Raw genomic sequence first — 57,671 nt, forward strand, 5'->3', positions numbered from 1 at the left:
AGGAGCACGACCATGCAGTCGACAGGGCAGCTTTCACCCAGCGTGATGGACGTCCAAACGCACAAGTACGATTTCGCCGCCGCCATCGATACGCAAGCGGTCTCCTGCGTCTGCATCGATCCATAGCGATTCGCTCTGCGCGAGTTCTGTTGCTTCGTCGCCGGCGTGAATCTCCGCACGGCCGGCCAGCAAATGCACGAACCAATGCGAGTCAGCGGAAACCGGCAGCACCATCGCACCGTTCAATGGGCGTACGACCAGTTCGCCTTCGACGTCGCCGCGAAGCATCATATTGAAGGCGCGAGTGGGGCCCTCAGTCAGTTCGGCGCGCGGCGAAATGCTGCCATCGAAGCGGGCGATGCCTAGTCGTAGCAGGCGCCGATCCTGGCCATCGGGAAAATGCAGCGTCAGCGGCGCATCCAGCGAGGCGAATTGGCGTCGTACGCCAGGCAGGCTGGAAAAGTCGGCATCGCGATCGATCTGCGCGATGCTCAGTTGCCATTGCCAGTCTTGCGGATCGGGGCCGCTGGCCAGCACGGTGGTGGTGCCGCTGCCGTTGGCCCAGGGCTCCGCGTGCAGCGCATTGGCAGGCACGCGGCGGAAACGGCTCATGCGTAGGCCCGGCGGGACTCGCGGTAGGGCGGGTAGTAGGCAAACACGTGGTTGTGGCTGCCGCAGAAATCCATGTCTTCGATGTGCTCGCCGCCCAACCGTTCGGCAAGACGATCGGATGCTTCGTTACCGATGCGCACCAGGCTGATCACGCGCTGGGTATGCAGCTTATTCCAGGCGTAGTCGAGTACGGCGGTGCAGGCTTCCGTGGCGTAGCCATGGTGGCGATACTCGGACTTGAGCATCCAGCCGAGTTCGATGTCCGGCCAGCCTTCGGGATTCATCAGGCCAACGCGGCCAACGAATTCACCCGTGTCCTTCAACTCCAGCGCCCACATGCCGTAGCCACGCAACTGCCAATGACCAAGCAGCATGGCGAGGGAGCGCCAAGCGTGGCCGCGATCGAGTGGTTCGCCATCGCCTACCCAGCGAGTGCTGGTGGGATCGGCGAGCATCGCGGCGTAGTCGTCGAAGTGATGAGCGGTCAGCGCGGTAAGGCGCAGGCGTGCGGTTTCGAGGGTTGGAATATCGAACATCACGGCATTCAAATGGCGGAGGCGCTGCCCAGTAGATCGGACAAGGCGCGGGTACTTATCGCGAGGCTCTCGGCCCACGGCAAGCCAATAATTTTCTCACCCGTTGCCGTGTCGATAAAGTCCTCTTCCTGGCCGGGTGGCAGCAAGTGACGGTAGTCCACGGTGATTTCGGCCCCAGCCGGCAATTCGCGCAGGGCAAACACAAAGCCTAGATGCCACAAGCCGGTAGGGTTGAAGCTGTGGTTGATGAAGCACTCGTCCGGCCAGTCCGGCGACACGGTGTAACGGTCTTCGAACCAGCGGGCGCTGGCGTAGAGCTGGGATCGCAGCTCCGGTGAGCCGGTGAGGTCTTCGTAGCGCCAGGTACGGTCGATTGCGTCCGGGGCGGTAATGATGCGCCCCGCGGCCACGCTTTCTTCCAGAAACAACCCCTTGCCGGCGCCGCCAATGGTCGAGGCGGCAATGCGGTAACGCGGAAGTATCATGACGGCAAGGGCAGAGGATGAGGCGGGCGAGTGTAGCGCAACCGGCACGGCTCGCCAGGGCCGTGCCGGTTGCGTTTTGGGCGGAGTCCTGCGCGTCACTCCTCGGAGGCGGCGGCCTTCTTGGCTTTGGCTTTTTTGGTCTTGGCTTTGGCGGGGGCTTCGGCCTTGGTCTCATCGCCGGACAGCAGGATGGCGGCGCGGTTACGTTCCAGGGTGGACTCGCTGATGCCCTTGATCTGGCTCAGGTCGTTCACGCTTTTGAATGGGCCATGTTGATCGCGCCAGGCGACGATGGCGGCCGCCTTGGCGGGGCCGATGCCGTCCAACGACTTGGCCAGGGTGGCGGCATCCGCCGTATTCACGTTGACCGGCGTGGCGGCTTGAAGCGGAAGGGTGAAAGCCAGGGCAAGGACGAGGATGCCGAGTATGCGAAGCATGGTGTTCTCCTGGTAAGGGGATAACGGCGCTCCTGCGCCGTTGCGTCACCATGCCCGGCGAGCCGACGTGAGACAGCCAGCGCATCCGTGAACGTTGGGTGCGTCCGCGGCCTGCTGGCGTGTGCGCCGTGTCCTACATGGCTGTCAGGGCTCGATGGGGAGCGCTGATACAATCGCCGCTTTCCCCCGATCTGCAGGAGTCGCCCATGGATACCGCCCGCCTTTCCAGCTTCGTCAGCGGCCTGTGGGATGACGAGATCGTGCCCCAATTGGTGGAGTACATCCGCATTCCCAACAAGTCGCCGATGTTTGACCCCAAGTGGGTGGAACACGGTTACATGGATGCGGCTGTGAAGCTGATGGAAACCTGGGCGCGCTCCAAGCTTTCCGCATTGCCGGGCGCCACGCTGGAAGTTGTGCGACTGGAAGGCCGCACGCCGCTCATTTATATCGAAGTGCCTGGCCAGAACGACGACACCGTGGTGCTCTACGGCCATCTCGACAAGCAGCCGGAGATGACCGGCTGGGCCGAAGGTCTGGGCCCGTGGACGCCGGTGCTGAAGGGCGACAAGCTCTACGGTCGCGGCGGTGCGGACGATGGTTACGCCATTTTCGGTTCGCTGGCCGCTTTGCTGGCGCTGCAAGAGCAGGGCATTCCACATGCGCGCTGTGTGGTGCTGATCGAGGCCTGCGAGGAATCGGGCAGCTACGATCTGCCGTATTACGTCGACCATCTCGCCGATCGCATCGGTAATCCCTCGCTGGTGGTGTGCCTGGATTCGGGCTGCGGCAACTATGACCAGCTGTGGCTCACCACGTCGCTGCGCGGCATGACCGGCGGCGAACTGACCGTGCAGGTGCTGGAAGAGGGCGTGCACTCGGGCGATGCCTCGGGCGTGGTGCCTTCCAGCTTCCGCATCCTGCGCGACTTGCTGTCGCGCCTGGAGGACCCGGAGACCGGCACGATCAGGCCGAAGGAGCTCTACGTCGACATTCCGCAGCCGCGCCTCGAACAGGCCAAGAAGTCGGCTGAGGTGCTTGGCACAGCGGTGTACGACAAGTTCCCGTTTGTGGAGGGCATGAATCCGGTGGTGAGCGACCTCACCGAGCTGGTGCTCAACCGCACCTGGCGCCCGCAATTAGCCGTGACCGGTGTGGACGGCATGCCGCCGCTGGAAAGCGCCGGCAACGTGTTGCGTCCGAAGACCTCGGTCAAGCTCAGCCTGCGCGTGCCGCCGACGCTGAGCGGCGCCAAGGCCGGCCAGTTCGTGAAGCAACTGCTGGAGAAAGACCCGCCGTATGGCGCCAAGGTCACCTTCAAGCTGGAAAAAGACGGCAGCGGCTGGAGCGCGCCGCAGTTGTCGCCGTGGCTGGAGCAGGTGGTCGCTGAGGCGTCGCAGAACCATTTCGGTGCGCCGGCCGTATACATGGGCGAGGGTGGCAGCATCCCGTTCATGGGCATGCTCGGCGAGAAATTCCCCAAGGCACAGTTCCTGATCACCGGCGTGCTCGGGCCGCACTCCAACGCGCACGGCCCGAACGAATTCCTGCACATCCCCACCGGCAAGAAGGTGAGCATGGTGGTGGCCGAGGTGGTGGCGCGGCATTTCGAGCAGGCCAGTAAGGGCTGAGAAGCGAGTGAGCAGGAGTGAGTAAGGGCTCAAAGCCGCAAAGCCGTCGCCCTTACTCGTTCTCACTCCTCTCCACTCACTTCTGATCAAAGGTCCTATGAGCGCCAACGCCCCCGATCACTCCTACCTCGCCATCAACTGGTCCGACATCCGGCAGCGCGTCGATGGCGCCTGCCGCGCCGCCGGCCGCGAACCCTCCGAAGTATCGATCCTCCCTGTCAGCAAGACGTTCGGCGCCGAGGTGATTCGCGCCGCTGTTGCGCTGGGTCTGCATCGTTTCGGCGAGAACAAAGTGCAGGAAATCCGCGACAAGTCCGGCCCGCTGGCTGACTGCGGTATCGACTGGGTGGTGATCGGCCATCTTCAGACCAACAAAGCCAAGGATGTGGCTCGGTTGGTCAGCGAGGTGCAGTCGCTGGATCGGCTGGAACTGGCCGAGGCGCTGCACCGCCGCCTGCAGGTCGAGGGGCGGGCGATCGATGTGCTGGTGCAGGTGAAGACCGCCAGTGAAGAGAGCAAGTACGGCCTGCCCCCCGATCAGCTGCTGGGGTTTCTGGATCATTTGCGTGGTTTCGACACCTTGCGGGTGCGCGGCTTGATGACCCTTGCGACCCAGTCCACCGACCCCGAGGAAGTGCGCGGCTGCTTCCGCCTGTTGCGCGAGTGGCGCGATCGGGCCGCGGCACAAGGCCATGTTCTGCCCAGGCTTTCCATGGGCATGAGCGGCGATTTTCCGCTCGCCATCGCGGAAGGCGCGACCGAGGTGCGCATCGGGACGGCGGTCTTTGGCCAGCGGACGATTAGGACGGATGCCTAGACTTTCCACTAGGAAAGATCTCCAAATTCTGTGCGGTGTGGCCAGTTTTTTGATGTGTTTCTTTGAAAATCAACGACATAAATTAATCGTATTTTTTTAGAACGTTGGAGTTCAGTTAACCTCAATCGAACATACGGCCTATGTCCCTTTGGTAAGTTCACACCTTCATCACGGTCGTCAGCAGTGCGGGCGGCTAATCCTGTGAACAGCAAAGGGATTTCTCCCGCATGCCAATCAAGCGATTGACCGCTCTCTCCGTGCTGGCCGCCGCCGCCCTTGCCTCCGGTCCGCTCTTCGCCAGCCCCACGGGACAGACGCACGTTACACCGGCCGTCGCTACGATCACCCCGCCCCTGCTGGACCAGTTGTCGATCTTCGCTCCGGCTCAGGTTCTGTCGCAGTCGGCCCTGCCCACCGAGCTGGCGAGCAGCACCAAGGCGTCCGACGCCGACGACATGCAGGCCGACGACACCGGCGATCTGCGCAAGACCCTGATCAGCCTGGCCATGAAACTGCGCGACATCCGTTATGTGCGCGGCGGCCACGATCCTTCCACCGGTTTCGATTGCAGCGGTTTCGTCCGCTACGTGTTCGCCCACGCTGTGGGTCTCGAGCTACCCACCAATTCCGCGTCGCAGTTTCTGGCTGGCCTCAAGGTCAACCGTTCGGACATGCAGCCGGGCGACCTGGTGTTCTTCCGCACCGCCGGCCGTCGCGGCCAGGGCCGTATCTCCCACGTCGGCATCTATATCGCCAACGGCCAGTTCATCCACTCGCCCTCGCGCGGCAAGACGGTGCGCGTGGACAGCCTGGAAGAGTCCTACTGGGCCAAGCGCTTCGCTGGCGCCAAGCGCCCCGAGGCGATGGCACAAAACGGCTGAGGCGAACGTTTTTCCGCAGTCCAAGGCCGCCCCTGGGCGGCCTTTTTTATGGCGCGGCTTCAGATGGGGTACCTAGGTTTCTAGGCTTTTTGCCCAGATGGCGTAGTTCGTCCGACTCGACAATACGCAGGCCTCCACCTGGCGTGCGTGCCAGCTGGCAAAGCGCGCGTGCGACGACTTCCGCCTGGATGCCGCGCCATCGGCCGGTTAGCACCCAGGCCAGTGGCGCGGCGATTTTTTCCATCAGCCGGAATTCCTGCCGTGGTCCCAGCAGGAGGGAGGGGCGCACGACGGTCAACTGTGGCCAACCCTGTTTGCCCAGTGCCTGCTCCAGTTCGCCTTTGACCTGGTTGTAGAACGTGCGCGAAGCCGGACTGGCGCCGAGCGAACTGATGACCAGGTAGTGTCGAGCGCCGAGCTTGCGCGCCTTCTGCCCCAGGGCCAGCGGCAGGTCGAAATCCGCCATGCGGAAAGCCTCGCGCGATCCGGCGTGACGGATGGTGGTGCCAAGACAGCAGATCACCACATCCACCGGCGGCTGCAACTGCGGCAGCAGGCGATGCAGCATGCCTACGGGGTTTTCCAGCCGTGGACTGGGCGGCAGAGGGCGGCGTGTCGGTGCAAGAATGCGCGCAACGTCGCGGTCGGCCAGCAGCTCGCGCAGCACAAAGTTGCCAGTGAGTCCGGTGGCTCCGGCGAGCAGAACATGGCGGGGGACATCGGTCATGGATGCCACTGGAGTGGGGACGCATACAGATTGCCACGCCCCGCCTTCGATACGCGTGATGGCTTGAGTAGCGCCTGATTAAGGCGCCTTTTGGTCGCCGCGCCGGCGCCGGCTGCAAACAGGCAGGTTCCTGCGAGTTGCAGCCGGCGACGACATTCGCTGGCATAGGGATGATGGGGGCTTGCTCAACGTCCCCATCCAGCCCATGCGTGGCGAGATCAGAACGTGTAGTTCACGCCGACATAGGCATAGCGGCCGCGGGGATCGGCCTGGGTGATGTCGTAGTACGTGTGGGACGGATCCCACGGCGGGCGGCGGTTCTGCAGGTTCTGCACGGCCAGGGTCAGCGTGGTGTGCGCGATGCCGGTATAGGCCACCGACAGGTCGAACGTGCTCCAGTTTTTTACGCGCTCGGGATACGCCGGACTCAAGCGGTTCTCGGGATTCTGCTTATAGCCGCCCACGTAATACCAGGTGAGCGTGCTGGCGAAGTCGCCCAGGCCCCAGGTGAGCCCGGTGCTGCCGCGCCACTTCGGTAGCGAACCGAAGATGTTGGTGCCTGCACCGTTCACCGGCGCATCGCCGGCCACCAGCGGCTGGCTGTACTTCAGCAGACGCGTCCAGTTGCCGTTGAGCGTGAAATCGCCATAGCGCGGCGTGTGCAGTACCTGGCGGAAGTCGATATCGACGCCGTCGGTGGTGAGGCTCTGCTGGTTCTTGTATTGATTGGTGATGATGGTGATGCGCCCCTGCGCATCGCGTTGCACACGCGGGTCCTTGCGCAACACCAAGGTGGCATCGTCATCCGGCCCAATGATGTCGTGCTGCACGATGTGGTAGTAGTCCACGCCGATGCTGGTGTCGGTCGTGGGCGAGATGACGAAACCGGCGTTGTAGTTTTTCGAACGCTCCGGGCGCAGCTTCGGATTGGCGGCGAACACGTCGGTGTAGCCGCGGCGCTGGCCGGGCGTAATCGGGTCGTAGGGGTCGACCACGCTGCTGTAGCTCACCGCCGTGCTGTGGGTGATCTCAGGCAGCGACGGCGCACGGAAGCCGCGCGAGTACGAACCGCGCAACAGCAGCCAGTCCAGTGGCTGATAGCGGAGGCTGAATTTCGGCGCGAAGGCGTTGCCGAAATCGCTGTAATGATCCAGTCGCCCGGCGATACCCGCTTCCAGTGTGCTGAGAATGGGCACGTTGAATTCGGCGTAGCCGGCATGCACGTCGCGCGAGCCGCGGATGATGTCGATGGCCGGGCGCAACTCGGTGCCGGAAAGCACCGCCTGGGATGTGCGCGAGTTGATCGACTCGTTGCGGAACTCGTAACCGGTGGCGAAGCCCACCGCGCCGGCCGGCAGGTCGAACAGCTGTGTGCTGGCGGTGGCGTTCACGGCGGTGAGGCGAGACACGGCGGGACGGAGGGTGGCCAGGCGCAGCGCATCGATGGCCGCCGCGGGATTGCCGTTCGCCGCGAAGTTGTAGCCCCCGCTAGTCAGCAGCGACTGGAAGGCATAGCGGTTGCCGAAGTTGGTCACGTACTCCTTCAGGCTGCTTTCCGAATGTTCGGCCGACACATCCCAATCCCATCCGCCGGTATGGCCCTTCAGGCCGCCGAGGAAGCGCGTGAAGATGGTGCGGTCGCGCTTGTTGCGCTGACCCACGTCCCACAGGTTGGTGTTCACCGGCGTGGGTACGCCGTAAGGATTGGCGGGCTGGCCTACAGGCAGTGTGGTGTCGATGTTCACCAGCTTCTGGTTGGCGTTGTCCCACGCGCGCAGGCCGCTGCCGATGCCCAGCGGCGCACTGAAGACGAAGGCGGCGTGGCTGCGGCTATAGATCGCTTCGCCGTAGGCATCGATGCTGTCGGTGAGTTTCACCGTGGCGCGCAGCACCGCGTGGTAGCGCTCGACGCCGGGAATCAGCGAGGTGTACTGCGCCGGGTTATAGGCCCAGGTCTCGCCATTCTTGCCAGGCGTGATTGCACCGTAGGGCACTTTCTGCACGGGGCCGACCGCGTTGGCGAAGCCTTGGTTGGGATCGTTGTTGTAGTAGTCGGTCGGCACCCAGTTCAGACGTCCGCCGGGCTGGTTGCGAAAGTCGTTGTGGGCCAGCCAACTCACGTCGTTCTGATTCAGTTGGCTGCTGCGTGTGCCGTCGACGGCGAAGAAGACGTTGTAGCCGTCTTTCTTCACGTCGCCATGGCCAAGCAACACATGGAAGTTGTTCGAAGTCTGGCCGGTGCCTTGTGTGCTGCCGCCCACGTTCGCACCCGCTTCGGCGCCCTGATAGTTTTGCTTGAGGATGATGTTGACCACGCCGGCGATGGCATCGGAGCCGTAGACCGCGGAGGCGCCATCCTTCAGCACTTCGATGCGCTCCACGGCGGCGAGCGGCAGTGAGTTGAGGTCGACGAAAGTGTCCTGCAGTTCGTAGGCGGTGGCGTAGTTCGCCACGCGCTTGCCGTCGACCAGCACCAGCGTGTTCTTCTGGCCCAGGCCGCGCAGCGAGACGCCGGCCGTGCCTGCAGAGAAACTGCCGGTGAGCTGTTCATTGACGCTGTTGCCGGTGTTGGCCGAGATCGAACGGAGCAGGTCGGGCAGGGTGGTCTTGCCGCTGACCTTGATCTGGTCGGCGCTGATGACCTGCACTGGGCTGGGTCCTTCCAGATCGGTGGTCTTGATGTTGGAGCCGGTGACAGTGACGGCTTCCAGCTGGGTGGGTTTGTTGTTGTCGTTGTCTTCGGCGTGAAGCGCCGAGGCGGCCAGCACGGAAGCAATGGCGAGCGGGAGCAGGCTTGGCTTGAACATGAGATGAGCATTCCTATAGACGCACCTCTCCCGGCGGATAACCGAGTGCAAGGAGGCGCGTGGGGATGCAGCAGGGGAGCTGCTTTTAGGGAAACACCGTGGGGACGGCGTCAGAGATGGCGCGTAGGTGCGCCTAAGGCGGCGAGATCAGCCGATGCGACACATTCGACAGCAACAACAGCCCATGCCGAAGCTGGCAAGGACGGTTTGGCTGTTCGAATGGAAGGACGGCAGGGAGAACATCGGGATATCCGGCGTGCACTGGCCCGTAAGGGCGCTGGCTTTGCTATGCCAGGCCATGGCGGCCCGGTGTGGGTTTCTGAGCGCGACGATCAACAACAGCAACAACACATCGCTTCACAGCGATGCATGTTGCACATGACCTGGCTGAAACCCTGGATATTCACGACGTGGTTCGTTCCTGCGTGTACGGATACGTTCGACATGTGTCGGCGGTATGGACGTCTATTTGTTCCATCCATCGACGTGGATGTCAACAGTTCGTTATGCCACTCGTTGCCGTGAGGTTCCGCGAGCAGGGGCCAGATCCCGCCGCTAGGGGCTTCGGAAGGTTCCAAGGGAGCATTGCGTCGAATTGTCGCAGGGGCGGCGGTGCCTACGTGGCGGCAGGTCGCGGCAACCGCTACGCTTGGCCGGCTGTCTCCGGAATCCCTTATGTCCTACGACCTTCCCCCGGTTACCCGTAACCTGCTGATCGCCAACATCGTCGTCTACCTGCTGCAGTGGGCGATGCCCGAGTGGTCCGTGCCATTCGCGCTGTGGCCGCTGGGCAGCGGCTACTTTCAGGTGTGGCAGGTGGTGACCAATGCCTTCATGCACGGCGGCTGGGCTCATTTGTTCTTCAATATGTTCGCGCTGTTCATGTTTGGCGGCCGGATCGAGCGGCTGTTCGGTGCACGCAATTTCACCGTGTACTACTTCACCTGCCTGGTGGTGGCTTCACTGCTGCAGTTGATCGTGCTGCGCTATTTCCTGCAGGACTTCCAGACGCCTACCGTGGGCGCCTCCGGCGCGATCTTCGGCCTGCTGCTGGCGTTCGGCATGATGTATCCGCAAGAAAAACTGATGGTGTTTCCCATCCCGATCGCCATCCCCGCCTGGCTGTTCGTCACCGGCTACGCATTGGTAGAGCTGACGTCCGGTGTCACCGGCTGGATGCCCGGCATTGCGCATTTCGCCCATCTTGGCGGCATGCTGGGTGGCTTTCTGCTGATCCAGTACTGGCGCGGCAAATTCCCCATCAAGCCGCAGCGCCGCTTGCTGCGCTGATCGTCCCTCTCATCTCTCGGCTCGTTTCATGACCCAGCATCTGCAGCGCCGGCTCACCCCGCGCCATATCACCTTCATGGCCTTGGGCATGGCGATCGGCGCCGGCCTGTTCCTCGGCTCGGCCAGTGCGATCAACCTGGCCGGCCCGTCTGTGCTATTCGCCTATCTGTTCGGCGGCGTGATGATCTTCGTCATCATGCGCGCGCTGGGCGAGATGGCCGTGCACGACCCGGTCGCCGGTTCGTTCAGCACCTACGCCCATCGCTATCTTGGGCCGTTCGCCGGTTACCTCACTGGCTGGAACTACTGGATCCTGATGGTTGGCGTCGGCATGGCCGAGAGCACGGCCGTCGGCATCTATATGAAGCAGTGGCTACCCGAGCTGCCGCAATGGATCTGGGTGTTCGGCAGCGTGCTCATGATCGGTGGCTTGAATCTGCTCGCGGTGAAGGTCTACGGCGAGATGGAATTCTGGTTCACCATGATCAAGGTGGTGACCGTGGTGCTGATGATTCTGGGCGGCGCCGGCATGATCTGGCTCGGTTGGGGCAACAGCAGTCAGCCGGTGGGGTTGGGCAATTTGTGGCAGCACGGTGGCTGGTTCCCGCATGGCGTGACCGGCATGGTGCTGGCGTTGCCGGTGGTGGTGTTCGCGTTCGGCGGCATTGAGACCATCGGTATGGCGGCTGGTGAGGCCTCGCAGCCGGAGCGCACCATTCCGCGCGCGGTGAACTCCGTGTTGTGGCGCATTCTGATTTTCTACGTCGGCGCGCTGTTCGTGATCATGGCGATCTACCCGTGGAACCAGCTTGGCACGCAGGGCAGCCCGTTCGTGACGACCTTCGCCAAGCTGGGTATTCCGCAGGCGGCGGGCTTGATCAACTTCGTGGTGATTACCGCAGCGCTGTCCGGCTTCAACAGCACCACCTTCAGCGGCAGCCGCATGTTGTACAGCCTGTCCACCAAGGGGCAGGCGCCTGCGGCGTTGAGCAAGGTCAGCGCGAACGGCGTACCGGTGCGTGGCGTGCTGGTAACGCTGGCCTGCCTGGTGTTCGGCGTGCTGCTGAACTACCTGGTGCCGGAGCGCATCTTCGCGATGATGATGTCGATTCTCGCGTTCAACACGGTGTGGACGTGGGCGATGGTGCTGATCGCGCATTTCAGCTTCCGTCGCCGCCATGCGGCGACAGCGTTTCCGTTGCGCGTGTGGCCGCTGAGCAGTGTGGTGTGTTTGGCGTTTTTGGCGTTTGTGGTGTTTATGTTGGGCTATAGCGCGGATACGCGGGTGGCGTTGTATGTCGGCGCTGCTTGGGTGGTGGTGTTGAGTGTGGCTTATCGGCTGTTTGGTGTTGGGCGGCGGATGAGCGTCGTTAGTGTGGACGCAACTCCAGCTTGATAGCGTTTAGCTCCCTCTCCCTTTCGGGGAGAGGGTTGGGGTGAGGGGTGGGTGCTCGCGATAGCCTCTCACTGTCGTGGCTTGACTGGCACATAGCCTTCATAGTTCTTGCGCGGCTTGTCGACCTTGGCGCATAGCTGGCCGTCGCATAAGGTCACGTCAGCCTGGTTGTAGGCCCGCATCAAGTCGGCCTGGATCTGGTTTTTCGCAATCACGCCCTGGTAGTGCCACAGCACGCTCGCGCCAGACATAATCGCCAGCAGCATCGTTGCCAGCACGCCCGCCACCAGCAGGCTCAGTTTGCGAATCACGGCTTTCATGCTTGCCTGTGCCTGGATCAGTTCATGCGTAGTGCGCTGGATGCTGTTGATATGGTCGATCACGCTCCGTTGAAAGTTTTCCAGGGGCTCGTTCAGCCCGCTGCGCACCGCCTGCAACGTCCCAGAGGAAATGTTCCCGTAGGCCGCATTTGCGGCCTGGCGAAACATGTCCGGTGCGGCCTGCGTCGTACGTTGCAAGTATTCGGCCGCCTGGTGGTTACGTTCGGCGATGTCTTGGCTGATTCGGGACAAACGCTCCACCAGGTTGGCGGTCTGCACGGCAGCTTTCTTCAGATCATCCGGTTGCATGGTGCCTCCTTCGTTTCATGAGCGGCTGGTTACAGGCACATGCCTCTGCTCATGCTGGGCGCCTCCATCTGTTGCGCCAGCAAGGACTGCGTCTGTTGCAGTTGCGCCTCCAGCGCCAGCTGTTGGTCCTGCATAGCTACCCGCTCCGCCGCGTGGGCATGGAACTCTGTGCAGAAATCCGTGCGAGCCACCTGGCCAAGCGCCTGCTGGAACACGTGGTCGTCGCCGGTTTCCGTCGCCGCGCACAAATGGTTTAACAGCTCGTCCACACCGGCACTCGCGGCAGGCGGCGACAGTGAGTGGTGTGACCGCGGGCCAACAGACGCGCCCCATGGGAGTCGGTTCAGCGACATATCCAGTGGCATGCCAGGGGGCAGATCGTCCAGCCGCGAGTGGTGCAGGTCCTCCATGTAGTTGTGCGCAAACACCGCCGCGGGCCGGTTATGTTCGCTGTCCCAGAAATTGGAAATGCCATGGGCGCCGAGTGCGGCTGCCGCTTCTTTCACCGGCGTTCGGATTCCACCGGGCCGGTGTCGCAAGTAGTCCGTGTGGCCCATATAGTCCACGACGCGGCCAAGCTGTTCGGCATGAGCTGACACCGGATCGTGGTACATGCGGTGATTCACCACCAGGTCTTCAGCGGCCTGCACATTCATGCCCAGGCCGCGGGCCTGGCTCGCGGCGCCATAGGCATTGAAGGTTTCGGCGTGCACGCCAAACTGGGCCGCTTGCAGCTGCGCCAGCGCACCACCCAGCGAATGGCCGGTGGCGCTGATGTCGGAGAGCGGGACGTTTCTTTCTTTGGCGAGCGCCAGCGCCTCGCGCATGGTGGCGGCGGCTTCCGGCCATTGCGTGGGGGCGCCCATCATCACCATGCCGAGATCGGCGTTGACATCGTGGATATTGGATGGATCGGTGCCCTTGTTGGCGACGATCAGTTGGCCGGTGTCAATGTCACGAACAACGGCGCCACGGTAGTTAGTGGCGGATGGTGGTGAGACATAGAGGACTGCGTACCGGCGCGTATCGCTTTCGATGGTGCTGCCGGCGACGAGCGGATGATAAATTCTTTCGGAAAGGAAGGCGTATTGCTCGGAGGGAAGAGACATATCCTTACTCCTTGGACTCAAATCAGATGCTTGCTAATTGCCACTCGCCGGCCCGTTGTCTGGAAGCGGTTCGGGGTTCGTTGGCGGCAGAAAATGGCTGTAGTAACCAGGTTTGTGTGCATGCATGGGTGCCGAGTCCTCTGATACGTGGATAGTGATGGGTACCCGACTGTAGTGCGGCACATCTGGCGGTGGCTTCTTGCTCCAACAGCCGTTGGGGTTCTGACTTACAAATTGGCAGGTCTCCTTGTATTTGGTTCCTGCGAGCAGGTTGTCGCGAGACCCGAAGTCACTGAACGCAAACCACCCTGTATGGCTGTCGTTGATATGGATGTTGGGTGATGCAAACTCCCAGTTGCACTCCTCGCGGTTGTAGCGATCCAGATAGACCACGAACTCGGCATGTCCTGATCCCCCGCTCTCATTGGGAATGTCGAAAGTGCCTTCGGGATAGACAAAGCTGCCGCCCAGTCGATGATCGATATAGCCGCACTCGCGCTGCTGGTTCTGGTACAGCGCGCCCATGCTGACCGTGTAGCGTTTGGCATCTTCGGGGTTATCGAAGTCCACACGGATGCGCACCGCTTCCTTCGGATGCGGGTTGAGCGGCGGCGGGCTCAGGTCTTTCTTCTCGGTGCAGGCGGCCAGGCAAGGCAAGAGAAGCAGGGCCAGCAGCGGTGTTGTCAGCGAGTTCATCAGAAGCTGTCCTTGCTCGCGGGTAGTTCGAGACTAAACCAACATTCGCGCGGATAGAAAGGCGCATCGCCTCGCGGCGAAATATCCCCACTCCTTGGTCTGAAGGCTGGTGATCCAGGGTTGCCTTCTGCGCGTCCTTTTTTTGGGGGCGCGTCAGAGTTCCAAAAACCACCCGAGATCTGGCGGGGCACCTCGAAGAACTTCGATCGCAGGCGAGCCCGGGCACGCAAACGCGACATCAAACGCCAACGTCACTGGACCCCAGCCTGCGCTGGAGTGACGACAGTGAGAGGTTGTCGCGAGCACTCGCCCCTCACCTCAATCCTCTTCCCCGTGCACAAGTCGGTGAACGGGGGAGGGGAGGCGAAGGCAATGAGTCGCGCTCAGTTGACGATCGGTGGCTTCAGCGCAGTGCGAGGAAATCCGGGCTAACTACAAAACGCACGGCATCCAGTCGCAGTCGCGACTGCGGCAATGCAGCCAGCAGCGCGGTGCGTTCGCTGGTGATAGCGGTGATTTCCGTCTCGCTGATGGATGGATTCACAGCGCGCAATGCAAGCAATCGCGAGAGCTCTGCGTCGAGCGTATCGGTGGCTTGCGTGATGGCTTCTGCAATGCTGGTTTGCGCGCGCAGGGTGGCGGCGGCCTCCGCTTTTTCCAGCATCGGCGGGACCAGCTTGGCGAGGAATTTGCGGTAGCGTGCGACTTCGATGTTGCGGTCGGCGGCTTTGCGCAGGGCGATGTCGCTGGGTTGGAAGTCGGCGCGCTCGGCGAGTCGCGTATCGATGGTGATGACGATTGGCAAGGTCGGCAGGAAGCGTTCCGCATCGAGTTTGCGGTCGGCCACGCATTCCAGCAGGTAGACGGTTTGCAGCAATGCCGTGCGTGGCGGCAGGACATCGTCGACCATGAATGCGGCATTGCCTTGCTCGCTGGACAAGGCGAGGTCGAGTGCGCCGGCGATCATCGGGTGATCCATGCGCAACAGTGGCAGCTCTTCGCGAGCCAATGCCACGTCACGTGCGAATGTCACCGCCACCGGGCCCTCGGTAAAGCCGGGCAGGGCGTCGGTGGATAGATACTGAGGATCGAGCAGCAGCACTTTGCCGCCTAGTTCTTCGGCGTGGATGCCGAACTGCTCCAGCAGGCGCTGGAGGAAGGCATCGCGGCTCGGGTCGTTTTCTTCGCGCGAAAAAGCCTGTTGCAGCTCATCGGCGTGCAAGTCGCGGCTGGCGGCCAGTTCGAGCAGGTGGTCGCGGCCGGAGCGGATCAGTTCGGCCATTTCCTCGTGGCTGGCGCGGGTCTCGGCCAGCAGTACGTCCAGTTCCTGATCGCGGTTGTCGTCGCCGCGTGCATGCTGGTCGGCCAGGCGCGCCAGCGGTTCGCCGTAGCGGCGCAGCAGTTCGCGGCCGTCAGCGGGGCTGAGGCGGAACGCATCCACACCTTCGTTGTACCAGCGCGCCAGCACGTGCTGCGCGCTGTCGGCAATGGCGAGGATGTGAATGCTGATGTCGTGCTTCTGGCCGATGCGGTCCAGGCGGCCGATGCGCTGTTCGAGCAAATCCGGATCCAGCGGAAGATCCCACAGCACCAGGCGATGGGCGAACTGGAAGTTGCGGCCTTCGGAGCCGATCTCCGAGCACAGCAACAAGCGTGCGCCATCCGGTTGGGCGAAGTAAGCGGCATTGCGATCGCGCTGCACGATGCCGAGACCTTCGTGGAAGCGCGCCACACCGACACCACTCTTGGTGCGCAGCGCTTCCTCCAGCGCGAGCACTTTGGCCTGGCTGCGGCAGATCAGCAGGAACTTGTCCTGCGGGTGCGCTTCAAGCAGGGAGACCAATGCGTCGATGCGTGGGTCTGCGCTGTAATCGATCTCCAGCACCGGCGACGGCTGCTGGATGTCCGCATGAAATTCGGCCAGCAAGGACTGGCGGCCATCGTCGCTAAGCACAGAGGCATCCAGCACATGCCATACCGGCAGGCGCTGCGGAAAGCCGCCGATGCCGGCACGGCGGTTGCGGAACATCGCGCGACCGGTGCCATGACGATCGATCAGCGCGGCGATCAGTTCGCGCGCGTTCTCAGGTTTGGTGGTGTTGGCGAGACGGGCCTGCAGTGATTCGTCGCCCGCGAAGGCCGTGTGCAGGGTGGCAAGCTGGCTATCGTCCAGCGGCTTGCCGTCGAGCAGGCGATCGGCAATCTTCGAAAGACTCTGGAAGGTGTCCGACTCAGCCAGATAGACGTCTAAATCGTGGTAGCGCTGCGGATCGAGCAGACGCAGGCGGGCGAAATGACCACTGCGGCCCAACTGCTCCGGCGTTGCAGTGAGCAGAATCACGCCCGGCGTCGCCGCGGCGAGCTGTTCCACCAAGGTATAGCGCGGGCTGGCGGCCTCGGCCGACCAGGCCAGGTGATGGGCTTCGTCCACCACCAACAAATCCCAGGGCGCCTGCAGCAGTTGTTGCGCACGCTTTGGATGCTGTTCCAGGAAGCCGAAGTCGGCGATCACCAACTGTTCGTCTTCGAACGGATTGCGCCCATCGCCGGACTGTTCCACCGCCTCGCAACGCTCTTCGTCATAGATGGCAAAGCTGAGGTTGAAGCGGCGCAACAATTCCACGAACCACTGGTACACCAGCGTATCCGGCAGCAGCACCAAAACCCGCTGGGCACGACCCGTGGCGAGCTGGCGGGCCATGATCATGCCCGCCTCGATGGTCTTGCCCAGGCCCACTTCGTCCGCCAGCAACACGCGGGGAGGGCGACGCGCAGCGGCAATGCCAGCCACACGCAACTGATGCGGCACCAGTCCGATGCGGGCGGCACCCAGGCCCCAGGCGGCCGATCGGCGAGCTTCGGCGCGGCGCTGCAAGCCTTCCACGCGCAGATCGAACTGCGCCACGGGGTCCGTGCGCCCGCCCACCAGGCGGTCGTCGGCCTGGCTGACGCTCTGTTCGTCGTCCAGCTGACCCTCGTGCAGTTCGCGGCCCTCACCGCGATAGATCAGCAGCTCGTCCTTGATCTCCACCCGCTCGACCAGAAAGGCGATGCCCTTGCCCGCCACGCGTTGCCCAGCGCGGAACTCAGCCCGTACCAGGGGTGCCGAGTCGGCCGCGTAAGGGCGCAACACCCCGGCTTTGGCGAACAGTACCTGCACACCGCGACCCTCCACCCGCAATACGGTGCCGAGGCCCAATTCGGGTTCGGCGGTGGAGATCCATCGTTGGCCTGGTACGAACATTGCGCTTCGCAAAAAGAAAAGGGGGCAGTGATTATCCGCCCAGTGGCTGTGGATGCCTAGCGGAAATGCCTGGAACGGCAAACGGCCTATACGTGATCCTGGTCACCCTCCGCGCGGCCGCGCAAGCCGCTTGTCGGACGCTTTCTCCCGCTGGTCGGCCAAGGACTGGCTGGTGCGAAGCCGATGAGTACATTCGCTCGCAGGGGTATCAGGGGAAAATTCATGGGTGTCTTGTCGTGTCAGCGGGATGTCTCGTTGGTCGGAACGCCGCTTTCTGCCGGCGCGGATGGCCGCAGTCCTCGGCTGGGGTATGGCTCGCCGGCTGGGTGTGCACATAGCCGATCCGGCAAGGGTTTTACCCTGGTCGAGTTGATGGTCACCCTCGCTGTGGCGGCGATCCTGATGGTTATCGCCATACCCAGCTTCCAAAACTTGATGTTGACCAACAAGCTCACCTCGACCGCCAACGACATTGTCGTAGCGCTCAACGTGGCCCGGATGGAGGCCATCAAGCACAACGGCAATACAGCGTTCTGCAGTGACTCGACCACTAACAACACCAGCGACACACTTGGTACGGCTTGTGGTTCGCACGCGGGGGCGGTCTACGTCCTGACCTCCGGGACAAATACGACGCTGGTGCGGGCTGATGTAGTGGGTATTGCGGCTCCGCTGAAGTTGAACGGCAGCATGCAGGCATTGCGTTACGGCGGGCAGGGTCTGGCTCAGGCCGTAGGTAGCACCGCCCCGTATAGCGACACGAGCAGCACCAGTCTGGCGGATATCTGCACAAGCTCGTTGAAAACCAATAATCACCGGCTGATCACCATGACTGCCGGTTCGATCATTGCTGTGACCACCTCCACGGGAACGTGCCCATGATTAGGAACCATCAATCAGGCGTCGGCCTTATCGAAGTACTGGTGGCTGTGCTGGTGCTTTCCATTGCCTTTCTAGGCATCGCCGCGTTGCAAGCGACCTCGTTGTCGACGAACAACAGCGCCATGGCACGCAGCATGGCCACGATTGCGAGCTACTCGATTATGGATTCGATGCGTGCCGATCTTTCGAATGCTAAAGCCGGCTCCTACAACAACACGGGTGCTTCTGCGCTCGATGCCAGCGCTTGTCCTGCGTCCTCCAGTTCAAGCTCGCTGGCTGTAGTGCAGCTCAATCAATGGTGCGGCCAGCTGGGAGCCACTTTTGGCAAGTCGTCCAGTACCAAGGGTGACATCTCGTGCTCGGGTAGTGGCGATTGCACCATCATCGTGACCTTCGACGACAGCCGGGCAGGGGCGGGCGGCAGCAGCACTCAGAAAGTCACCGTCCGGGGTGTGTTATGACTCAGGCACCCGCAAGCTGGCGGAGCACGCAACCGCGAACCGTTCGGTCTTCACGGTCGTCACTGGGCTTTACCCTGATCGAATTGATGGTCGCCTTGGTCCTGGGTTTGATCGTTATCGGTGGCGTAATCAGCATCTTTCTGGCCAACCAGCAGTCCTATCGCACCAATATGGCCTTGAGCGACGTGCAGAACGGGTCGCGCATCGCTTTCGAGGTGATGACGCGCGACATTCGACAGGCGGGGCTCACCGGTTGCGACAACAGCGGTCGTGTTGCCAATGTCCTCAACAACAGCAGCAGCAACTGGTGGTCCAACTGGAACAATGCCGTGATGGGGTACGACAGCTCCATGACCGACCCGGCATTGACTGGCCTCACCGCGGGCACGCAGGTGACGGGTACGGACTCGCTCGAACTCTTGGGGGTGGGCAATTCCGGCCTCAGCGTGGCCAGTGATCAGGAGCCGGCGGCGAACTTCAAGCTCAACGAGACGACCTCCGACCTGCAGGCGGGCGATGTGATCATCGTGTGCGATCCAGATCATGCCGTCATCCTGCAGATTAGCGACTACAACAATAGCAATGTCACTCTCGTGCACAACACGGGCGGTTCGATCACGCCGGGCAACTGCTCCAAAGGTCTGGGTTATCCCACGGCCTGCACCACAACTGGTACCAACTATCAGTACGGGCCGAATTCTCAAATCGCCAAGCTATCCGCGGCCGATTGGTACATCGGCACCAATCCATTAGGGGGCAGCTCTTTGTATCGTCTGAGCGTGACCAATGTCGGCGGGGCCTTTGGTCCTCCCGCAACGCCGCAGGAAATGGTGCGCAATGTTGCTTCGATGGCCATCGCTTATCACGAATCGTCAGGTGCAAATAGCGCCAAGTTTGTTAAGGCATCTAGCGTTGTCGACTGGAGCAAGGTCGATGCCGTGCAAGTTACGTTGACGCTGAAGAGCACGGATCAACGCGCCGGCACCAACGCCAAACCTATTTCACGCACGTTTACTGCCACCACTACGGTGCGCAATCGAGTGAGCTGATATGAACCAGATGCCTGCATCCAGACCGCAGAAACCCGTTCGCAGTTGCAGCGATCGTACTGCGTCCACACCCTGTGGCCATCGCACAGGGCGGCATGTTCCGTCGTTACATCGTGCCGGCCAGAAGGGTATCGCGCTGGTAGTGGCGCTGATTCTGCTGGTGCTGATAACTCTTGTAGGCATCGCTGCGGTGCGTGGCACCATCATGGAGCAGCGGATGACGGCAAACGCTTACGATCGTGCGATCAGTTTCCAGAGTGCCGAGGCGGCTATGCGCGCTGCCCAGAATCTTGTCGCTTCCAGTCCGGCCATCATTGCGCGTAATTGCCAGGCCGGCGGGGTGGTGTGTCCGGCCAATCCTTTCAATGATTCCAATCTGCCGGCAAGTGCTATCCACACGGTCGCTACCGGCACGTCGTCGGGTCAGTTCACGGTTAGCGCGGCGACTGAAGGGCAGCCGCAGTTCGTGATTGAGAACATGGGTAACTGGGTCAATCCCACCTCCGACACGGGCTATAACCAGAGTGCCAACTCGGCGCAGTACGACGCTCAAGGTAAATCCAGTACTGCAGTGTTCTACCGCATCACAGCGCGCAGTGGTGATCCCGCTGTGGTGAACGACCGCGCGGTCGTTGTTCTGCAAGCCATGGTCAAGCAGGGCTAACAGCTCGCATCAAAGCTATCAGGAGGCATGGGCCTTCCCATGCAGCGCCATTCGAGAGTGGAACCGTCATGAATATCGCATCCCGTCTGTGCAGCAGAGCTGGCCGCTTCCTGGCAAGGCTGCTTGCTACCAGCATGTCCGTATGGATGTTGGGTGTCATCTACACGCCCGCTCTAGCATCGGTCACGGTGGATCAGCAGCCATTGATCATTCAGAAGGCCGTGGCGCCCAATATCACGCTGATGCTGGACGATTCGGGATCGATGGCGTGGGATTTCATGCCTGATGCTGGTTATCTGACCAACGCCACCACCGACGGTAACGGTGATACGCACGTGCCGTTGACTACGCTGTTGGACTCAGCGCTCAACGGCACCTACTACAACCCGGCCGTGACCTATTCGCCGCCGCCCAAGGCGGCGCTGAAGTCCGATGGATCGACGGATTACTACGCAGCATCTCCGGGCTTGGGCAGCGCGTTCATAGACGGCATACAGGATCAGAGCGCGGCAGACGAAGTGGATGTGACGCAATACGCGTCGAGCAGCCTATGCGACTACAACAACTACGACATGAGCCAGTCGACTTCGAATCCATGTCCGAATGCGTTCTACCAATATTTTACGTACGGCACGACGTTCCAGACAGGCACCACCACGAGCACGAGTACATCCACCAGCACCTATGCGCCGACATTGAAATGCACTATTGGCACGTTGCAGTACAGCGGCAGCCACAAAAACATGTGTAAGAGCGGGTCGGGGTCAGGCGCGACCTATACTTCTCCAACCCTTACTTGCAATAGCGGAGATACCCTCGACTCCAATTCGCTGCAATGCGTGCACACGACGACCACGACTACGACGACGCCGGTCTACACGTCCTACTTCACCTATGAAGTGGCGGGCGTGGCTCACTATGTCGCGAAGAACGCGGGCGATTGCGCGGCTGCTTCTCTGAGTGCCAGCGTCTGTAGTGAAAGTGCGGCCGATCAGCAGAATGTGGCGAATTGGTTCTCCTATTACCGCACTCGCATTCTGATGGCCAAGAGCGGTTTGATGACTGCCTTTTCGACCATTGACAGCACGTTCCGCATCGGCTTCGGCTCTATTAATGGCACCAACAATAGCAATCTGCCTTCACTTACCTTTACCGCCAACTCAAAGAAGATCGCCGAAGTCGAGCCTTTTGGCGACGGTACGTCGTCGACCCAGAAGGGCAACTTCTGGACCTGGGTCGCCGGCATCAATCCCAACAATAGTACGCCTCTGCGTTTGGCGTTGGACGCGGTTGGCCAGTACTACTCCGATACCGTTGACCAGCAGGCCTGGAAGAATTCCGATACTGATTCCGCGATGCTTGCCTGCAGGCTCTCATACACCATTCTGACCACCGATGGCTTCTGGAACGAAAGCAACCCGCCGAATGTTGGCAATGTCGATGGCACTAGCGCCACCTCGGCCATTACCGGGGTCAACGGCCAGAGCTACACCTATAGTGCGGTTGCCCCATACTCCGACACCTATAACAACACGCTGGCCGACGTGGCCATGAAATATTGGTCGACGGACCTGCAGCCTTCTATCGATAACGAAGTGCCTACCAGTACGCCGGATCCCGCTTTCTGGCAGCACATGACGACGTTCACTCTGGGCTTGGGTTTTAAGCCGACAGGTATCAAGCCGTCGGGCACAACCATTGACCAGATCTTCAACTGGGCCAATGGGGGAACGTCGCTCGGCAACAGCTTCAGCTGGCCGCAGCCGGCGTCGAACTCGATCAACAATATCGCGGACCTGGCGCATGCGGCCGTCAATGGGCATGGCGGTTTCTACTCCGCGACCAGCCCGCAGGCATTTACCAGCGGCCTGCAGAATGCATTGAGCCGTGCGGCGGAACGCGTGGGTACAGGCGCCAGTCTGGCGGCCAACTCTACCCAGCTGCAGACCGGCACAGTGGCGTATCAGGCCAACTACTACACGGTGCAATGGAAGGGTGATTTGCAGGCATTCGCCGTGAACTCCACCACCGGCGCCTACGCCAATGCGGCCAGCTGGACAGCCGCAAGTTCCATGCCGGCATACGGTAGCCGGTCGATCTATACCTACAATCCGACCACTGCGGCAATGGTGACATTCAGTAGTCCAACCAGCCTGTCTACGGCTGAGCAGGCGGCACTTGGTGCTGACGCCACCTCGCAGCAGAACATGATCAACTATCTGCGCGGCGATTCCTCCAAGGATCAAAAGCACAATGGCGCGTTTCGCAGTCGCGATACCGCGCTTGGTGATATTGTCAATTCACAGCCAATGTATTCAGGGGCGCCTACCGCCAATCAGTTCAGCGGTCAGACGTTCTCGGGTTCGACGAGCTTTGCCACCTACGCCAGTAATAAAGCCAGTCGCGAAGCGTTGCTCTGGGTGGCGGCCAACGACGGCATGCTGCATGCGTTCGACGCAGGTACCGGCGTTGAGAAGTTCGCCTATGTTCCTGCGGCTGTCGTCACTAACAACCTCATATCGTTGTCTGACCCGAACTACGGCTCAGCATCGGTGCCGCATCAGTTCTTCAACGATGGCCAGCTGACCATCGCCGACGCTTACCTCAGCAGCGATAGCGCGTGGCACACAGTGCTCGTGGGCACAACGGGTCGTGGCACGGCCAAGGCCGTCTATGCGCTGGATATCACAGACCCGACCAGCATCAAGTTCTTGTGGGAGCGGTCTGCGGGGGACGGAAATTCCGACGGCAACAGCAAATACATCGGCCAAATGTCGGGCCAGCCAATAATCGCGCAGACTGCAGATGGTACCTGGTCGGTGCTCATGGGCAATGGTTACAACAGCGCAAGCGGGGTGTCCGCGTTGCTGCAGTTCAATCTGCCGGATGGCGCGCTCAACGTGCACGTCACCACCGACGCCAGCACCAGCAATGGTCTGGCCGAGCCGGCGGTATGGCTCGGCACGCTGGGCAATGGCGTTAGTACCACGGCCTACGCCGGTGATCTGAACGGACAGGTATGGTCGTTCACACTCAACACCGGTTCCGCCAGTACGACGGCTACGCCAACCAGCAAGGGCGTTAAGCTCTTTACAGCCAAAGACTCACTAGGGAATGCGCAGCCCATCACCGGGGGCATGTTGGCGGGCAAGAATCCGGCAACCGGCGATTTGTGGCTGCTCTTCGGTACGGGTCAGTACCTAAGCAGCTCCGATCTCACCAATAAGAATGTCCAGAGTTGGTATGGCCTGATCGTCCAGACCGGGACTACCGGGCTTCCTGCACTGAGCGCTGGGCGTTCTTCGCTGAAGCAGCGCTTCATTGTGGCGGAGACGGCTGGAAGCACGACGGGAGGCACCACTGTGCTGCCGGCCCGAGTCGTGACGCCTGCGCCAACGACGCCAGACATGGCCAACGAATCCGGCTGGTACATGGATCTGGAGTCTCCGACGGGCACTGGCGGCGCCTACGTTGATCAAGGTGAGCGGATGGTGACGCCCAGCCAGTTCCAGGGCAGTTTGCTGCTGGGTACCACGCGCATTCCCAAGGCCACCGACCTGTGCAACCCCTCGGGAGCTGGCTGGATCATGGCGGTGGATCCGTTCACCGGAACCAACCCATCGGGTAACTTCTTTGATCTGAACGGCGATGGCGCGATCAATTCGTCCGATATGGTGACGTACAACGGTCACTCGTATGCGGCTGCTGGCGTGGGTTTCGTTTCCTTGCCAAACAATCCAATTTTCGTTGGTGGGGACATGCTGGTTACCACCGACAACGGCAACAAATATCACCTTAATACGTCGTCTACCGTAGGTACGCTACGTCGTGTGTCTTGGCGAGAGCTGATCAGCCCGTAAGGAATAAGCGATGAAAGGTCTCTTGTCAGTCAAAGGCGGGTGGATATCCCGCGTCAGCGGACGTGAGGCGTCCGCTGACGCTACGGCGGGGAGAGGAACACTCATGCGGTGCGATAGACGTTCCAACGCTGGTTTCAGCCTGATAGAAGTGATGATCGTTGTGGCGATCATTGCCATCCTCGCCAGGATCGCGTACCCCGCCTACACCAACTACCTCGCCAGGACGAATCGGGCGGCGGCGGAAGGCTGTCTGTCGCAAGTCTCCAACTACATGGAGCGCTACTACACCACCAACCTGAGCTATAGCGCAGCCACCCTGCCGGCGTTGGATTGCAAGAGCGCGGCGCAGACCGGGGCCAATTACAGCTACAGCTTTCCAAGCCCGGCCACGTCCACTGCCTACAGCGTCCAGGCTGCGCCGATCAATGCGCAGCTGACGCGGGACACCCTGTGCGGCACCCTTACGCTGGACCAGACCGGCAAGCGGACATACAGCGGCACCGGCACGGTGGCGCAGTGCTGGTAGGGTAGTGCTCGCACCGGCTTGAGACAATGTTGTTGCTCTGATGCTTGCTGCCATGTGCAGCGGGAGTCGCCTTCCTGCTTCCTCTCAAGATGACGAGGCGTGGTGCGGTCGAGTCACCCGCGGGGCATGGCGCGCCGAGCCGGCTATTCCCCGAGTGGTTGATAGCTGAGTCGAAATCGATACAGGAAGGCCGCGTGGGTGCGGCGGGCAACTGCTCGCGCTGGGGGCGTGCCCGAACATGCAGTGGTTGGCCAGCCACTAGCCTTGCGCCGGCAATCTCAAAATATTGCACATTGACGGTGGCGCTCGGCGTGCGATACGAGAAAAACCTAAAGCATAGCTATGCAAGGCGGCGAATGTAGGCATCGAGCGACAGGGAGTGGCTGATGTTGCCAGAGGCAACATCGATTGGACCATGGAGCATGGCGGTCTGTGATCTGGAACGATCAGCTCACGCATCTTTCTCTTACTACGGTCTCGCTATGGGCGAGTGGCTCACTGCGTTTCTATGTGCGGTTGTCTCCGTGGCGCTCCCAGTCAATGGAGGCTTCAGTGGATGGCTAGCGTGCAACATTCCTCGTGAGTTCGTCGGCACGAAGCCGCTTCGCCGGAACTCGGCTATTCGTTAATCCCATACGAACAGCTGTTCGGCTGCTTTACTAAGCGGACATCGGCAATGAAAGGCTAAGGACACGGCGAATTCATCATTCGTCCCAAGTGCTAGGCGTGGCTCTGCAGAAGCTGAGGTGGTGTGATGTGACCTCCATCAGGGTCATATTTTCTGTGACTCCGGAGGATGACAAGAGAACAAGGGTGTTTATTTTTTTCCTCCAGATGGAAGGTTTCATTTTCTTTGTCGCGTTGTCATTAGAGGTGAGCAATGTGACATGGGCCGCCTTATTGAATATCTGAATCGTCGGATATCAAGAAACAACATTCTCATCGACGACAGGGCTGGCAGAGTGAGCGATCAAACGTCGCGTTTATAGACCGATCACAGAAATCGGGACGAGGTTCACTTTCTGTGCGGGACAAATGAGCCCGGCCTCGTTCCGCGTGACAGGCATCAAGTTTTCCAGTCTGTGAGCAACCGATCATTAGAGAAATACTTTCTATCCGATAATTCTAGGTGGGCAGAGGCGAGCCATCTAGGGCGCCTGCAGAGGCACAGGGAGCAATTCATGCAGATCTTGTCGCACCAGCGAAGCATCTCGCTGGTGTTGGTGCGGAAGACGGTTTCCGCTACCGATCGTATGCCGCCACATGCCATGTCTGCCTGGACCACCATCCGGCGACGTGGTCGTGGTTTCACCATGGTCGAATTGATGGTCACGCTCACTGTGGCCGTTGTGCTGCTTGTCATCGCGATCCCCAGTTTCCGAACGATGACTCTCTCGAACAGACTCACCACAGCCGTCAACGACATGGTCTCCGCGATCAATGTTGCGCGACTGGAGGCGATCAAACGGAATGCCAATACCCAGTTCTGCAGCGATCTAGCCACCAACAATACGAGCGACACGCTAGGCACTACATGTACGACGCAGACAGGTGCTGTCTATGTCGCGACTGGTGCAACACCCACTCAAGTGCTGGCCGGTACCCCCAATATCGCGGCGCCTCTGCAATTGAGTGGCAACGTGACGGCATTGCGTTTCACCTCGCAGGGCGTGGGGCAGAAGGCCGGCACCGCATCACCGTATGGCGCCACAGTCGCCGACATCTGCACCAGCCAGCTGAGCAGCGACAACCACCGCACGATCAGCATGACCGGCGGCACGATTCTTGAGATCCAGAAATCGACGGGAGCCTGTCCATGACACACAGCCAGATCTCGAGCCTGCCACGGGTTTCGGCGAGCATGGGCGACAGGACAGGCGGCAGGCGCCGCCAGTCCGGCGTTGGTCTGATCGAAGTGATGGTGGCTGTTTTGGTGCTCTCCATCGCATTTCTGGGTATGGCCGCCTTGCAAGCCAGGTCCCTGTCGACCAACAACAGCGCCATGGCGCGCAGCATGGCTACCATCGCCGCTTATTCGATCCAGGATGCCATGCGGGCGGATTTGGCCAATGCCACCGGCGGTGTCTATAACAAAAAGGTTGCCGCCGACAGCTGCCCTGCGTCGTCGAGTTCGAGTTCTCTCGCCACTGTCCAGCTAAATCAATGGTGCAATCAGTTGGGTGGAACCCTTGGTGCGGCGGCCACCACGACGGGAGAGATCAATTGCATGACCAGTGGCGTCTGCACCATCACCGTGACTTTCGATGACAGTCGGGCTGGGGCTGGTGGCGCCAGTAATCAGCAAGTGACGACCCGGGGCATGTTATGAGCGACGGTTCCATGAATCGTGGCGGCACCTGTCGGAGCGTGCCCGCTCTGGCCGCCTCGTCGCGTGGCTTCACGATGATCGAATTGATGGTAGCCATGCTGCTCGGCCTGATTGTTATCGGCGGGGTGGCCAGCGTATTCCTGGCGAACCAGCAGACCTATCGCACCAACCAGGCGCTGGGTGACGTTCAAGACGGTTCGCGCCTTGCCTTTGAAATGCTTGCGCACGATATCCGTAACGCTCAGCTCACCGGCTGCAACAACAACGCTCGCTTCTCCAATGTCCTCAACAACGGTCCAAGCAGTGGCGGCACCGTTGATTGGTGGGCCAACTGGGGCAACGCCCTGGTTGGCTATGGCGGCACGCAGACCGACCCGGCAGTCGGCACCGGGACGGGTGAAACGAAGCGTGTGAGCGGCACGGAATCCATCGCGGTCTTGGCGGCCGCTGACACGGGCATGAGTGTGGCCAGCCACGCACCGGCATCCTCTTCATCAACGACATCACCGAACTTCACCATCAACGGGACCGGCTCGGATCTGCAAGCTGGTGATGTCGTCATCGTGTGCGATCCCGATCACGCGACCATCCTCAAGCTCACCAGCTATACCGATTCCAGCAAAACCATTGCTTACGACGCAACGAACAATTGCTCCACGGGCCTAGGGTATCCCACCGTGTGTGTTAGCAAAGGCACTCCCTACACGTTTGGGTCCAATGCGCTGATCGCCAAGTTGGCGGCGGTCGACTGGTATATCGGTACCAACAAGTTAGGTGGTCGTTCGCTCTACCGCGGGACGTTGGTCAACAACGCGGGCGCGTTATCGATGAGCGCGCAGGAAATGGTGCGCAACGTAACCTCCATGACCATCACCTATCTCCCATCGGGCGGTACCAGTTTCGTTGCGCCCACGGCGGTCACTAGCTGGGGAGCGATCAATGCCGTGCAGGTGACGCTGAACCTGCAGAGTGCGGACCAACTCGCCGGCACCAACGCCAAGCCCATCTCACGCACGTTTACCACTACCGCCACTCTGCGCAATCGGGTGAATTGAGATGAGCCGCCTCCCTACTAGCCATTCATACCGTTCCATCGGTCATATCACGAGCATCATCCATGCTGGACAGTCCGTGGGCCGGGTGCGGCGCCAGCATGGTTATTCCTCGGGCAGGCATGGTCAGCGCGGCGTGGCTCTCGTGGTGGCACTGGTCCTGTTGGTCGTGGTGACCCTGGTGGCACTCGCCGCCGTGCGCGGCACGACCATGCAGCAGAAGATGGCCGCCAATTTCTACGACCGGGAGACCGCCTACCAGGCGGCGGAAGCGGCGCTGCGGCAGGGAGAAGTAGCTGTGCAGGCAGCAACATCGTCGTCCGTTTTTCGGGACTGTACGCCGGCCAGTACCAACAAATGTTTGCCCAATCCGTTTGCCGATTCCACGGTGTCGTCTTCCGCTGCGGTGGTGACTGTCGATAAAACGAAGTTCGACGCGGGCGCGTTGGCGGCTAGTCAGCCGCAATACGTGGTCGAGTATCTGGGCAATTTTGTGATCCCTCCGCCCAGCGTTCACCAGCTTTCCAATTGCTCCGGCTATTCCCCTTGCGGAGCAGAGAATACGGCGGATTTCTACCGAGTCACTGCCCGTAGCGGTCCAGAAGACGTAAAAGATCGGGCATCCGTAGTTCTCCAAACGGTGTACCGGCGTTAATCGGTTTCAGTCGTGTTGCCGAGCATTGATCGGTGCCAGCCAAAGATAATGGGAAGGACTATGTCCACCAAATACACCAAGCTGATGTGTTTCCTTGCAGGCCTGTTGGTTTCCAACGTGGCCGCTGCGGTTACCTATACGGATAATTTCTCTGGCAAGACGGCAAGCCTGAAATGGACGAGCTTGAATGATGCCTGCCTTACGGCAGGCGATGGCACGGGAACTATTCCGGCCTGTCCAACAACGATCGCAAAGGCGGATGCCGCTGGCTATGGCGCACTTCGCCTGACGCCCGCACAAAATGGCCAGACGGGTGCGATTCTTTCGCAATTCACTTTTCCGAGTAACCAGGGCTTGCAGGTCACCTTCACCACCTACACCTATGGTGGTGATAAGGGGGGTACGGCCAAGAACGGTGCAGACGGCATTTCATTCCTGCTGACCGATGGCACGGCAACTGCCCCCACCGTTGCCGGTGGCTTGGGTGGCAGCATGGGCTACAGCTGTTCGAACAGCAATAGCACGTATGAAGGGCTAGCCAATGCCTACCTGGGTTTGGGTATCGATGAATTCGGCAACTTTCTCAACCGTGGTGATAACACCAGCTCAGGCATCTACAACACTAACAGTTCCTCTTATACGGGTGGAACCGCCTACGGAACCAATACATATTCAAATAGTCCGGATGGTTCCATCGGTGCGGGAGCGGGGCCCCAATATCAGCCGGAGCGGATTGGTTTACGCGGTGCCGGAAATACGACCTGGGCATGGCTGCAGAGCCAGAATTCTGCGTACTATTCGGGCAGCGTAAGTAAGTCGAAAGTTCAGGCTGCGTGTAAATCGGGGCAATATGTATCCGGTGTTGATAGTGATGGTAATCAGATCCTGAAAAGTATTCCCTACAACTATGCCGTGATTCCTGGTGGGTACCGGGTGCTTCCAAACAGCCAGCCCATCGCCAGCAATAAGTCACAGGCGCGGATTGACGCGACCAATGGCAACGCGTGGCCCATCACCTACAAGCTGGTGCTTTCATCCACGGGTTTGTTGAACTTCTCATATAGCTACAACAACGGCGCTTATCAGCCTGTTCTGGTCAACAGCAGCATTACGAGCAGTAATGGCCCGATCCCCAACTTGTTTCGGTTCGGCTTTTCTGCGGGTACCGGTGGCAGCAACAATGTCCATGAGATCACCTGTTTCCAGGCATCACCCCTGGAGTCCAACAGCAGCGCAGGTGCCAACACGGTGCAGTCGGGTCAGGTAAGGATAGGAACGCAGATCTACCTGGCTTCTTACGCTTCGGACAATTGGTGGGGATCGCTGGTGTCCGCCCCCGTGGTCACCACAGGCGGCGTGGTCAGTGTGTCGTCGACCGCCAACTGGGACGCGAAGTGCAAGCTCACTGGGGGCGGCTGCCCGTCCATGGGGACGGATTCGAGCGGCAAACCTTTGAACACGATCACCGTTCAGGGGCCTACAGCACGCACGCTGCTTACCTCAGATAGCAGTACCGGAGCCGGAGAGGCGTTCCAGTGGGCCTCACTCAATGCGTACCAACGGACCGCATTGGATGGGTCGGACAGTGCAGGCCAGTCGCGTCTTGCCTGGTTGCGCGGCGACCGGACCGTAGAGCAGTTGCAGAGCCCACCGGGTACGTTGCGGGCGCGAACGGCCGTACTGGGTGACATCATCGATTCGAGCCCGACTTGGGTCGGTGCGCCGACGCCAAGTAACTACCCCGACGCGTTCGGCGATTTCCTCTATGGAAATCCATCGAGTGCACCAGAGAATGCTACGGGTGCCCAAGCCTATAGCGCCTTCGCGAGTACATACGCGTCTCGCCAGAATGTGGTTTATGTGGGTAGCAATGATGGATTTCTGCATGGTTTCAGGGCCGGAACTTACAAGACCGATGGCAGCTATGACTCCTCTACCAATGATGGCAAGGAAGTCATCGGGTACATGCCGTCGGGTCAGCTGGCCCAGTACGCTGCAGACCTGACCAACCCCAACTACGTGCACGACTTTGTTGTGGATGCCACCCCGGTGGTGGGCGACCTGTTCTACGGCAAGAAGTGGCATACGTGGCTGGTAGGCGGCGTCGGCTCCGGCGGCTCCGAGATTTACGCGCTCGATATCACCGATCCGTCCACTTTTGCCGAAAGCGGGGCTTCTTCCACGGTTCGAGGGGACTGGACCAGCGCGACGACGGGGCTATCGCATCTGGCGAACACTGTTGGTACGCCGGTCATCGCGCGACTGCACAACGGGCAGTGGGCAATCATTTTTGGCAATGGCATCGGTGGCACCCAGACGGCGGGTATCTATATCGGATTGGTAGATTCGACCAGCGGCGCCATCACCTTCCAGTTTCTCGATACGGGTGTTGGTTCGGCCACCAGTCCCGACGGCATTGCCTATGTGAGCTCGGTGGACCTTGATGGTGACCACATCGCGGATTATGTGTACGCGGGCGATGTGCAGGGCAATGTCTGGCGCTTCGATCTCACCAGCAAAGACTCAACCAAATGGGCGGTATCCCAATTCGGCACTGGAGCTGCCACGCCCCTTTTCGTTGCCCAGGACGCAGCAAGCACTCTTCAGCCGATTACTACAGCAGCCACGGTGGCTTCGGTGCAGTCGGGCGGCGGGAACCGCGTGATGGTGTTGTTCGGTACGGGCCAAAAGACGCCGGTTACCAGCAGCAGCGGCGATGTTTATGCAAGCGGCACTCAGACGTTCTACGGCATCTGGGATTGGGACATGGGCGCATGGAACGGGCTGTCCACCGGTTCCGCCTATGCGAGTTTGACCGGAACGCAGTCCATAGGCCGTACCAATCTTTTGCAACAGACCTTGGCATCGACGTCTAACGTTGGCAATGGTGCCCAGGTCTTGGGTTATCGCAGCTTGAGCACGGCCAACCAGGTGTGTTGGAGCGGCAGCAGCACTTGCACGCCCAGTACCAACAACACCCAATATGGCTGGTATTTCGATTTCCCGGATAGCCAGGAGCAGGTTGTCTACAATCCGGTGATGGTGGATGGCACCGTGGTGGTCAGCAGTGCCGAGCCTCCCGTAGTTTCGGCGCTTCAGTGCAATCCAGGACTGCAGACCGGCTGGACGATGGCTTTCGATCCCGCGTCGGGTGGTGGTCTTAAGAAGTCGTTCTTCCCGGATGCGAATGGCAGTTACGGGTCTGGCTCGGGTTCATCGAGTGTCTCTGGTATTCGACTCGACGCGGTCGGTAGCCCGACGACGGTGAGGTATGGCGGGCAGACCTATATCGTCACCCAGACCATCAAAGGCAGCGCGGCTCTCAGCAAGGTGAATCCGCCAAGCGGCAACAGCCCGTCCCGGGTTTCGTGGCGAGAAATCAAGCTTTGATCGTTGGTTGACGCCGGCATCGCGTCAGCGGTCGATGGTTTGGCCGCTGACGTCATATAGACGCACCACTGAGACTTTCAATGATTCGAGAATGGGTCCGATGGGCTGAAGGGCGAAGCAAGGCATATCATGAATAGACCACTGAGTGGCCAGCTGAAATACCACGACGCTGAACAGGGCTTTACGCTGATCGAGCTGATGATCGTCGTGGCGATCGTGACCATCCTCGCCGCGATCGCGTACCCCTCTTACACCAACTACATCACCAGAACGAATCGGGTGGCGGCGGAAGGCTGTCTGTCGCAAGTCTCCAACTACATGGAGCGCTACTACACCACCAACCTGAGCTATAGCGCAGCCACCCTGCCGGCGTTGGATTGCAAGAGCGCGGCGCAGACCGGGGCCAATTACAGCTACAGCTTTCCAAGCCCGGCCACGTCCACTGCCTACAGCGTCCAGGCTGCGCCGATCAATGCGCAGCTGACGCGGGACACCCTGTGCGGCACCCTTACGCTGGACCAGACCGGCAAGCGGACATACAGCGGCACCGGCACGGTGGCGCAGTGCTGGTAAGGCAGCGCTCGCACCGGCTTGAGATGATGTTGTCGCTCTGATTTTTGCTCTGCGTATGGGGGGGGCACCGCTCGGCTTTCTTTCGGGGTCAGGGTGCACGGGGAGTCTTGTATCCCCCAGCCTCCCCTCAGGCAGGGAGGCACTCCTTACCTTGGGTCAAGCAGCAGCGCTGATCTGCGAGGCGAGGGCTTGCAACGCCGCGTGCGGCGAAGCGCGCAGCTGTTCGGCCAACGCATCGAGGTAGTGCGCAGGGGCAAGCGGGATGGCGCGTCCGATCAGGCGCGCGGCTTCGTCGATGCGGCCTTCGCCGGTGAGCACGGAGGCCCAGCTGCACAGGCCTCGGTAGTCGCCAGTTTCGGCGGAGCGACGGTACAGCGCGAATGCGCGGGTGGTGTCGACCGGTGTTTCCCAGCCGTATTCGTAGAACTGACCCAGGAAATGCATCGCACGCGCGTGACCCATCTCGACCGCGCGCGTGAACCAGCGGAACGCTTCCGTACGATCCCGCTTCACACCACGCCCGTTGGCGTACATCTGCGCCATGTTGTAGATGGCCCAATCCAGGTTCTGCTCAGCTGCGCGGCGGTACCACACGGCGGCGAGCGGATAGTCGACGAGCGTGCCCCAGCCATTTTCGTGGCATCGGCCCAGCATGTTCATTGCCATGGGCACGCCGGCGTGGGCGGAGCGCTGGAACCAGTACAGTGCTTCGGCGGCGTCGGGTATCACGCCGCGGCTGTCCAAATAGAGCTGAGCCAGCCAGGCTTGTGCATCGGCGCGCCCGCCGCGGGCGGCATCGATAAGCAACTGCGCTGCGCAAGCTGGGTCGTCTTTCAGTAGAGCGTTGACGGCATCGACATCCAGCATGACGGGCAAGGCGTTACTCAACTTTCGCTCCATTGCCGCAGCAGGTTGTGATACACGCCGGTGAGCGAGAGCAGGGCGTTCTGATCGCTTGCGGGGTTCTGGTTGAGGGACTGGATGGCGACGTCGAGGTCGAACAGGATGCGGCGCTGTGCGTCGTCGCGCACCAGGCTCTGGATCCAGAAGAAAGAAGCCACGCGCGCGCCGCGCGTTACCGGTTTCACCTTGTGCAGGCTGCTGGCGGGATAAAGCAGAAGATCGCCTGCGGGCAGTTTGACGGCGTGGGTGCCGAAGCTGTCTTCGATCACCAGTTCGCCGCCGTCGTAATCCTCCGGTGCGGCGAGGAACAGTGTGGCGGATAGGTCGGTGCGGATCGGCAAGGCTGGTTCGCGCGTGCGGTCGTAGCGAATGGCGTTGTCGACGTGGAAGCCAAATTGCTGGCCGCCGCTGTAGCGATTGAACAATGGCGGGTGGATGTGTCGCGGCAACGCACCGGCGAAGAAGGTGGGGTGGCGTAGCACGGCCTCGGTCACGATCGTGCCCAGCTCGCGCGCCAGCGGATTGTTTTCATCCAGTTGCGCGTTGTTCTTGGCCTGGGCCGATTGATAGCCGGCGGTGATGCGGCCATCGGTCCAAGGTGCGGCGTCCAGTTTCTGGCGGAATGCTTGCAGTTGTGTGGGGGTGAGGACTTCAGGGATATGCAGAAGCATGGTGTTTACCGTGGATGCCTGGACGTGCGCCGCCCATGTAGGAGCGCATCCTGTGCGCGAAGGGGCCTTGTGGCGCTTGGTCGCGCACAGGGTGCGCTCTTACAGGAGGTGTTGCGGCGTGTGGAACGCCGGCCTCCCATCAGAACTTGAAGTTCGCGCTCAGGATGGCCGACCGGCCTGGCGCTACCGTGGCGTAATGTGCGGCATACGCCTTGTCGAAGTAGTACTTGTTGGTGAGGTTCTGGATGTTGAGCTGCAGGTTGAAATGGCGGTTGATCTCATACGAGGCCATCGCATCGAAGCGAGTGTACGAGGGCACCCACTTGGTGTTGGCGGTGTTGCCGTAGACCTTGCCCATATAGAACGCGCCGCCGCCGATGGTCAGGGCCGGGGTGATGGCGTAGGTGGTCCATAGCGTGGCGCTGTGCTTCGGCGTGTTCGGGAACCGGTTGCCCTGGTAGCCCGGTGCGGCCGGCGAAGCCTTCATCAGTTCGCTGTCGAGATAGGTGTAGCCGGCGAATACCTGCCACTGCTCGGTGAGGTTGCCGCTGATGCCCAGCTCGATGCCGTCCACACGCTGCTTGCCGACGTTCGCCATAGGGCCGCCGCGCACGCCGGTGAGGGCGACGCGAGCGTTGCTCTTCTCGGTGCGAAACACGGCGGCGGTGAGTGAGGCGCGGTTGTCGAGCACATCCCACTTCGTGCCCAGTTCCAGGTTGCGGCTGGTTTCCGGCTTGAGATCAGCGTTGCTCAGCGATATGCCGTCGGCGCCATCGCCGGCATCCACACCGGGCGGATTGGATGACGTGCCGTAGGAGAGGTAGATGCTGCCGTTGCTCGCTGGCTTGTAGACCACGCCGGCCTGGTAGTTCCAGAAGTTGGCGTCGTTTTTCAGCGTGGCGATGGCGTTGGTGGCCGTGGTGACGCTGGTGGAGCGTGTGCGGAAGTTGTCGAAGCGCACGCCGAGATTCAGCAGCCATTGCTCGCTCAGTGTGGCTGTGTCGAAAGCCCAGGCCGAGCGCGTATCGGTGCTGACACGCACTGGGTTCAGGCCTCCCACGATCAGGCCCGTCCAAGGGTCGTTCGGGTTCGGGTTGAGTACGCTCGTGCACCAGTAGTTGGACGGTGCACCGATGCCGTATTTTTTGCTGCATGCGCCGTTGACGATGGAGCCGGCGTTATGGGTGTCGCTGGCGCTGGCCGATGCATCCACGTTGTAGCTGGAGCGGTGGGTTTTCTCGTTGCTGATTTCGATGCCAGTGGCGATGGTGTGCTTGATGGAGCCGGTCTCGAACTCGCCGGTGAGATCGGTCTGGTTGGTCATCGCGGTGGTGGCGCTGATGCGGTTGTTGTTGCGGCGCCAGATGCCACCGTTCACCAAGAAGTTGCCTTGGCTATCGTCCGGCTGTGTCCAGAGATAGTCGTTGGTGACGCGCGAATACACCGTGCTGTTGCGCAGCACCCAGTTGCCGCCGAAGTCGTGTTGCAAGCGAATGCTGCCCACGTCGGTTTTCTGCTTCTGGAAATCCCGGCTGAGCAAGCCGTAGTACGTGTCGTGCGGCACCTCGATCGGCGCGCCGTTGCCGTTGAGGTAAGCATTCGGACTGGTGGCGACGAATGGGTTGTTGTACGGCAGGCCGCTGTCGGGCGTGTCGTCGCTTTGCAGGTGGTAGTAACTCAGCGTGACGCTGGTGGCGGACTTCATGCCGAAGGTGATCGACGGTGCGATGCCCCAGCGGCTGAAGTCCGGGCCGTTGCGATCGGGGATGTCGTTCTCGTGCGCCATGGCGTTGAGGCGGAAGACCACGTCGTCGTTCACTAACTGGTTCCAGTCGACGGTGCCGCGTCGATAGCTGTCCGTGCCCACGCCGATGCTGCCGCTCACGAAGGTCTTCGCTTGCGGTGCCTTGGTGATCAGATTCACGCTGCCGCCGACCGAGCCGCGGCCGGTGTAGGCCGAGCTGGGGCCCTTGGTCACTTCGATCTGTTCGATATCGAATACTTCGCGCGATTGCGAACCGGTGCTGCGCACGCCGTCGATGAATAGCGAACTCTGCGAATCGAAGCCGCGGATGAAGGGGCGGTCGCCATTCGGGTTGCCGCCTTCGCCGGCGCCGAAGGTGATGCCGGGCACCGTGCGCAGTGCGTCGAGCAGGGAGACAGCGCCGGTCTCCTGCATGATCGCCTGCGGAATCACCGTGACGGCGCGTGGGGTATCGAGCAGTGGGGCTGTGAACTTCGGTGAGGTGGAGTTCACGGTGGTGGCATCGACTTTGATGCCTTCCAGCTTCTTGGCCTGATCTTCCTTCGGCGCATCGGCGTCGGCGATGGAGCCGGCGTGAGCGGCGGCTGGCAGCAAGGCCAAGCCGAGGGCGGAGGCCAGCAGGCGCTTGGGGGAGGAGGCTTGCGAGGTGACAAAGGCTTGGGAGGGGGACATCGCTCTTCCTTGGAACAGGTATAGGCATGCACGGCGCGCCGCGAGTGGGGCGTCGGTACCGATGCATCTGGAATGTGGCTGGGCCTGGCCATCGCGCCGGTCGGCAGCACCTGCGTAGCTATGGCCGCAGGTACATGCCAACGGGGTTAGCCGCCTCGCTGAGTGCAAAGACAGTAAAGCAATTGATAATGATTCGCAATAAATATCGTAAGTATCTACGCCGAGCTCGGGGCGCAGGCCGTCGCCTGTAATCTGTGGCGCAGGTTGATTCGAAGGGTGCACATATGCGGATGTTGGTGGTTGGCGCAGGCGCCACAGGTGGGTATTTCGGCGGGCGTCTGCTGGAAAGCGGCCAGGACGTGACCTTTCTGGTACGCGCCGGCCGTGCGGCGGCGCTGGCCCGGCATGGCCTGGTCATTCGTAGTGAGAAGGGCGATGTCACGTACCCGTCGCCGCCCACCGTGCAAGCGGACGCGTTGCGCGAACCGTTCGACCTGATTCTGCTGAGCTGCAAGGCCTATCACCTGGCACAGGCGATCGAGGACATCGCGCCCGCGGTCGGTCCGTCCAGCCTGATCCTGCCGCTGCTCAACGGTATGTGCCACTTGGATCTGCTCGATGCACGCTTCGGTGCGCAACACGTGCTGGGTGGTCAATGTGTGATCGCGGCGACCCTGGATGCCGAGGGTGCCGTACGCCATCTCAACCGGTCGCACAGCCTCACCTTCGGTGAGCGCGATGGCACACGCTCGGGGCGCATCGAACGTGTCGCGCAGAGCATGGCGAAAGCCAACTTTGAGCCGCGCCTGAGCACCACCATCCTGCAGGACATGTGGGACAAGTGGGTCTTCCTCGCCTCGCTTGCCGGCATCACCTGCTTGATGCGCGCTCCAGTGGGCGACATCGTCGCGGCTACCGGCGGCACCCAGGCCGTACTTGATCTGCTCGATGAGTGTCGGCGTGTGGCCGAGGGCTGTGGCTACACGCCGAGCGATGCCGTGCTCCAGCGCGCAAGCTCGGTGTTGACCGAGGCGGGTTCTACTCTGAGTGCATCGATGCTGCGCGACCTGGAGCAAGGCGGCGCCATCGAAGCCGATCATGTGGTGGGCGATCTGCTGGCACGCGCCACGTTATCCACCGACGATCTGCCGATGCTGCGCGTGGCTTATGCGCATCTGAAGGCTTATGAGTCGAGGCGCGCACGTACGAGAGCGGCATGAGTTTGGCGAGGCCGCCCGTTGAGCAAAAAAAGCGCCGCACGTCATGTGCGGCGCTTCATTGAAAAGCTCCTCGCGGGAGCGTTGACCTCAACCTGTCAGAACTTCAGATCGGCTTGTATGTAGGCGAAACGGCTGGGTATGTCATAGGTGGCAGCGTCGTAGCCGTTCAGTGAGCACGATACGCAGATCGGCGGCTCGCGATCGAACAGATTGTTGATGCCGCCAATCAGGGTCAGATCCCACTGGATGGGAAGCTTCCAGCTGGCACGCACATCGCTGTAGGTCACCGAGCCGATGTGATGCGTGCCGTTGGGGCGATTCGGGGCGATTTCGTTGGGGCTCGAACAGACCGGGAAGCCAACCGCCGCCGCGCAGTCCTCGCGCAGCCCGCTGACGTAGCGGAGCTTGTAATCCACGGTCCAGGCTTGCATGGCCCAGCCCACGCCAAAGGTCGAGTGCAGGCGCGGAATCGCACTGTTATTCAATTCGAGGCCTACCGTGCGTGGTTCCCGGGCGCCCACGCCATTCTTGGCTTCGTACTTCTGCACATAGGTGTTCTGCCAATTGACGTTGAACCGGCCGTACGACGTGTCTGGCCCATGCCAGTTCGCGCCGAAGTCGAAGCCACTGGTATTGACGGTGCCGAGATTCTGCAAGGTCGCGTCGAAACCGTCGATATTGCCGGTGGCGTTGCGATGAATGCCCTGGCAGAACACGGAGGTGAGGCTGGCGCTGGCGACGCAGCGGTCCAGCTTGGTCTGCGCGTCCAACGCCTGAATCGCTTCTTTGATGGTGATGCGGTAATAGCCAAAAGTGAAGTCGAGTTTGCTCGACCATGCGGTGTTCTCCGCCCATCCCGGGCTATACACCGCTCCCCAGGTCAGGCTGCGTGCAGTTTCTGGTTTGAGCTGTCGATTGCCGCCGGTGCGCACCGAGATCTGCGGGTTCGGCTGCGTATAACTGGCGGGTATGCCTAAGGCCGCGCAGTTGCTCTTGGTCTGCCCGCTGGCGATCGGTGCCGAGCACGGGTCCTGCAGAGTCGCATCGAAGCGAGCAGGCGAGCCGAACAATTCGCCGATGGTGGGCGCGCGGAATCCTTCCGCCCAGGTGCTGCGCAGAGTCAGGTCGTCATAGACCTGCCAGCGAAGGCCGTACTTGTTGTTTGTCGTGCTGCCGGAGGTGGAGTACTTGGAATAGCGCGTGGCGGCCGACAGGTCCAGCGCTTTGACGCCAGGCAGCTCCTTGAGGATCGGCGCGTTCAATTCGAGATAGTACTCATTGATCGAATACCGGCCCGAGGTCGGCAGCGACGGCACACCGTTGGATTCGCCCGCCACCACCACCGCATCCGGTTCATAGGAGCCTTGGTAGTTGCGGTGCTCGAAGCCGGTGGCGAAGGTGAACGCTCCGGCCGGCAGATTGAACGCTGTGCCGGAGAGGTTGACGGTATACAGCTTGAGCTTGTTCTCGCTGGTGTCGTGCTCGATGTACTGGATGTAGTTGAGCATCGCCGGGGTGATCGAGCCCGGACCGCTGAAAAGGTTCAACGGCACGCAGTTGCCCGTGCAGTTGGCCAACGGGCCCAGCGCGCGCTGGATGTGCGCGATGTTGTAAGTGCCGTTCACTGTCTGGGTGGCCTTGTTGTCGCCGTCGGCGAAGTTGACGTCCCAGAAGAAATCGCGGTCCGCGAAATCAAACTTGCCCTCGAGACCGGTCGCGAAGTAGCGGGTGTCCACATCCTGCTTGAAGACACGCGGGCCGCCTTCGATCGGGCGCCGGCCGATCAGGGTCAGATTGCCGGTGCTCGGGTCGGGATTCAGGGTGACGCCGAAGGGGTTGTACGGGTTGGTGACATCCACGCCCACCCTGTCGGCGAGGCCGCCGGTGCCCGCGCCGGGGCCGAGGAAAATCGGCTCGGGAGCGGCCTGGTTGGTCGACTTGCGGTTGTTGTACAGACCGCGTGCATACCACGTGATGTTATCGGTGAGCTTGTAGCGCACTTGTCCGAAGATCGCGTTGCGTGTGCTCGGCGTCAGCAACATGTTGTAAGGCGCGAAATTGAAGCGATCAGCTGTCGTGAAGTGGTGGTAGTCGCTGGGATAGTTGGGCTTGCCGGCAAAGGCGCCGTTGGGTGTGACGCTGACGGTCTGCCCCGTGGCTGGGTCGGTGAAGATGAAGCGGCCCGTCGGCGTCGCCGAGCTGCAGTTCGCCAGGCCGGTGCCGGGGACGCAGGCACCGCCGGATTGATTCCACGCGCGCGATGAAATGGCGTCCTGCTTCACATGGCTGAAGTCGATGAAGAATTCGTAGCGATCGCCTTTGTTGCCGAATGACAGGTCGGCGCTGGTGGTGCTGCCGCCGCTGAGGTTGTTGTAGCCACCGTAGTAGACGCTGGCCGCGCCGCCTTTCTGCGAACGCTTGGTGATGATGTTGACGACACCGGCGATGGCGTCGGAGCCGTACAGTGATGACGCGCCGTCCTGCAGTATTTCGATACGATCGATGATCCCGGCGGGGATGGTGTTCAAATCCACCGCGGCCGAGACGCCGGAGGCCGAGCTTTCGTTGACCCAGCGCATGCCATCGACCAGCACCAGTACGCGCTTGGCGCCGAGATTGCGCAAATCAAGCGTGGACGAGCCCGAGCCCACGCCGCTGCCGTCCGGTGGGAAACCGAAATTGCCGGCCGAATTGAATTTCGTATTCAATGCCGAACCGGACGTCGTCATCTGCTGCAGGATGTCGCCGATGCTGGTGAGGCCGGTCTTGTGAATATCGTCAGAGCTGATGGTGAATACCGGCACCTGCGTCACTACGTCGGCACTCTTGATGCGCGAGCCGGTGACCGTGATGGTTTCGAGCTTGACGGCCTTTTGTGGATTGGCGGCGGTCTGGTCCTGGCCGGTGTCCTGCGCCAGAGCGGGTGCTGACAAAGGCAGGGTAGCAACGATGGCTAGCGATAGTGCCGACGCAAGCGTAGTGCGATGCAATCTAAGCTTCATGGCGATCCCCAGAATGAGTGGATGAATACCTACTCGATACCCAGGCCCCCGCCGTGGGCTCATCAAATGTAAAGCGTTTGTAGGGCTCTTGTCAGTGCTTTTTCGATAATTGCCTAAGACATAAAAAAAGCGCCGCGCAAGTGCGCGGCGCTTTGATTCGACGGTTTATCGCTACGGTTACCCGCAGCGACTGAAACTCACCAAATCTTCACCTGCTTGTCGCTAGCGCGAACCATGGCGTCACCCGGTTTGCACTGGAACGCGGTAGCGAAGGCTTCCATATTGGAAGGCGCGCCAATGGCGCGCAGCGAACCCGGTGCGTGCGGATCGGTGTTGAGCGACAGCAGCGCCTGCTTCTCGCGCACGTGGCCGCGCCACACACGGGCCCAGCTGAGGAAGAAGCGCTGATCGGCCGTATAGCCGTCCACTTTCTGCTCGGTCGAGCCCGGTGTCTTGGAAAGCGCGCCCTGCAGTGCGTCGTAGGCCACGTTGAGGCCGCCGAGGTCGGCAATATTCTCGCCCAGGGTCAGCTTGCCGTTGACGTGCGCATCCGGCTTGTCCTTGATCGGTGCGTAGTCGTTGAACTGCTGCACCAGCTTGTCGGTGCGGCCTTCGAACTTGGTGCGGTCGTCCTTGGTCCACCAGTTTTCCTGGTTGCCGGCGCCGTCGAACTGGCTGCCTTCGTCGTCGAAGCCATGGCTGGCTTCGTGGCCGATCACGGCACCGATGCCGCCGTAGTTGATGGCGTCGTCCGCACTGGCATCGAAGAACGGCGGCTGCAGGATCGCGGCCGGGAAGTTGATGGTGTTGTCGTTCGAGCTGTAATAGGCATTGACCGTCTGCGGGGTCATGCCCCATTCCTTGCGGTCGGTCGGCTTGCCGATCTTGGCGATGTCGTAGTCGTAGTTGAACTTGGACGCCGCCTTGACGTTGGCGTAGTAGTTGTCGCCGCTGATGTTCAGGCCGGACCAGTCACGCCACTTGTCGGGGTAGCCAATCTTGGGCAGGAAGGTGTTCCACTTGGCGATGGCCTTTTCCTTGGTGGCATCGCTCATCCAGTCGAGCTTCTCGATACGCGCCTTGAGCGAGTTGCGCACGTTGTCGACCAGTTGCTGCGCATGCTCCTTCGCTTCCGGCTTGAACACCTTGGCGACGTAGAGCTGGCCCAGCGCTTCACCCATGCTGCCGTTGACGGCGCCGAGCACGCGCTTCCAGCGCGGCTTCTGCTGCGGCTGGCCGGCGAGCGTCTTGCCGTAGAAGTCGAACTTGTTGTCCTGGAACGCCTTGCTCAGGTACGGCGAAGCATCGTCGATGGTGTGGAAGCGCAGGTAGGCCTGCCACTGCGAGGCGGGCGCCTTGGTCAGCTGCTTGTCGAACTCGGCGAAGAACTTCGGCTGCGACAGCGAGAAGCCCTTGTCGATGGTCACGCCCTGGGCGGTGAAGAACTTCTCCCAGTTGAAGTGCGGGGTAACCTTGTCGGCTTCCTTCACGCTGACAAAGTGGTACTGGTTCTTCGGATCGCGCTCTTCCACCGGCGACAGCGAGGCGGCGGCGAGTGCGGTCTCGAACTTCAGCACGTCGTCGGCCTGCGTCTTGGCATCGGCCTCGGACACGCCGGCGAGCGTCAGCGTTTTGGCGATGTGTGCCACGTACGCATCGCGGATGTCCTTGTACTTGGCATCCGAGTAGTAATCCTTGGTGGGCAGGCCCAGGCCGGACTGGCCGGCATAGCCGATCTGCATGTCGGCGTGCTTGAAGTCGGCGCCGGAGCCGAACGAGAACACCTGGCCGTCGCCTTCGGCGTAGCTCTTGGTGATGTAGTCGGCCACGTCGGCGCCGCTCTTCAGGGCAGCGATGGCATCGAGCTTGGCCTTGATCGGTTCGGCGCCGGCCTTCTCGATGGCGTCTTCGTTCATGCCCGACTGGTACAGCAGGCCGATCTTCTGTTCGATCGAGCCGGCCTGCGCCTGGGCAGCGCCCTTGGCGGCGGCATCGACGATGTCATGCTGGGTGTTGAGGCTGGTTTCGGCCAGCTGGTCGAAGGCGCCCCAGCGGGTGCGGTCTTCCGGGATCGGGTTGGCGGCAACCCACTTGGCGTTGACGAAGCCGTTGAAGTCCTGGCAGGCGTTGATGCTGGTGTCCAGCTCGCTGACGTCGAACACGCTCTTCTTGGCGGCGGGCGCGGCGGCGGTGGTGCTGGCGGCGGCAGGGGCGCTGCTGCTCTTGGCGGGCGCGGCCTGTTCGGCGGATTCCTGCTTGCCGCAGGCGGTGAGCGTCAGGGCCAGGCTCACTGCAAGGGCGAGTGGCTTCAGATACGGCTTGGTCATGGATTTCCCTCTCATGGATGGAGCCCGGTAGGGCGGGTTGGCAGCTGATGTCGATCACGCGCGCGGCCGCCCGGATCGTAGTGATGACCTTTGACGCTAGGTCATTGGTCATGGTCCGGCACAGTGTCAAAGGTCAGGGGAGCGCTCCGCAACCAGGTTGAGCTGGGCCTGCTTGGGGTGAAGCCCACAAGTGTTGCGACAACGTGCTCCCTCCCTTGCGTGCAGCAGGGGAGGGTTGGGGTGGGGTGAAGCCCACAAGTCTTGCAAAGTCGTTGCAAGGGCCTACCCCCTCCCAGCCTCCCCCTGTCCCACGGGACTAGCTTCGCGTCGCAAGCAAGGGGAGGAGCTAAAGCTCGGGACACCCTGCTCCCTCCCTTGCGTGTAGCAGGGGAGGGTTGGGGTGGGGTGAAGCCCACAAGTCCTGCGACTACCGCTTGGTTGTTTCCAGCGTGGCAGCATCCAGCCGCAGCACCGGATACGCCCCCACTGCCTGCACGCTGTACCAAGGCGAGCGTTCGAAGAAGAACTCCAATCGGGCGCCCGGATTGGCGGCAAAGGCCGCATCGTCATGCAGCTTCTTGTCGAACTCCGCCTTCAGTGCCGGGTTCTTCGCCAGCATCTCGCGCGCGAGTTTTTCCACCACGCGCGTTTCGCCGTATTCCTTCGGCTCGAAGATGGCATTGAGGTAGCCCCAGCGCAGCAGCGAGTCGGGCGCCTGCGGTTCGAGCAGGTGGATCGCAACATTGGCCGCGCGCTGGTCCATCGGCACGATTGCCGAACCGGCTGGCAATTCGATTTCGCGCGTGGTGTCGTTCTGGCTGAAGTCGCGCAGCACCAGGTGGCCTTCGAACGGCTTGCTGGCCCACTGTGGATTGTCCAGTTGATAGGCGCCGCCCTTGATCTTCAGCGGATGCGACAGACGGCGATACGCGATGCCGTGCGCGTCGAGCTTCTCGATGATCTGCGTCCACTGCGCCGGGATGGCATAGGCAGCGGGAGGCGCGATGGATGTATCGGGCAGCAGGCCATTCCAGTTGTCGATGGTGTAGCTCTGCGGCTTGCTCGGGTCGTACTGAATCCAGTCGCTGTTGGAGATGTCGCTATGGGTAATGCTGAAGGCGAAACTCTTGAACTCGAACGGCGTGGGCTTGGGATCGAGTTTGTAAGTCAGCGCAACCTGCGCTTTCGGGTTGGCGGCGCGCGCGACGACGGTTTCATCCGCCGCGCGGTTGACAGCGAGCAGTGAAGCGGCATCGTTGCCGATGTTTTCCAGCATCAGGTCAACCAGATCGTAGGTGCCGCGCACGCGGTTCTCGTACGACTTGAGCATGTGCGTTTCCACCAGCAGGGCGGGGCGGTTCTGCAGCGCCACGTAGCCAGTGGAGAAGCGCGGGCCGGAACCGAAGTTGGCGAGCCCCTTGCGCGGGTCGCGGCCGTCCTTGAAGTCCAGATAGATGGATGCGAGATGGCCGCGCTTTTCATAGGCAGGTATCACGCGGTTGGCGATCAGCTCTTGCTGCCATGCGCTCACGCCGGGATCGAGTTTGTGCGGGTCTTCGGTATACCAGGTGAGGTCGTACTGATAGTCCGCGCCGTCGGTGGTATGGATGTCCATGAACAGGTCAGGCAGCCAGCGCTGCCACAGCTTCAGCCAGTCGCGGATTTCTGGCGCGTCGGCCTTGACGTAATCGCGATTGAGGTTGAGGTACTGCGCCTGGCCGCGGAAGCCCATGCTGTCCGGGCCGCTCTGGTTGATGCGGTGGTAGGGGTTCGAGTTCTCGTGGCCGTCCACGCTGAACACCGGGATGTAGACCAGCACCACCTTGTCGAGCAGATGTGGCAGCTTGCCGGCGACGGCGTAGTCGCGCAGCAGCATCAGGCCGGCGTCCTTGCCTTCGATCTCGCCCGGATGAATGCCGGCCTGCAGCAGTACGATCGGCTTGCCGGCCTTGCGAGCCGCTTCCGGCGTAAAGGTGCCGTCGCCGCTGGCGATCACCATGGTCAGCGGACGACCCTGCGGCGATGTGCCGAAGCTTTCCAGCTTCAACTTGCCGGGCGCGGCAGCAGCCAGTTTCTGCAGATAAGCCAGCGTGTCGGCATAGCTCGGTGTGGTGCGGAAATGCGAAGCCTCGGCGGGCGTGGTCCAGTCGGCAGCGTGCGCGGTCATGGCAGCGGCTCCCAGCAGGGCGGACAGAAAAAGGTGGCGAAGGGTCATGCGTGATCCTTAGCGTGGTCATTCGTCAGCGAGGTGGCCGAGGCGGGCAAGGTATCGGGCGCTACCGCGCCGCCAGAGATGATGAAGGCCATGGCCTGATCCATCGTCCAGTCGGTGGGCGTCAGCTCATTCACCGGCACCAATTCGAGGTAACCGCCGGTGGGATTGGGTGTGGTGGGGATGTAAACCGCTGCCATCTCGCGGCCGGTGCCTTCCTCCGTCATCACGCGGGTAACGAAGCCGACCACCTTCATGCCCCGGCGCGGAAAGTCGATCAGCACCACGCGCTGCATACCCGAGGGCTTCTGTTGAAGCACCGCCATCAGCTTCTTGGTACCGCCGTAGATGGTCTGCACCAGCGGGATGCGCGCAAGCCATCCGTCGAAGGTGTCGAGCAGGCGTTGGCCGATGACGCGGTTGGCCAGCCAGCCGAGCAGGTACAGCGCGGCGAGCGTGATGATCAGGGCCAGGATGAAGAGCAGCCAGCCCCGGTTGAGCGATTCGCCGAGGCGAGGCGCGATCTGCGTCAGTGCGGCGACGAAGGCGCCTACCAGCGGTGCACCGATGCCCGCCAGCATGCCTAGTACGAATTTGAAGACCAGCCAGGTGACCCACAACGGGATAAAGGTGAGCAGGCCGGTAATCAGATAGCGTTTGATGCGCAATCGCGGCATGGGAAGGGTCATCGGTAGCGAGGAAACCGGCATTGTAGGGGGAGGCCGGGGCGATCAGGGTGTGACGTTCGGCCCTTTCGCGGGTGGGTGTGATTTTTTTCCACGACGCGCGAATCATGCTGCGAATGGCGGGGATACAGGCGGCGATGACGGACAGACTGCGACAACGGCACTTCGAGACCTTGCTGCGCGAACATCAGCTGATCGTGTTCAAAGTGGCGGCCATCTATGCACGCCACGCCGAGGACCGTCGGGACCTGGCGCAGGAAATTGCCACTCAGCTCTGGCGCTCGTTCGACAGTTACGACGAACAGCGCGGACGGTTCTCCACTTGGATGTACCGTATCGCGCTCAACGTCGGCATATCCAGCGCACGGCGGACATCGAGCCAGGACGAGCGCGTGCAGCCGCTGGACGAGTACCTGCTTGAGACCGTCGCCAGCGGTGCCGGCATTGACGAGCCGGATGAGCGTCTGCGGCAGCTCTACACATTCATTGGCGAGCTCGATCCGCTCAATCGCGCCTTGATCCTGCTCTATCTGGAAGACCGCAGTTACGCCGAGATCGCCGAGGTGCTCGGCATCAGTGAAACCAATGTGGCGACCAAGATCGGTCGCATCAAGCAGAAGTTGCGTGGCCGCGTGGCGGCCGGCGAATCCATGAGGGCGTGAAGATGGAACTGGATGAGATGAAGCAGGCCTGGCAGATGCTGGATCGCCGCCTTGCGCAGCAGCATGCGTTGCAACGGCAAATGTTCGTCGAGCGGCGCCTCGATGGCCTGCGTCGCGGCCTGCGCCCGTTGATCTGGGGGCAGTCGATCCAGATCGCATTCGGCGTGGTGTTTCTATGGATAGGCGTGGCGTTCTGGACCACGCATATGCCATCCGTGCCATGGATGCTGTGCGGCATGCTGGTGCAGGTTTTCGGGATAGCACTGATTGCGTTTGCGGCGCGCATCCTTTTCCTGGTCCGCGACATGGACTACGCCGCGCCGGTGTTGCGGATACAGAAGCGCATGGCGTCGCTGCGGCGCTGGAGAGTGCGGGTCGAGGCGCCGGTCTTCGCTGTGCTGGGCAGCATCATATGGGTTCCGCTAGTACTGATGCTGGTTCAGCGTGATTTCGAGGCGATGGGGGACGATCTGTTGCGGCATGCACCCGAGCTTGGGTGGAGCCTGATGCTTAGCGGGCTGGTGTCGCTTGCCCTGGCGTTGGTGGCTTATTGGCTATTGCGCCGCATCGGCAAACGTCGATGGATGGAAGACAACTTCGCAGGCAAGAGCGTGATGCGGGCCGAGGCGATGCTGGAAGAGATCGGCAACTTCGAGCGCGAGTAGGGAAGGTGCGCTGTTGGTAGGAGCCCACCCTGTGGGCGAACGGGGGTAGCGCTTCGCAGGATGGGCGCGCACAGGGTGCGCTCCTACAAGTGCGGGCTCAGCGCGCTCGTGGCTTCAGACGTACGTAGATCTGCTTGCGCACCTTGGCCACGACTTCACCGCTAGCCGTCTTGATCTCGGTCTCGAACCAGCGCAGCACCTTCTCGCCGTTGGCGGCGGCAGTGCGCAATTCATCTACCACGCTTGGTTTGAGCTTGAAATGCGCGTAGACGTCCTCGCGCCCCGGCGCCACGAATTCGATCGCGCCAGCCTTGTCCCACACGAAGTACTCGCTGCCCAGCTGATGCATCACCAGCAGCATCCACAGCGGGTCGGTCATGGAGAACAGGTTGCCGCCGAACTGACTCTTTACGTAATTGCGGTTCCACGGGCGCAAGCGCAGCACGACGGTGGCCTCGGACCAGTCGTCGCTGAGTTGCTGTACGCGAATGCTGTTGCACAGGAAGGGCGGCCATAGGTTCATCAGCCGCCGAAAAGTCGAAGGGCGCACTAGAAGAGCAACGAGGCCATGCGACGGCGATAGCGGCCGACCAGCTCCGCATCGTCCAGAGTGGCGAAGGCGGCGAGCAGGCGCTTTTTAGCGGCGCCGTCGTTCCAGTCGCGGGCGCGTTCGAGGATGGCGAGGAACTGTTCCAGGCCGGCGGCGGCATCGTCTTCCAGCAGCAGGCGCACGCCGAGCAGATCGCGGGCTTGCCAGTCACCTGCATCGGTTTGCACGCGCTGCTGCAGTTCGGCCAGCGAGGGCGCGCCATTCAGTGCGCGGGCCAGGTCGAGCTGGCTGCGCAGGCGCACGGCGCGATTGTCGGTGGCAAGGTTGGCGGGCAGGGCGGTGAGTTCGGTTTCGGCGTCGTCGGCTTGGCCGGCGCGCATCAGGGCCAGGGCTAGATCGAGTTTCAGGTCGGCCTTGGCGGGCTCCGCGGCGATAGCCTGGCGAAGGCGTTCGACGGCCTGGTCGGGTGTTTCGGCCGAGACGGGCACTTCTTCGGCAACCTGTGCTTCAGCAGGCTGCACGTGGCGCGACAGGAACTCGCGCAACTGGCCTTCCGGCAGGGCGCCGGTAAAGCCATCCAGGATCTGACCGTCTTTCACCAGCACCACGGTAGGGATGCTGCGCACGCCAAACATGGCGGCCAGCTGCTGGTTCTTGTCCACGTCCACCTTGGCCAGGCGGAACGCGCCATTGAACTCGGCGGCCAGCTTTTCCAGCATCGGCCCCAAGGTTTTGCAGGGGCCGCACCAGGTCGCCCAGAAGTCCACCAGGATGGGCGTGGTCAGTGAGGCCTGAAGCACCTCGGCCTCGAAATTGTCCTGGTCCACGTCGAAGACATGGGTGGCGGCGTCGCTGGCGGTCACTGGAAAACTCCGAAGGTAACGAATCGGTTTCAGATCGGGGCGCGGCGAAGCATATCAAGAGTGGATGACGTCGAACCCTAAGCGCAACGCGCGCAGATTTGCGAGAATCCGCTGGATGACAAGCCCGGACCCTGGCTCGAACCGCATGGTTGCAACGCCGCCACTGCTGATCTGCGAACACTGCGACACCGTGTATCGCCGGCGCGAATTGGCGTGCGGCGAGGTAGCGCGCTGCCTGCGTTGCGATGCCGTCCTGGAGCGGTATCAACGTTTGGGCCCCGGCGCGATGCTGGCGCTGGTACTGACGGCACTGGTGGTATTCGTGCAAGCCAATGTCTGGCCGATCGTCACGCTGGGTTTCAACGGGCAGTTGATCAGCACCACGCTGTGGGGCGCCATCATGATGATGTGGCACGAGCACTCGCAGGTGGTCTCGGTGCTGGCGGCGGGCACGCTGTTCTTCTTTCCGCTGTGCAAGATGCTGCTGCTGGGCTGGGTGCTGCTGTTTGCTCGCCGCGGGCAACGCGCACCGGGGTTTCGCCTGGCCATGGTGACCTTGTATCGGCTGGGGCCGTGGACCATGAGCGAGGTGTTCGTGCTGGGCGCGATGGTGGCCATCGTCAAGGCACACGTGTATTTCGATGTGATCCTCAATCCTGGCATTTTCGCCTACGCTGCATTGACCCTGTTGATCACGATCTTCGCTGGCATCGATCTACGCCGGCTGTGGGACCTGACGCCGGAGGGCGCGCCGTGAGTGCGTTGCCGCGTGCCGACGAGTTGGGTGTGATCGGTTGCCATGTATGCAGCCTGGTCTGTCGCGATACCGGTATGGAGCATGCGCGCTGCCCGCGTTGCCACTCCTCGCTGCATCGTCGTAAGAAGGCAACTTACAGCCGTACTTGGGCACTGTTGATCGCCGCTTTCATTTTCTATATCCCCGCCAACTTGCTGCCGATCATGCGCACGGTGAGCGTGGGCGATGTGGATGACAACACCATCCTCAGCGGCGTGGTGGAGCTGTGGGTCAAGGGCTCGCCGGATCTGGCGGTCATCGTGTTCACCGCCAGCATCGTGGTGCCGATGCTCAAGTTCCTGGCGCTGGTGACGTTGTTGTGGAGTTCGCATCGCAGCAGTGGTTGGGCACGCCGGCAGCGTGCCAAGCTGTATCGGCTGGTGGAGCTGATCGGCTACTGGTCGATGCTGGACGTATTCGTGGTGGCGCTGCTGACGGCGTTGGTGCAGTTTGGTTTGCTGAGTCTGGTGGAGCCGTTGCCTGGCGTGGTGTTCTTCGGCCTGACGGTGGTGCTCACCATGTTTGCTTCGATGAGTTTTGACCCCAGGCTGATCTGGGATGGCAAGGAATCCGATGACTGACGACACAAAGCCCGGTAATGCCGACCTGCCCGAGCCGGTGGTGCACCGCCCGCGCATCAACGCCTCGTTTGTCTGGCTGATCCCGGTACTGGCCGCGCTGGTGGGCCTGTCGCTGGTGATCAACGCCTGGATGCAGGCGGGGCCGACCATCACCATCAGCTTCCAGAGCGCCGAGGGGTTGGACCCAGGCAAGACGCCGGTGAAGTACAAGAACGTGGTGATCGGCCGGGTGACTTCGGTGCGCCTGAGCAAGGACCGCAGTCACGTCACCGCCAAAGTGTCGCTGGAAAAGAGCGCTGAAGGTTTCGCCACGGAGGATACGCGCTTCTGGGTGGTGCGTCCGCGCATCGGTCTCGGTGGTGTGTCGGGTATCGATACGCTGCTGTCCGGCGCCTTTATCGGCGCCGACGTGGGCGAGTCGAAGCAGCCGGAGGACGAGTTCACGGGGCTGGAAGCGCCGCCTGCCGTGACACATGGCGCACCGGGCAAGACCTTTGTGTTGCATACCGACGACCTCGGTTCGCTCGATATCGGTTCGCCGGTGTATTACCGGCGCATCCAGGTCGGCCGTGTGGTGACTTATCAGTTGGACCCGAACGGCAAGGCCGTGTCGTTGCAGATCTGGGTCGATGCTCCGAATGATCAATTCGTCACCAAGACCAGCCGTTTCTGGAATGCCAGCGGGGTGGATGTCTCGGTGGGCGCGGATGGCGTCAAGGTCAATACGCAATCGCTGGCGAGCGTCCTGGCCGGCGGCGTGGCCTTTCAGGAGCCGATGGGGCCGCATGAAACGGCGCCGGCGGACGAGAGCGCGGCATTCAATCTATTCCATGATCAGGCCACCGCGATGGCCCCGCCGGATGGCGAGCCGAAATACATCCGCATGCGCTTCGACCAGTCGCTGCGCGGACTGAAGGTGGATGCGCCGGTGGAATTCCTCGGTATTCCATTCGGCCGCGTGGTGTCGGTGAATCTGGATTTCGACGAGAAGACGCAGAAATTCCCGGTGACTGTCGGTGCGGTGGTGTATCCGCAGCGACTCGGCCGCGCGCACGAAAAGCTGGTGGCGTTGGCCAAGGCGCGGGGTGACGACGCTCAGCTCTCGCAGATGATGGGCACGCTGATCGGGCAGGGTTTGCGGGCTCAGGCGCGTAGCGGCAACTTGCTGACCGGGCAGCTCTACATCTCCCTGGATTTCGTGCCCAAGGCGCCCAAGGCAGCCTATGACCCGAGCGTCAAGCCGCTGGAAATTCCGACCGTGCCTGGCAGCTTCGATAAGTTGCAGGAGCAGATGGCGGACATCGTGGATAAGATCCAGAAGATTCCATTCGACAGCATCGGCCGCAATCTCGACCAGACACTGGGCGAATTGCATCGCACGCTCAAGCAGGTCAACGGCGACGTGCTGCCGGAGTTCAAGACCACCTTGCAGAGCGCACAGCAGACGATGGGTACGGCCAACAACGCGCTGTCGCCGGATTCACCGCTGCAGCAGAACCTGGGCGGCACGCTGCAGGAGCTGCAGCGCTCGGCACGTTCGCTACGCGTGTTGACCGATTACCTGGGCAGTCATCCGGACGCGCTGCTGCGCGGCCGCAAGGCCGACCCGGCACCCGCACCGCCGGCCGCCACGCAACAAGGGAGCAAGCCATGATCCGCAAGGGCATCATTGATAAGGGATGGCCCGTCCTGGCCATGGTCGCCGCATCGACACTGGCCGCCTGCGGCGGTTCGGCGCCGACCCGTTATTACACACTGGTGCCACCGGTCGATAACTACGTGCCTACCGCGACGCAGGCGGCTATCGGTACAGCTCCGGCGGCGTTCCAGTTCGAGCTGTTGCCCGTCGGCGTGCCGGCGCAGGTGGATCAACCGCAGCTGGTGGTGCGCCAGGGCGGGCAGGGTGTGGCTGTGCTCGATGGCCAACGCTGGGTCGCACCGCTGGGCGATGAGGTTCGCAGTGCGCTGTCGGCCGATCTCGCCCGTCAGCTGCATACGCAGGATGTGAGCGGGCTGCCTTCGGGTAGCAAGCCAGTGCTACGGATCAAAGTCGATCTGCGTCGCTTCGACTCGGTGCCGGGCGGCTATGCGCTGATCGACGCGGCGTGGAGCCTGCGCTCGCTCAAGGGCGATGCGTCGTTGTCGTGCACCAGCCGTGTGCAGGAATCGGTAGGCGAGGGCTATGAGGCGCTGGTGCAAGGCCACCAGCGCGCCATCGATCAGCTGGCGACGCAGATTGCCGCGGCGGCGAGCTCATGGGGGGCGGGGCAAAACGGGGCCTGCCCGCCCGGCTAGGGGGCTCGGAGCCTGCTCATGGTCTCCACGTAGGCCCTGTCTCTTGAGCACATCTCAACGTGTGCGCGAGCATGTTTGAACTCCCTCTCCCTGCCGGGGAGAGGGTTGGGGGGAGGGGCGGGTGCTTGCGATAACCTCTCACCGTCGTCACCCCGGCGCAGGCCGGGGTCCAGTGGCGTTGCCGTTTGATGTTCGCGCTATCGCGACCTGGCTCGCCTGCCGCGGGCTTCCGTCCTCCTGTCGGAGGCCGGGTCACTTTCTCTTGTTTGGCCAAGAGAAAGTAACCAAAGAGAAGGCCACCCCTCTTCCGCGCTCTCCGGCTTCGCCTCCGAGTCCGTGAGGGCTGGCCGGGCTTTTCGACACGACGTCCCTGTCGTGTCGAAAAGGCATCGACGTCCTGTCGATGCCCCCTTCGGGGCCTGATCGTCCAGCCCTCACCGCTGCACAGGGGCCCCCAAGATCAAAAGCAAACCCTCGCTCATCGGAAGGTAATCATGTCCTGCCGGGTCGGAAGAGCTGCTCCATGCCGCCGTGAGATGTGCGCAAGAGACAGGCGCGGGCCACTTGGAGACCATGAGCAGGCTCTCATCTGCTAGTCTGCCGCGTTCACCCGCAGCCACCGGTGGACGCCGGTTTTGGCTGCCAGAACAAGCTATGGCGCCGGACACATGCAGGATATTCAAGAACAGGGCACGAACGACCAGGCCAACGAACAGGCCTATCAGCCGCAGGCGGTGGAAACCGCCGCGCAGCAGTACTGGCGCGACCAGCGCGCCTATGAGGTGAAAGAGGACACCTCCAAGCCCAAGTTCTATTGCCTTTCCATGCTGCCGTACCCCTCGGGCGCGCTGCACATGGGCCATGTGCGCAACTACACCATTGGCGACGTGATCAGCCGCTATCAGCGGATGAACGGCAAGAACGTGCTGCAGCCGATGGGCTGGGATGCGTTCGGCCTGCCGGCCGAGAACGCGGCGATCAAGAACAACACCGCACCGGCCAAGTGGACCTACAAGAACATCGAGCACATGCGCAGCCAGCTGCAGCGCATGGGTTTTGCCTACGATTGGACCCGCGAATTCGCCACCTGCCGGCCGGAGTACTACCGCTGGGAACAGCTGATGTTCACCCGGCTGATGAAAAAGGGCATGGCCTACCGCAAGAACGCGGTGGTGAATTGGGATCCGGTGGACCACACCGTGCTGGCCAATGAGCAGGTGATCGACGGCCGCGGCTGGCGCTCCGGCGCGCTGGTGGAAAAGCGCGAGATCCCGCAGTGGTTCCTCAAGATCACCGACTACGCGCAAGAGCTGCTTGACGGCCTGGACACGCTGCCCGGCTGGCCGGATGCGGTGAAGACCATGCAGCGCAACTGGATCGGTCGCAGCGAAGGTCTGGAAATCCATTTCGCGGTGGAAGGCGAAACCGAACAGCTGACCGTGTTCACCACGCGTCCCGACACGCTGATGGGCGTCACCTTCGTCTCCATCGCGGGCGAACACCCGCTGGCGCTGAAAGCTGCGCAGGGCAACGCTGAGCTTGCCGCTTTCCTGGATGAGTTGAAGCACGGCGGTATTTCCGAAGCCGAGCTGGAAACCCAGGAAAAGCGCGGCATGGCCACCGGCTTGTTCGCTATCCACCCGATCAGCGGCGAGAAGGTGCCCGTGTGGGTCGCCAACTTCGTGCTGATGGGCTACGGCACCGGCGCAGTGATGGCCGTGCCGGGTCATGACGAGCGCGATTTCGAGTTCGCGCACAAGTACAAGTTGCCGATCACGCAGGTGATCGCCGTGGGTGACGAAACGTACGATGCGGACAAGTGGCAGGACTGGTACTCCGACAAGACTCGCGCCGACATGCGCGTGGTCCATTCCGGCGAGCTGGACGGCAAGAATTACCGAGAGGCCTTCGACTTCCTCGCCGCCAAACTGAAAGCCGAGGACAAGGGACTGCGCCGCGTCAACTGGCGCCTGCGCGACTGGGGCGTCAGTCGCCAGCGCTACTGGGGCTGCCCGATTCCGGTGATCTACTGTCCGAAGTGCGATGCCGTGCCGGTGCCGGAAGACCAGTTGCCGGTGGTGCTGCCTGAGGACGTCGCGTTCTCCGGCGTGCAGTCGCCGATCAAGGCCGACCCGGAGTGGCGCAAGACCGCCTGCCCGCAGTGCGGCGGCGCGGCCGAGCGCGAAACCGACACCTTCGACACCTTCATGGAGTCGAGCTGGTACTACGCGCGCTACACCAGCCCGGGTGCGCAGGATCAGGTCGACGAGCGCGCCAACTACTGGCTGCCAGTGGATCAGTACATCGGTGGCATCGAGCACGCCATCCTGCATCTGCTGTACTTCCGCTTCTATCACAAGCTCATGCGCGATGCGGGGCTGGTGAAGGCCGACGAGCCAGCCACCAACCTGCTGTGCCAGGGCATGGTGATCGCCGAGACGTTCTACCGCGATAACCCGGACGGCTCGAAGGACTGGATCAACCCGGCCGACGTCGAGATCCATCGCGATGAAAAGGCACGCGTGATCGGTGCCGTATCGAAGAGCGACGGCAAACCGGTGCGGATCGGCGGCACTGAGAAGATGTCCAAGTCCAAGAACAACGGCATCGATCCGCAGGCGATGGTGGACAAGTTCGGCGCGGATACCGTGCGGTTGTTCTCCATGTTCGCCGCGCCGCCGGAGCAGTCGCTGGAATGGAGCGAGGCAGGCGTGGAAGGCATGGCGCGCTTCCTGCGCCGCTTCTGGCGTGAAGTGACCACACATGCGGCCGGCCCCGATCATCCGGTGGTCGACCCTGCCGCGCTGGACGCCGGCCAGAAGGCCATGCGCCGCCAGCTGCACGAAACCATCCAGAAGGTCAGCGACGATGTCGGTCGCCGCCACTCCTTCAACACCGCCATTGCGGCGCTGATGGAATTACTCAACGGTCTGGGCAAATTCAACGACAGCAGCGATCAGGGTCGTGCCGTACGTCACGAGGCGCTGGAAGCGATGGTGCTGCTGCTCAACCCGGTGGTGCCGCACGTCAGCCATGCCTTGTGGGTGGTGCTGGGCCATGCCGAGGCGGTGCTGGAAGACCAGCCGTGGCCGCAGGTGGACAGCGCCGCGCTGGTGCGCGATTCACTGACTCTTGCAGTTCAGGTCAACGGTAAATTGCGCGGTACCATCGAGGTCGCCGCCAGCGCCACGAAAGAAGAAGCCGAAGCGCTGGCCCTGGCGCAGCCGAACGTGGTGGCTTTCCTGGAAGGTCAGACCGTACGCAAAGTGATCGTGGTGCCGGGCAAGATCGTCAACATCGTCGCAGGATGAGAGCATCTCTATGAGTTCCGTAAGCCGCATGTTCAAAGCTTCGCTGATGCTGGCGTCCGCCCTCGCGCTGACAGCGTGTGGTTTCCATCTCCGCCAGAGCGCGGCCCTGCCGCCGTCGATGCAGCGGATGCATCTGAGCGTCAATGGTGGCGGCGGCCTGCAGCGCGATCTGATTCGCGCGTTGGAAGGTTCCGGTGTCACCGTTGAAGACAATCCGGGGGCAGGCATTGCGGAGCTGAGCATTCCCGTGGCCAATTTCAGCACCGATACGCTTACCGTCAGCGGCACCGCCCGCGTCACCGAATACGCGGTGCACTATCAGGTGCAGTTCCTGGTCAATGATGGCGCCGGCCAGCCGCTGCTGCCGCAGCAGACCATCAATATGTCGCGCGACTTCAGCTACGACGCCACCAACACCATCGGTACCACCGCGCAGGTCCAAGAGATCCAGCGCAGCCTCAATGACGACATGGTGCAGGCGATCCTGTTCCGTCTGCAGGCGCTGCAGAAGCACGGTGGCACCGTGGAGCCGGCGAACGCCAGCCCGGCGAAGTAGAGAGTTCCTAGTCATGCCGCTCAACCCCGCTCAATGGCAGAAGGCGCTGGCTGGCGACAGCCTGCGCCCGGTCTATCTGCTGGCCGGCGAGGAGCTGCTGGTGCTGGAGGCCGCCGATGCGTTGCGCGCACAGGCACGCCGACTCGGCTACAACGAACGCGAAGTGCTCGACGTCGGCAATCATTTCGATTGGGACGACTTGGCCCGCGCCGCAGCCGGCATGTCGCTGTTCGCCACGCGCCGCCTGTTGGACCTGCGCTTGCCCACCGGCCGGCCCGGCACCGAAGGCGCCAAGGCCATCAACGAGTTCTGCGCTAACCCGCCGCCCGACGTCACCCTGTTGATCACCGCCACCGACTGGAGCAACAAGCACGAGGGTGCCTGGACCAAGAACCTCGACGCTGCCGGTGCACTGGTGGTGTTCAACGCGCCCAAGCCGCACGAGTGGGCGGCCTGGGTCGGTGCGCGGCTGGCCTCGCGTGGGCTCAGCGCCACGCCAGATGCGGCGGCGTTGCTGGCCGAGCGCGTGGAAGGCAACCTGCTCGCCGCCGCGCAGGAAATCGACAAGCTGGTGGTGTTGCACAGTGGCGGTGCATCGCGCATCGATGCAGCCGAGATGGAAAACCTGGTCGCCGACAGCGCGCGCTACGACGCCTTCAAGCTCACCGATGCCGCGTTTGCCGGCGATGGTGGTCGCGCGCTGCACATACTCGCTGGCCTGCGCGACGAAGGTGACGAACTGATCGCGCTGATGGGCTGGTTGGTCAATCAACTGCAGCTCGCCTTGCGACTGGCGAATGCGCGCGACTTCGCTGCGCAAGCCCGCGCCGAGCGCCTTTGGCCTGCGCGCGAGCAATTGTTCCGCAAGGCGCTGCGCCGTGCACCGCGCGAACACTGGCTGCAATGCCTGGCCCGCGCTGCGCGCATCGACCGCATGGCCAAAGGCCGCGAAGCCGGCGAGCCCTGGCTGGAGGCCGAACGCCTGATCGCCGCCATTGCCGAACCCCGGGCTGCCAGCGCACTCGCATGAAGCCGCTTGCATTGTTTGGCGGCACCTTTGATCCGGTGCACCTGGGACACCTCAGTGTGGCCTGGGAAGCCGCCGAACTGCTCGACGCCGAAGTACGTCTGATGCCAGCCAATGTGCCGCCGCATCGCCCGGCGCCGTTGGCCTCCGCGGAACAGCGCATCGCCAT

At 61.9% G+C, this 57,671-nt stretch carries 47 protein-coding genes (1 of these 47 only partly in view); 28 read left to right on the forward strand and 19 right to left on the reverse strand.

The annotated features are described in order from the left end of the window. Positions 1-33: 33 nt before the first annotated feature. The 4 genes from OUZ45_RS08535 to OUZ45_RS08550 form a co-directional block, all read right to left on the reverse strand. Positions 34-612, reverse strand: a complete 579-nt coding sequence (locus tag OUZ45_RS08535) for a HutD/Ves family protein (protein ID WP_266169512.1) — start codon at positions 610-612, stop codon at positions 34-36. Continuing rightward, entirely contained in the window at positions 609-1,148 is a 540-nt protein-coding gene (locus tag OUZ45_RS08540; RefSeq protein WP_266169513.1) for a GNAT family N-acetyltransferase, read from the reverse strand. Before OUZ45_RS08540 ends, OUZ45_RS08535 begins: the two co-directional genes overlap by 4 nt. A gap of 8 nt (positions 1,149-1,156) precedes the next feature. After that, complete coding sequence (locus OUZ45_RS08545; RefSeq protein ID WP_266169514.1) at positions 1,157-1,633, reverse strand: SET domain-containing protein-lysine N-methyltransferase; 477 nt, start codon at positions 1,631-1,633, stop codon at positions 1,157-1,159. 95 nt (positions 1,634-1,728) lie between these two features. After that, positions 1,729-2,070, reverse strand: coding sequence for a ComEA family DNA-binding protein (locus OUZ45_RS08550; RefSeq protein WP_266169515.1), 342 nt, complete (start codon positions 2,068-2,070; stop codon positions 1,729-1,731). A 206-nt stretch (positions 2,071-2,276) separates the two neighbouring features. Between OUZ45_RS08550 and OUZ45_RS08555 the strand changes: the two genes are divergently transcribed. From OUZ45_RS08555 to OUZ45_RS08565, 3 genes are all read left to right on the forward strand, one after another. Then, the gene (locus OUZ45_RS08555; protein WP_266169516.1) at positions 2,277-3,701 is read left to right on the forward strand and encodes a M20 family metallopeptidase; all 1,425 of its coding nucleotides are present in this window, start codon (positions 2,277-2,279) and stop codon (positions 3,699-3,701) included. A 97-nt stretch (positions 3,702-3,798) separates the two neighbouring features. Next, a complete protein-coding gene (locus OUZ45_RS08560) occupies positions 3,799-4,518 on the forward strand; it encodes a YggS family pyridoxal phosphate-dependent enzyme (protein WP_266169517.1) in 720 nt (239 codons plus the stop codon). A gap of 227 nt (positions 4,519-4,745) precedes the next feature. Continuing rightward, positions 4,746-5,399, forward strand: a complete 654-nt coding sequence (locus OUZ45_RS08565) for a C40 family peptidase (protein ID WP_266169518.1) — start codon at positions 4,746-4,748, stop codon at positions 5,397-5,399. A 46-nt stretch (positions 5,400-5,445) separates the two neighbouring features. Here the strand turns inward: OUZ45_RS08565 and OUZ45_RS08570 are convergent, their stop codons facing one another. Beyond that, entirely contained in the window at positions 5,446-6,126 is a 681-nt protein-coding gene (locus OUZ45_RS08570) for a Rossmann-fold NAD(P)-binding domain-containing protein (protein ID WP_266169519.1), read from the reverse strand. Between the two features lie 218 nt (positions 6,127-6,344). Continuing rightward, entirely contained in the window at positions 6,345-8,933 is a 2,589-nt protein-coding gene (locus OUZ45_RS08575) for a TonB-dependent receptor plug domain-containing protein (RefSeq protein ID WP_266169520.1), read from the reverse strand. 675 nt (positions 8,934-9,608) lie between these two features. Here OUZ45_RS08575 and OUZ45_RS08580 point away from each other — a divergent pair. After that, positions 9,609-10,223: a rhomboid family intramembrane serine protease gene (locus OUZ45_RS08580; protein WP_266169521.1), complete on the forward strand. Its 615-nt coding sequence runs from the start codon at positions 9,609-9,611 to the stop codon at positions 10,221-10,223. A gap of 28 nt (positions 10,224-10,251) precedes the next feature. Beyond that, a complete protein-coding gene (locus OUZ45_RS08585; protein WP_266169522.1) occupies positions 10,252-11,619 on the forward strand; it encodes an amino acid permease in 1,368 nt (455 codons plus the stop codon). Between the two features lie 68 nt (positions 11,620-11,687). Here the strand turns inward: OUZ45_RS08585 and OUZ45_RS08590 are convergent, their stop codons facing one another. The 4 genes from OUZ45_RS08590 to rapA form a co-directional block, all read right to left on the reverse strand. Beyond that, complete coding sequence (locus OUZ45_RS08590) at positions 11,688-12,248, reverse strand: hypothetical protein (protein WP_266169523.1); 561 nt, start codon at positions 12,246-12,248, stop codon at positions 11,688-11,690. Between the two features lie 29 nt (positions 12,249-12,277). Next, positions 12,278-13,357: a Tle-like phospholipase domain-containing protein gene (locus tag OUZ45_RS08595; RefSeq protein ID WP_266169524.1), complete on the reverse strand. Its 1,080-nt coding sequence runs from the start codon at positions 13,355-13,357 to the stop codon at positions 12,278-12,280. A gap of 33 nt (positions 13,358-13,390) precedes the next feature. Beyond that, complete coding sequence (locus tag OUZ45_RS08600) at positions 13,391-14,053, reverse strand: hypothetical protein (RefSeq protein ID WP_266169525.1); 663 nt, start codon at positions 14,051-14,053, stop codon at positions 13,391-13,393. A 403-nt stretch (positions 14,054-14,456) separates the two neighbouring features. Beyond that, entirely contained in the window at positions 14,457-17,297 is a 2,841-nt protein-coding gene (gene rapA / locus OUZ45_RS08605) for an RNA polymerase-associated protein RapA (RefSeq protein WP_266169526.1), read from the reverse strand. Positions 17,298-17,552: 255 nt separating this feature from the next. Between rapA and OUZ45_RS08610 the strand changes: the two genes are divergently transcribed. The 12 genes from OUZ45_RS08610 (at position 17,553) to OUZ45_RS08665 (ending at position 32,738) form a co-directional block, all read left to right on the forward strand. Then, positions 17,553-18,179 carry a GspH/FimT family pseudopilin gene (locus tag OUZ45_RS08610; RefSeq protein WP_425601679.1) on the forward strand — a complete coding sequence of 209 codons (627 nt, stop codon included), beginning with the start codon at positions 17,553-17,555 and terminating at the stop codon, positions 18,177-18,179. Then, positions 18,176-18,640: a type IV pilus modification protein PilV gene (gene pilV / locus OUZ45_RS08615; protein ID WP_266169527.1), complete on the forward strand. Its 465-nt coding sequence runs from the start codon at positions 18,176-18,178 to the stop codon at positions 18,638-18,640. The genes OUZ45_RS08610 and pilV (OUZ45_RS08615) overlap by 4 nt, the downstream gene beginning before the upstream one ends. Beyond that, positions 18,637-19,689, forward strand: a complete 1,053-nt coding sequence (locus OUZ45_RS08620; RefSeq protein WP_266169528.1) for a PilW family protein — start codon at positions 18,637-18,639, stop codon at positions 19,687-19,689. Before pilV (OUZ45_RS08615) ends, OUZ45_RS08620 begins: the two co-directional genes overlap by 4 nt. 1 nt (position 19,690) lies before the next feature. After that, entirely contained in the window at positions 19,691-20,353 is a 663-nt protein-coding gene (locus OUZ45_RS08625) for a pilus assembly PilX family protein (protein WP_266169529.1), read from the forward strand. A gap of 68 nt (positions 20,354-20,421) precedes the next feature. Further along, positions 20,422-24,213 carry a pilus assembly protein gene (locus OUZ45_RS08630; RefSeq protein ID WP_266169530.1) on the forward strand — a complete coding sequence of 1,264 codons (3,792 nt, stop codon included), beginning with the start codon at positions 20,422-20,424 and terminating at the stop codon, positions 24,211-24,213. Between the two features lie 103 nt (positions 24,214-24,316). Beyond that, a complete protein-coding gene (locus tag OUZ45_RS08635) occupies positions 24,317-24,739 on the forward strand; it encodes a type IV pilin protein (protein ID WP_266169531.1) in 423 nt (140 codons plus the stop codon). Positions 24,740-25,920: 1,181 nt separating this feature from the next. Next, positions 25,921-26,559 carry a GspH/FimT family pseudopilin gene (locus OUZ45_RS08640; RefSeq protein ID WP_266169533.1) on the forward strand — a complete coding sequence of 213 codons (639 nt, stop codon included), beginning with the start codon at positions 25,921-25,923 and terminating at the stop codon, positions 26,557-26,559. Further along, complete coding sequence (gene pilV, locus OUZ45_RS08645) at positions 26,556-27,068, forward strand: type IV pilus modification protein PilV (protein ID WP_323137537.1); 513 nt, start codon at positions 26,556-26,558, stop codon at positions 27,066-27,068. Before OUZ45_RS08640 ends, pilV (OUZ45_RS08645) begins: the two co-directional genes overlap by 4 nt. Next, positions 27,065-28,123 carry a prepilin-type N-terminal cleavage/methylation domain-containing protein gene (locus OUZ45_RS08650; protein WP_266169534.1) on the forward strand — a complete coding sequence of 353 codons (1,059 nt, stop codon included), beginning with the start codon at positions 27,065-27,067 and terminating at the stop codon, positions 28,121-28,123. The genes pilV (OUZ45_RS08645) and OUZ45_RS08650 overlap by 4 nt, the downstream gene beginning before the upstream one ends. A 1-nt stretch (position 28,124) precedes the next feature. After that, on the forward strand, positions 28,125-28,775 hold the full coding sequence (locus tag OUZ45_RS08655) for a pilus assembly PilX family protein (RefSeq protein ID WP_266169535.1): 651 nt from the start codon (positions 28,125-28,127) through the stop codon (positions 28,773-28,775). Positions 28,776-28,835: 60 nt separating this feature from the next. Continuing rightward, positions 28,836-32,165 carry a pilus assembly protein gene (locus OUZ45_RS08660; protein WP_266169536.1) on the forward strand — a complete coding sequence of 1,110 codons (3,330 nt, stop codon included), beginning with the start codon at positions 28,836-28,838 and terminating at the stop codon, positions 32,163-32,165. Between the two features lie 129 nt (positions 32,166-32,294). Beyond that, positions 32,295-32,738, forward strand: a complete 444-nt coding sequence (locus tag OUZ45_RS08665; RefSeq protein ID WP_266169537.1) for a type IV pilin protein — start codon at positions 32,295-32,297, stop codon at positions 32,736-32,738. 156 nt (positions 32,739-32,894) lie between these two features. On the opposite strand, the gene OUZ45_RS08670 is transcribed toward OUZ45_RS08665, so the two are convergent. The 3 genes from OUZ45_RS08670 to OUZ45_RS08680 form a co-directional block, all read right to left on the reverse strand. Further along, the gene (locus OUZ45_RS08670) at positions 32,895-33,626 is read right to left on the reverse strand and encodes a tetratricopeptide repeat protein (protein WP_266169538.1); all 732 of its coding nucleotides are present in this window, start codon (positions 33,624-33,626) and stop codon (positions 32,895-32,897) included. Beyond that, positions 33,623-34,312, reverse strand: a complete 690-nt coding sequence (locus OUZ45_RS08675) for a Fe2+-dependent dioxygenase (RefSeq protein WP_266169539.1) — start codon at positions 34,310-34,312, stop codon at positions 33,623-33,625. Before OUZ45_RS08675 ends, OUZ45_RS08670 begins: the two co-directional genes overlap by 4 nt. 139 nt (positions 34,313-34,451) lie before the next feature. Then, positions 34,452-36,749, reverse strand: coding sequence for a TonB-dependent receptor (locus tag OUZ45_RS08680; protein WP_266169540.1), 2,298 nt, complete (start codon positions 36,747-36,749; stop codon positions 34,452-34,454). Positions 36,750-37,033: 284 nt separating this feature from the next. Here OUZ45_RS08680 and panE point away from each other — a divergent pair, with 284 nt between their 5' ends. Further along, entirely contained in the window at positions 37,034-37,969 is a 936-nt protein-coding gene (gene panE / locus OUZ45_RS08685; RefSeq protein WP_266169541.1) for a 2-dehydropantoate 2-reductase, read from the forward strand. 95 nt (positions 37,970-38,064) lie between these two features. Here panE and OUZ45_RS08690 read toward each other — a convergent pair whose 3' ends face one another. The 4 genes from OUZ45_RS08690 to OUZ45_RS08705 form a co-directional block, all read right to left on the reverse strand. Then, positions 38,065-40,971, reverse strand: a complete 2,907-nt coding sequence (locus OUZ45_RS08690) for a TonB-dependent receptor plug domain-containing protein (protein ID WP_266169542.1) — start codon at positions 40,969-40,971, stop codon at positions 38,065-38,067. A gap of 197 nt (positions 40,972-41,168) precedes the next feature. Next, entirely contained in the window at positions 41,169-43,298 is a 2,130-nt protein-coding gene (locus OUZ45_RS08695; protein ID WP_266169543.1) for a M13 family metallopeptidase, read from the reverse strand. A gap of 427 nt (positions 43,299-43,725) precedes the next feature. Beyond that, entirely contained in the window at positions 43,726-45,513 is a 1,788-nt protein-coding gene (locus tag OUZ45_RS08700; RefSeq protein ID WP_266169544.1) for a M14 family metallopeptidase, read from the reverse strand. Beyond that, positions 45,510-46,187 carry a DUF502 domain-containing protein gene (locus OUZ45_RS08705; protein ID WP_266169546.1) on the reverse strand — a complete coding sequence of 226 codons (678 nt, stop codon included), beginning with the start codon at positions 46,185-46,187 and terminating at the stop codon, positions 45,510-45,512. Before OUZ45_RS08705 ends, OUZ45_RS08700 begins: the two co-directional genes overlap by 4 nt. A gap of 146 nt (positions 46,188-46,333) precedes the next feature. Between OUZ45_RS08705 and OUZ45_RS08710 the strand changes: the two genes are divergently transcribed. Continuing rightward, positions 46,334-46,858 (forward strand): RNA polymerase sigma factor, encoded by a 525-nt coding sequence (locus OUZ45_RS08710; RefSeq protein WP_266169547.1) that lies wholly within the window; start codon positions 46,334-46,336, stop codon positions 46,856-46,858. Between the two features lie 2 nt (positions 46,859-46,860). Continuing rightward, a complete protein-coding gene (locus OUZ45_RS08715) occupies positions 46,861-47,523 on the forward strand; it encodes a hypothetical protein (protein ID WP_266169548.1) in 663 nt (220 codons plus the stop codon). A gap of 97 nt (positions 47,524-47,620) precedes the next feature. Here the strand turns inward: OUZ45_RS08715 and OUZ45_RS08720 are convergent, their stop codons facing one another. Together OUZ45_RS08720 and trxA are read right to left on the reverse strand one after the other, a co-directional pair. Beyond that, complete coding sequence (locus tag OUZ45_RS08720) at positions 47,621-48,073, reverse strand: DUF4442 domain-containing protein (protein ID WP_266169549.1); 453 nt, start codon at positions 48,071-48,073, stop codon at positions 47,621-47,623. Then, complete coding sequence (gene trxA, locus OUZ45_RS08725; protein ID WP_266169550.1) at positions 48,073-48,936, reverse strand: thioredoxin; 864 nt, start codon at positions 48,934-48,936, stop codon at positions 48,073-48,075. Before trxA ends, OUZ45_RS08720 begins: the two co-directional genes overlap by 1 nt. A gap of 115 nt (positions 48,937-49,051) precedes the next feature. Between trxA and OUZ45_RS08730 the strand changes: the two genes are divergently transcribed. From OUZ45_RS08730 to nadD, 8 genes are all read left to right on the forward strand, one after another. Beyond that, a complete protein-coding gene (locus OUZ45_RS08730; RefSeq protein ID WP_266169551.1) occupies positions 49,052-49,693 on the forward strand; it encodes a paraquat-inducible protein A in 642 nt (213 codons plus the stop codon). After that, positions 49,690-50,313 (forward strand): paraquat-inducible protein A, encoded by a 624-nt coding sequence (locus OUZ45_RS08735; protein WP_266169553.1) that lies wholly within the window; start codon positions 49,690-49,692, stop codon positions 50,311-50,313. Before OUZ45_RS08730 ends, OUZ45_RS08735 begins: the two co-directional genes overlap by 4 nt. Beyond that, the gene (locus OUZ45_RS08740; RefSeq protein ID WP_266169555.1) at positions 50,306-51,967 is read left to right on the forward strand and encodes a PqiB family protein; all 1,662 of its coding nucleotides are present in this window, start codon (positions 50,306-50,308) and stop codon (positions 51,965-51,967) included. Before OUZ45_RS08735 ends, OUZ45_RS08740 begins: the two co-directional genes overlap by 8 nt. After that, positions 51,964-52,608 (forward strand): PqiC family protein, encoded by a 645-nt coding sequence (locus OUZ45_RS08745; protein WP_266169556.1) that lies wholly within the window; start codon positions 51,964-51,966, stop codon positions 52,606-52,608. The genes OUZ45_RS08740 and OUZ45_RS08745 overlap by 4 nt, the downstream gene beginning before the upstream one ends. Positions 52,609-53,276: 668 nt before the next feature. Continuing rightward, positions 53,277-55,919, forward strand: coding sequence for a leucine--tRNA ligase (gene leuS, locus OUZ45_RS08750; protein WP_266169557.1), 2,643 nt, complete (start codon positions 53,277-53,279; stop codon positions 55,917-55,919). 10 nt (positions 55,920-55,929) lie between these two features. Further along, on the forward strand, positions 55,930-56,475 hold the full coding sequence (locus OUZ45_RS08755; RefSeq protein ID WP_266169558.1) for an LPS-assembly lipoprotein LptE: 546 nt from the start codon (positions 55,930-55,932) through the stop codon (positions 56,473-56,475). Between the two features lie 13 nt (positions 56,476-56,488). Next, positions 56,489-57,505, forward strand: coding sequence for a DNA polymerase III subunit delta (gene holA, locus OUZ45_RS08760; protein ID WP_266169559.1), 1,017 nt, complete (start codon positions 56,489-56,491; stop codon positions 57,503-57,505). Further along, positions 57,502-57,671, forward strand: the 5' end (the start) of a protein-coding gene (gene nadD / locus OUZ45_RS08765) for a nicotinate-nucleotide adenylyltransferase (RefSeq protein WP_266169560.1). It continues 481 nt past the right edge of the window; the window shows 170 of its 651 coding nt (coding positions 1-170); it begins with the start codon at positions 57,502-57,504; the stop codon falls past the right edge of the window. The genes holA and nadD overlap by 4 nt, the downstream gene beginning before the upstream one ends.

The organism is Dyella subtropica, from assembly GCF_026283965.1.
Lineage (GTDB): Bacteria > Pseudomonadota > Gammaproteobacteria > Xanthomonadales > Rhodanobacteraceae > Dyella_D > Dyella_D subtropica.

What these genes read in the sequence shown, in the direction of transcription:
- OUZ45_RS08545 (WP_266169514.1), bottom strand. Translation starts at nt 1,633, where the DNA reads ATGATACTTCCGCGTTACCGCATTGCCGCCTCGACCATTGGCGGCGCC.
- OUZ45_RS08705 (WP_266169546.1), bottom strand. Translation starts at nt 46,187, where the DNA reads ATGCCGCGATTGCGCATCAAACGCTATCTGATTACCGGCCTGCTCACC.
- OUZ45_RS08550 (WP_266169515.1), bottom strand. Translation starts at nt 2,070, where the DNA reads ATGCTTCGCATACTCGGCATCCTCGTCCTTGCCCTGGCTTTCACCCTT.
- OUZ45_RS08755 (WP_266169558.1), top strand. Translation starts at nt 55,930, where the DNA reads ATGAGTTCCGTAAGCCGCATGTTCAAAGCTTCGCTGATGCTGGCGTCC.
- OUZ45_RS08560 (WP_266169517.1), top strand. Translation starts at nt 3,799, where the DNA reads ATGAGCGCCAACGCCCCCGATCACTCCTACCTCGCCATCAACTGGTCC.
- OUZ45_RS08675 (WP_266169539.1), bottom strand. Translation starts at nt 34,312, where the DNA reads ATGCTTCTGCATATCCCTGAAGTCCTCACCCCCACACAACTGCAAGCA.
- OUZ45_RS08700 (WP_266169544.1), bottom strand. Translation starts at nt 45,513, where the DNA reads ATGACCCTTCGCCACCTTTTTCTGTCCGCCCTGCTGGGAGCCGCTGCC.
- OUZ45_RS08690 (WP_266169542.1), bottom strand. Translation starts at nt 40,971, where the DNA reads ATGAAGCTTAGATTGCATCGCACTACGCTTGCGTCGGCACTATCGCTA.
- OUZ45_RS08540 (WP_266169513.1), bottom strand. Translation starts at nt 1,148, where the DNA reads ATGTTCGATATTCCAACCCTCGAAACCGCACGCCTGCGCCTTACCGCG.
- OUZ45_RS08710 (WP_266169547.1), top strand. Translation starts at nt 46,334, where the DNA reads ATGACGGACAGACTGCGACAACGGCACTTCGAGACCTTGCTGCGCGAA.
- OUZ45_RS08715 (WP_266169548.1), top strand. Translation starts at nt 46,861, where the DNA reads ATGGAACTGGATGAGATGAAGCAGGCCTGGCAGATGCTGGATCGCCGC.
- OUZ45_RS08595 (WP_266169524.1), bottom strand. Translation starts at nt 13,357, where the DNA reads ATGTCTCTTCCCTCCGAGCAATACGCCTTCCTTTCCGAAAGAATTTAT.
- rapA (WP_266169526.1), bottom strand. Translation starts at nt 17,297, where the DNA reads ATGTTCGTACCAGGCCAACGATGGATCTCCACCGCCGAACCCGAATTG.
- OUZ45_RS08625 (WP_266169529.1), top strand. Translation starts at nt 19,691, where the DNA reads ATGAACCAGATGCCTGCATCCAGACCGCAGAAACCCGTTCGCAGTTGC.
- OUZ45_RS08660 (WP_266169536.1), top strand. Translation starts at nt 28,836, where the DNA reads ATGTCCACCAAATACACCAAGCTGATGTGTTTCCTTGCAGGCCTGTTG.
- OUZ45_RS08730 (WP_266169551.1), top strand. Translation starts at nt 49,052, where the DNA reads ATGACAAGCCCGGACCCTGGCTCGAACCGCATGGTTGCAACGCCGCCA.
- panE (WP_266169541.1), top strand. Translation starts at nt 37,034, where the DNA reads ATGCGGATGTTGGTGGTTGGCGCAGGCGCCACAGGTGGGTATTTCGGC.
- OUZ45_RS08745 (WP_266169556.1), top strand. Translation starts at nt 51,964, where the DNA reads ATGATCCGCAAGGGCATCATTGATAAGGGATGGCCCGTCCTGGCCATG.
- OUZ45_RS08585 (WP_266169522.1), top strand. Translation starts at nt 10,252, where the DNA reads ATGACCCAGCATCTGCAGCGCCGGCTCACCCCGCGCCATATCACCTTC.
- OUZ45_RS08650 (WP_266169534.1), top strand. Translation starts at nt 27,065, where the DNA reads ATGAGCGACGGTTCCATGAATCGTGGCGGCACCTGTCGGAGCGTGCCC.
- OUZ45_RS08630 (WP_266169530.1), top strand. Translation starts at nt 20,422, where the DNA reads ATGAATATCGCATCCCGTCTGTGCAGCAGAGCTGGCCGCTTCCTGGCA.
- OUZ45_RS08680 (WP_266169540.1), bottom strand. Translation starts at nt 36,749, where the DNA reads ATGTCCCCCTCCCAAGCCTTTGTCACCTCGCAAGCCTCCTCCCCCAAG.
- leuS (WP_266169557.1), top strand. Translation starts at nt 53,277, where the DNA reads ATGCAGGATATTCAAGAACAGGGCACGAACGACCAGGCCAACGAACAG.
- OUZ45_RS08580 (WP_266169521.1), top strand. Translation starts at nt 9,609, where the DNA reads ATGTCCTACGACCTTCCCCCGGTTACCCGTAACCTGCTGATCGCCAAC.
- OUZ45_RS08740 (WP_266169555.1), top strand. Translation starts at nt 50,306, where the DNA reads ATGACTGACGACACAAAGCCCGGTAATGCCGACCTGCCCGAGCCGGTG.
- OUZ45_RS08565 (WP_266169518.1), top strand. Translation starts at nt 4,746, where the DNA reads ATGCCAATCAAGCGATTGACCGCTCTCTCCGTGCTGGCCGCCGCCGCC.
- OUZ45_RS08590 (WP_266169523.1), bottom strand. Translation starts at nt 12,248, where the DNA reads ATGCAACCGGATGATCTGAAGAAAGCTGCCGTGCAGACCGCCAACCTG.
- OUZ45_RS08655 (WP_266169535.1), top strand. Translation starts at nt 28,125, where the DNA reads ATGAGCCGCCTCCCTACTAGCCATTCATACCGTTCCATCGGTCATATC.
- OUZ45_RS08555 (WP_266169516.1), top strand. Translation starts at nt 2,277, where the DNA reads ATGGATACCGCCCGCCTTTCCAGCTTCGTCAGCGGCCTGTGGGATGAC.
- OUZ45_RS08640 (WP_266169533.1), top strand. Translation starts at nt 25,921, where the DNA reads ATGCAGATCTTGTCGCACCAGCGAAGCATCTCGCTGGTGTTGGTGCGG.
- OUZ45_RS08635 (WP_266169531.1), top strand. Translation starts at nt 24,317, where the DNA reads ATGCGGTGCGATAGACGTTCCAACGCTGGTTTCAGCCTGATAGAAGTG.
- pilV (WP_323137537.1), top strand. Translation starts at nt 26,556, where the DNA reads ATGACACACAGCCAGATCTCGAGCCTGCCACGGGTTTCGGCGAGCATG.
- holA (WP_266169559.1), top strand. Translation starts at nt 56,489, where the DNA reads ATGCCGCTCAACCCCGCTCAATGGCAGAAGGCGCTGGCTGGCGACAGC.
- OUZ45_RS08600 (WP_266169525.1), bottom strand. Translation starts at nt 14,053, where the DNA reads ATGAACTCGCTGACAACACCGCTGCTGGCCCTGCTTCTCTTGCCTTGC.
- OUZ45_RS08575 (WP_266169520.1), bottom strand. Translation starts at nt 8,933, where the DNA reads ATGTTCAAGCCAAGCCTGCTCCCGCTCGCCATTGCTTCCGTGCTGGCC.
- OUZ45_RS08665 (WP_266169537.1), top strand. Translation starts at nt 32,295, where the DNA reads ATGAATAGACCACTGAGTGGCCAGCTGAAATACCACGACGCTGAACAG.
- OUZ45_RS08570 (WP_266169519.1), bottom strand. Translation starts at nt 6,126, where the DNA reads ATGACCGATGTCCCCCGCCATGTTCTGCTCGCCGGAGCCACCGGACTC.
- OUZ45_RS08695 (WP_266169543.1), bottom strand. Translation starts at nt 43,298, where the DNA reads ATGACCAAGCCGTATCTGAAGCCACTCGCCCTTGCAGTGAGCCTGGCC.
- OUZ45_RS08535 (WP_266169512.1), bottom strand. Translation starts at nt 612, where the DNA reads ATGAGCCGTTTCCGCCGCGTGCCTGCCAATGCGCTGCACGCGGAGCCC.
- pilV (WP_266169527.1), top strand. Translation starts at nt 18,176, where the DNA reads ATGATTAGGAACCATCAATCAGGCGTCGGCCTTATCGAAGTACTGGTG.
- OUZ45_RS08620 (WP_266169528.1), top strand. Translation starts at nt 18,637, where the DNA reads ATGACTCAGGCACCCGCAAGCTGGCGGAGCACGCAACCGCGAACCGTT.